The organism is Mesorhizobium sp. WSM3864 (assembly GCF_002294955.1).
GTDB lineage: Bacteria > Pseudomonadota > Alphaproteobacteria > Rhizobiales > Rhizobiaceae > Mesorhizobium.
Window position 1 is genome coordinate 57,402 of record NZ_NSGD01000011.1, and the last position, 57,314, is coordinate 114,715.

The 57,314-nt window shown below is 64.4% G+C and carries 50 protein-coding genes, 1 other RNA gene and 1 pseudogene (2 of these 52 cut by a window edge); 39 read left to right on the top strand and 13 right to left on the bottom strand.

Features of this window, described 5'->3' with window-relative positions; translation table 11 throughout:
• On the bottom strand, window positions 1–53 hold the 5' end (the start) of the coding sequence (locus CK215_RS21355; RefSeq protein WP_095832068.1) for a GH25 family lysozyme. Its footprint begins 739 nt before the window's first position; only the first 53 of its 792 coding nucleotides appear in the window; its start codon is at window positions 51–53; its stop codon lies off the left edge, out of view.
• Between the two features lie 229 nt (window positions 54–282).
• Here CK215_RS21355 and CK215_RS21360 point away from each other — a divergent pair, with 229 nt between their 5' ends.
• Entirely contained in the window at window positions 283–1,668 is a 1,386-nt protein-coding gene (locus CK215_RS21360; RefSeq protein WP_095832128.1) for a serine hydrolase, read from the top strand.
• 6 nt (window positions 1,669–1,674) lie between these two features.
• Here CK215_RS21360 and CK215_RS21365 read toward each other — a convergent pair whose 3' ends face one another.
• The 3 genes from CK215_RS21365 to CK215_RS21375 all read right to left on the bottom strand — a co-directional run bounded on the left by CK215_RS21365 (window position 1,675) and on the right by CK215_RS21375 (window position 7,292).
• Window positions 1,675–2,340 carry a class I SAM-dependent methyltransferase gene (locus tag CK215_RS21365; protein WP_095832069.1) on the bottom strand — a complete coding sequence of 222 codons (666 nt, stop codon included), beginning with the start codon at window positions 2,338–2,340 and terminating at the stop codon, window positions 1,675–1,677.
• Entirely contained in the window at window positions 2,337–3,584 is a 1,248-nt protein-coding gene (locus CK215_RS21370; protein WP_170950347.1) for a DUF3419 family protein, read from the bottom strand. Before CK215_RS21370 ends, CK215_RS21365 begins: the two co-directional genes overlap by 4 nt.
• Window positions 3,585–3,668: 84 nt before the next feature.
• Window positions 3,669–7,292 (bottom strand): hydantoinase B/oxoprolinase family protein, encoded by a 3,624-nt coding sequence (locus tag CK215_RS21375; protein WP_095832071.1) that lies wholly within the window; start codon window positions 7,290–7,292, stop codon window positions 3,669–3,671.
• 173 nt (window positions 7,293–7,465) lie between these two features.
• Here CK215_RS21375 and CK215_RS21380 point away from each other — a divergent pair, with 173 nt between their 5' ends.
• The 5 genes from CK215_RS21380 to rnpB all read left to right on the top strand — a co-directional run bounded on the left by CK215_RS21380 (window position 7,466) and on the right by rnpB (window position 10,637).
• A complete protein-coding gene (locus tag CK215_RS21380) occupies window positions 7,466–7,666 on the top strand; it encodes a hypothetical protein (protein WP_082954075.1) in 201 nt (66 codons plus the stop codon).
• A 132-nt stretch (window positions 7,667–7,798) separates the two neighbouring features.
• Entirely contained in the window at window positions 7,799–8,518 is a 720-nt protein-coding gene (locus CK215_RS21385) for a DnaJ family molecular chaperone (protein WP_067329023.1), read from the top strand.
• Window positions 8,515–9,282 (top strand): N-acetylmuramoyl-L-alanine amidase, encoded by a 768-nt coding sequence (locus tag CK215_RS21390; protein WP_095828954.1) that lies wholly within the window; start codon window positions 8,515–8,517, stop codon window positions 9,280–9,282. Before CK215_RS21385 ends, CK215_RS21390 begins: the two co-directional genes overlap by 4 nt.
• A 185-nt stretch (window positions 9,283–9,467) precedes the next feature.
• Window positions 9,468–10,178, top strand: coding sequence for a transglycosylase SLT domain-containing protein (locus tag CK215_RS21395; protein WP_095828955.1), 711 nt, complete (start codon window positions 9,468–9,470; stop codon window positions 10,176–10,178).
• A 58-nt stretch (window positions 10,179–10,236) separates the two neighbouring features.
• Window positions 10,237–10,637, top strand: an RNA gene (gene rnpB, locus CK215_RS21400) — RNase P RNA component class A.
• 24 nt (window positions 10,638–10,661) lie between these two features.
• On the opposite strand, the gene CK215_RS21405 is transcribed toward rnpB, so the two are convergent.
• Complete coding sequence (locus CK215_RS21405; protein ID WP_095783824.1) at window positions 10,662–11,777, bottom strand: cystathionine gamma-lyase; 1,116 nt, start codon at window positions 11,775–11,777, stop codon at window positions 10,662–10,664.
• A 397-nt stretch (window positions 11,778–12,174) separates the two neighbouring features.
• Here CK215_RS21405 and mraZ point away from each other — a divergent pair, with 397 nt between their 5' ends.
• From mraZ to CK215_RS21520, 23 genes are all read left to right on the top strand, one after another.
• Window positions 12,175–12,633 carry a division/cell wall cluster transcriptional repressor MraZ gene (mraZ, locus tag CK215_RS21410; protein ID WP_095832072.1) on the top strand — a complete coding sequence of 153 codons (459 nt, stop codon included), beginning with the start codon at window positions 12,175–12,177 and terminating at the stop codon, window positions 12,631–12,633.
• Window positions 12,630–13,646 carry a 16S rRNA (cytosine(1402)-N(4))-methyltransferase RsmH gene (gene rsmH, locus CK215_RS21415; RefSeq protein WP_095832073.1) on the top strand — a complete coding sequence of 339 codons (1,017 nt, stop codon included), beginning with the start codon at window positions 12,630–12,632 and terminating at the stop codon, window positions 13,644–13,646. Before mraZ ends, rsmH begins: the two co-directional genes overlap by 4 nt.
• Before the next feature lie 4 nt (window positions 13,647–13,650).
• On the top strand, window positions 13,651–14,046 hold the full coding sequence (locus tag CK215_RS21420; protein ID WP_066990723.1) for a hypothetical protein: 396 nt from the start codon (window positions 13,651–13,653) through the stop codon (window positions 14,044–14,046).
• On the top strand, window positions 14,043–15,767 hold the full coding sequence (locus CK215_RS21425) for a penicillin-binding protein 2 (protein ID WP_095832074.1): 1,725 nt from the start codon (window positions 14,043–14,045) through the stop codon (window positions 15,765–15,767). The genes CK215_RS21420 and CK215_RS21425 overlap by 4 nt, the downstream gene beginning before the upstream one ends.
• Before the next feature lie 54 nt (window positions 15,768–15,821).
• Window positions 15,822–17,276, top strand: a complete 1,455-nt coding sequence (locus CK215_RS21430) for a UDP-N-acetylmuramoyl-L-alanyl-D-glutamate--2,6-diaminopimelate ligase (protein ID WP_095832075.1) — start codon at window positions 15,822–15,824, stop codon at window positions 17,274–17,276.
• Window positions 17,273–18,706: a UDP-N-acetylmuramoylalanyl-D-glutamyl-2,6-diaminopimelate--D-alanyl-D-alanine ligase gene (locus tag CK215_RS21435; protein ID WP_095832076.1), complete on the top strand. Its 1,434-nt coding sequence runs from the start codon at window positions 17,273–17,275 to the stop codon at window positions 18,704–18,706. The genes CK215_RS21430 and CK215_RS21435 overlap by 4 nt, the downstream gene beginning before the upstream one ends.
• A gap of 20 nt (window positions 18,707–18,726) precedes the next feature.
• Window positions 18,727–19,809, top strand: a complete 1,083-nt coding sequence (gene mraY / locus CK215_RS21440) for a phospho-N-acetylmuramoyl-pentapeptide-transferase (RefSeq protein WP_066990736.1) — start codon at window positions 18,727–18,729, stop codon at window positions 19,807–19,809.
• A gap of 9 nt (window positions 19,810–19,818) precedes the next feature.
• Window positions 19,819–21,219, top strand: a complete 1,401-nt coding sequence (gene murD / locus CK215_RS21445) for a UDP-N-acetylmuramoyl-L-alanine--D-glutamate ligase (RefSeq protein ID WP_095783819.1) — start codon at window positions 19,819–19,821, stop codon at window positions 21,217–21,219.
• Window positions 21,219–22,370, top strand: a complete 1,152-nt coding sequence (gene ftsW / locus CK215_RS21450) for a putative lipid II flippase FtsW (RefSeq protein WP_067329044.1) — start codon at window positions 21,219–21,221, stop codon at window positions 22,368–22,370. Before murD ends, ftsW begins: the two co-directional genes overlap by 1 nt.
• A 6-nt stretch (window positions 22,371–22,376) precedes the next feature.
• On the top strand, window positions 22,377–23,501 hold the full coding sequence (murG, locus tag CK215_RS21455; protein WP_095832077.1) for an undecaprenyldiphospho-muramoylpentapeptide beta-N-acetylglucosaminyltransferase: 1,125 nt from the start codon (window positions 22,377–22,379) through the stop codon (window positions 23,499–23,501).
• Complete coding sequence (gene murC / locus CK215_RS21460; RefSeq protein ID WP_095832078.1) at window positions 23,498–24,904, top strand: UDP-N-acetylmuramate--L-alanine ligase; 1,407 nt, start codon at window positions 23,498–23,500, stop codon at window positions 24,902–24,904. Before murG ends, murC begins: the two co-directional genes overlap by 4 nt.
• The gene (murB, locus tag CK215_RS21465) at window positions 24,901–25,866 is read left to right on the top strand and encodes a UDP-N-acetylmuramate dehydrogenase (RefSeq protein ID WP_095832079.1); all 966 of its coding nucleotides are present in this window, start codon (window positions 24,901–24,903) and stop codon (window positions 25,864–25,866) included. Before murC ends, murB begins: the two co-directional genes overlap by 4 nt.
• 310 nt (window positions 25,867–26,176) lie before the next feature.
• Entirely contained in the window at window positions 26,177–27,103 is a 927-nt protein-coding gene (locus CK215_RS21470; RefSeq protein WP_066990754.1) for a D-alanine--D-alanine ligase, read from the top strand.
• Window positions 27,091–28,032 (top strand): cell division protein FtsQ/DivIB, encoded by a 942-nt coding sequence (locus CK215_RS21475; RefSeq protein ID WP_095832080.1) that lies wholly within the window; start codon window positions 27,091–27,093, stop codon window positions 28,030–28,032. The genes CK215_RS21470 and CK215_RS21475 overlap by 13 nt, the downstream gene beginning before the upstream one ends.
• On the top strand, window positions 28,029–29,336 hold the full coding sequence (ftsA, locus tag CK215_RS21480) for a cell division protein FtsA (protein WP_066990759.1): 1,308 nt from the start codon (window positions 28,029–28,031) through the stop codon (window positions 29,334–29,336). Before CK215_RS21475 ends, ftsA begins: the two co-directional genes overlap by 4 nt.
• A gap of 67 nt (window positions 29,337–29,403) precedes the next feature.
• Window positions 29,404–31,059 carry a cell division protein FtsZ gene (gene ftsZ, locus CK215_RS21485; RefSeq protein WP_095832081.1) on the top strand — a complete coding sequence of 552 codons (1,656 nt, stop codon included), beginning with the start codon at window positions 29,404–29,406 and terminating at the stop codon, window positions 31,057–31,059.
• 423 nt (window positions 31,060–31,482) lie between these two features.
• Complete coding sequence (gene lpxC, locus CK215_RS21490; RefSeq protein WP_095832082.1) at window positions 31,483–32,430, top strand: UDP-3-O-acyl-N-acetylglucosamine deacetylase; 948 nt, start codon at window positions 31,483–31,485, stop codon at window positions 32,428–32,430.
• 201 nt (window positions 32,431–32,631) lie between these two features.
• The gene (locus tag CK215_RS21495) at window positions 32,632–33,501 is read left to right on the top strand and encodes an outer membrane protein assembly factor BamD (protein ID WP_095832129.1); all 870 of its coding nucleotides are present in this window, start codon (window positions 32,632–32,634) and stop codon (window positions 33,499–33,501) included.
• Between the two features lie 8 nt (window positions 33,502–33,509).
• A complete protein-coding gene (gene recN, locus CK215_RS21500; RefSeq protein ID WP_095832083.1) occupies window positions 33,510–35,183 on the top strand; it encodes a DNA repair protein RecN in 1,674 nt (557 codons plus the stop codon).
• A gap of 139 nt (window positions 35,184–35,322) precedes the next feature.
• Window positions 35,323–37,530, top strand: a complete 2,208-nt coding sequence (gene ligA, locus CK215_RS21505; RefSeq protein WP_095832084.1) for an NAD-dependent DNA ligase LigA — start codon at window positions 35,323–35,325, stop codon at window positions 37,528–37,530.
• Window positions 37,530–38,216: a TIGR02453 family protein gene (locus CK215_RS21510; RefSeq protein ID WP_095832085.1), complete on the top strand. Its 687-nt coding sequence runs from the start codon at window positions 37,530–37,532 to the stop codon at window positions 38,214–38,216. Before ligA ends, CK215_RS21510 begins: the two co-directional genes overlap by 1 nt.
• 106 nt (window positions 38,217–38,322) lie before the next feature.
• Window positions 38,323–39,051, top strand: a complete 729-nt coding sequence (locus tag CK215_RS21515) for an AzlC family ABC transporter permease (protein WP_066990778.1) — start codon at window positions 38,323–38,325, stop codon at window positions 39,049–39,051.
• The gene (locus tag CK215_RS21520; protein ID WP_066990781.1) at window positions 39,048–39,344 is read left to right on the top strand and encodes an AzlD family protein; all 297 of its coding nucleotides are present in this window, start codon (window positions 39,048–39,050) and stop codon (window positions 39,342–39,344) included. Before CK215_RS21515 ends, CK215_RS21520 begins: the two co-directional genes overlap by 4 nt.
• A 3-nt stretch (window positions 39,345–39,347) precedes the next feature.
• On the opposite strand, the gene CK215_RS21525 is transcribed toward CK215_RS21520, so the two are convergent.
• From CK215_RS21525 to CK215_RS21535, 3 genes are all read right to left on the bottom strand, one after another.
• On the bottom strand, window positions 39,348–41,192 hold the full coding sequence (locus CK215_RS21525; RefSeq protein WP_095832086.1) for an aminopeptidase P family protein: 1,845 nt from the start codon (window positions 41,190–41,192) through the stop codon (window positions 39,348–39,350).
• Between the two features lie 96 nt (window positions 41,193–41,288).
• A complete protein-coding gene (locus CK215_RS21530; protein ID WP_095832087.1) occupies window positions 41,289–42,161 on the bottom strand; it encodes a 50S ribosomal protein L11 methyltransferase in 873 nt (290 codons plus the stop codon).
• Between the two features lie 77 nt (window positions 42,162–42,238).
• Window positions 42,239–42,823, bottom strand: coding sequence for an SCO family protein (locus CK215_RS21535; protein WP_095802430.1), 585 nt, complete (start codon window positions 42,821–42,823; stop codon window positions 42,239–42,241).
• Between the two features lie 272 nt (window positions 42,824–43,095).
• Between CK215_RS21535 and CK215_RS21540 the strand changes: the two genes are divergently transcribed.
• The 3 genes and pseudogenes from CK215_RS21540 to CK215_RS21550 form a co-directional block, all read left to right on the top strand.
• The gene (locus tag CK215_RS21540) at window positions 43,096–43,524 is read left to right on the top strand and encodes a CreA family protein (RefSeq protein ID WP_095779095.1); all 429 of its coding nucleotides are present in this window, start codon (window positions 43,096–43,098) and stop codon (window positions 43,522–43,524) included.
• Between the two features lie 65 nt (window positions 43,525–43,589).
• Entirely contained in the window at window positions 43,590–44,231 is a 642-nt protein-coding gene (locus tag CK215_RS21545; protein WP_067329075.1) for a DapH/DapD/GlmU-related protein, read from the top strand.
• 265 nt (window positions 44,232–44,496) lie between these two features.
• Window positions 44,497–44,889 (top strand): annotated as a pseudogene (locus CK215_RS21550) (low affinity iron permease family protein); the annotation flags it as partial.
• 109 nt (window positions 44,890–44,998) lie between these two features.
• Here CK215_RS21550 and CK215_RS21555 read toward each other — a convergent pair.
• Complete coding sequence (locus CK215_RS21555) at window positions 44,999–45,865, bottom strand: SDR family NAD(P)-dependent oxidoreductase (protein ID WP_095832088.1); 867 nt, start codon at window positions 45,863–45,865, stop codon at window positions 44,999–45,001.
• Between the two features lie 149 nt (window positions 45,866–46,014).
• On the opposite strand from CK215_RS21555, the gene CK215_RS21560 reads away from it, so the two are divergent.
• The gene (locus CK215_RS21560) at window positions 46,015–46,296 is read left to right on the top strand and encodes a hypothetical protein (protein WP_095832089.1); all 282 of its coding nucleotides are present in this window, start codon (window positions 46,015–46,017) and stop codon (window positions 46,294–46,296) included.
• Between the two features lie 7 nt (window positions 46,297–46,303).
• On the opposite strand, the gene CK215_RS21565 is transcribed toward CK215_RS21560, so the two are convergent.
• Window positions 46,304–46,879, bottom strand: a complete 576-nt coding sequence (locus CK215_RS21565) for a TMEM175 family protein (protein WP_095832090.1) — start codon at window positions 46,877–46,879, stop codon at window positions 46,304–46,306.
• A gap of 140 nt (window positions 46,880–47,019) precedes the next feature.
• Here CK215_RS21565 and CK215_RS21570 point away from each other — a divergent pair, with 140 nt between their 5' ends.
• Window positions 47,020–48,228: an MFS transporter gene (locus CK215_RS21570; RefSeq protein WP_095832091.1), complete on the top strand. Its 1,209-nt coding sequence runs from the start codon at window positions 47,020–47,022 to the stop codon at window positions 48,226–48,228.
• Between the two features lie 238 nt (window positions 48,229–48,466).
• Here the strand turns inward: CK215_RS21570 and CK215_RS21575 are convergent, their stop codons facing one another.
• Together CK215_RS21575 and CK215_RS21580 are read right to left on the bottom strand one after the other, a co-directional pair.
• Window positions 48,467–49,948, bottom strand: coding sequence for an esterase-like activity of phytase family protein (locus tag CK215_RS21575; RefSeq protein ID WP_095832092.1), 1,482 nt, complete (start codon window positions 49,946–49,948; stop codon window positions 48,467–48,469).
• A 243-nt stretch (window positions 49,949–50,191) separates the two neighbouring features.
• Complete coding sequence (locus tag CK215_RS21580) at window positions 50,192–51,217, bottom strand: LacI family DNA-binding transcriptional regulator (RefSeq protein WP_066990814.1); 1,026 nt, start codon at window positions 51,215–51,217, stop codon at window positions 50,192–50,194.
• 197 nt (window positions 51,218–51,414) lie between these two features.
• Between CK215_RS21580 and CK215_RS21585 the strand changes: the two genes are divergently transcribed.
• The 5 genes from CK215_RS21585 (at window position 51,415) to CK215_RS21605 (ending at window position 56,392) form a co-directional block, all read left to right on the top strand.
• A complete protein-coding gene (locus CK215_RS21585; RefSeq protein ID WP_095832093.1) occupies window positions 51,415–52,446 on the top strand; it encodes a Gfo/Idh/MocA family oxidoreductase in 1,032 nt (343 codons plus the stop codon).
• Complete coding sequence (locus CK215_RS21590; RefSeq protein ID WP_095832094.1) at window positions 52,443–53,351, top strand: sugar phosphate isomerase/epimerase; 909 nt, start codon at window positions 52,443–52,445, stop codon at window positions 53,349–53,351. Before CK215_RS21585 ends, CK215_RS21590 begins: the two co-directional genes overlap by 4 nt.
• 93 nt (window positions 53,352–53,444) lie before the next feature.
• Window positions 53,445–54,458, top strand: coding sequence for a substrate-binding domain-containing protein (locus tag CK215_RS21595; RefSeq protein ID WP_095832095.1), 1,014 nt, complete (start codon window positions 53,445–53,447; stop codon window positions 54,456–54,458).
• Between the two features lie 84 nt (window positions 54,459–54,542).
• Window positions 54,543–55,340 carry an ATP-binding cassette domain-containing protein gene (locus tag CK215_RS21600; RefSeq protein WP_095832096.1) on the top strand — a complete coding sequence of 266 codons (798 nt, stop codon included), beginning with the start codon at window positions 54,543–54,545 and terminating at the stop codon, window positions 55,338–55,340.
• On the top strand, window positions 55,340–56,392 hold the full coding sequence (locus tag CK215_RS21605) for an ABC transporter permease (RefSeq protein ID WP_095832097.1): 1,053 nt from the start codon (window positions 55,340–55,342) through the stop codon (window positions 56,390–56,392). Before CK215_RS21600 ends, CK215_RS21605 begins: the two co-directional genes overlap by 1 nt.
• 42 nt (window positions 56,393–56,434) lie before the next feature.
• Here the strand turns inward: CK215_RS21605 and CK215_RS21610 are convergent, their stop codons facing one another.
• Window positions 56,435–57,314, bottom strand: the end of a protein-coding gene (locus CK215_RS21610) for a UvrD-helicase domain-containing protein (protein ID WP_095832098.1). 1,817 nt of this gene lie beyond the right edge of the window; 880 of the gene's 2,697 nt are visible here — the last part of the coding sequence; the start codon falls outside the window, past its right edge — the gene reads right to left on this strand; the stop codon is at window positions 56,435–56,437.

Genomic DNA, 57,314 nt, shown 5'->3' on the forward strand with positions numbered 1-57,314 from the left:
GTCGAGCAGGCGCTCAACAGCGTAAGCATCAGGATGGCCGCAAGACGGCGCATAGTATCCCCCGAGCCGGGATCAGCCGGCCGCTGATGGGTTCTTCACTGATGGTGGTCGCTTCCGCGCGCCCCTCCGGACGATCGCCCCACAGGACCGCCCAGTCTCTCCGTTCATCGCCGAACATGGTTGATAATCCATTGACGGCGCTCGACATCGACCATGATTTTGGAGAAGCAATGGCGGCAAATCGATGACATAAAGCGAACCGGAAAATCCAAGGGCGGAAAGATGCGGGCTGTTGTGAAGTTCATCAAATGGCTGCTCGGCCTCATTGTGCTGGCGGTGGTCGCGCTCTTCGCCTGGCTCTATCTTGCGCCGCCCGAACTGATCCGTGTCGGCTCGGGCTATGCGGCCAAGATCGTCTGCTCCAACGTGTTCATCGCCGGCCGCGACCCGAATGAAGTGCTGGCCGTCGACGTGCAGGCGCCGGGCCATCCGCTGCTCAAGCTGATGAAGGTATCCGTCGACAAGGAAAGGGGCCTCGTTTCGGCGGGCCTGCTTTGGACGCTTGGCAAGAGCGTCGCCGTAGAGCGCGACGGGGTCGGCTGCGCGTCGGTTCCGGATGGCGACACCGGCAAGGCGCGGCAGACCTCCGTCCACATCGAGCCTTTGGCGGTGGCCTCGCAGGATGCGCTCTGGCCGGAGGGCGAAAGGGTAGACGCCCTGCAAAACCCCGCGGTGACGAAGATCGTTGACGATGGCGCGATGGTCGGGACCGGCATGCGCGCGGTCGTGGTGGTGAAGAACGGCCGCATCGTCGCTGAACGCTATGGCGAGGGTTTTTCGGCCAAGACGCCTCTGCTCGGCTGGTCGATGACCAAGACGGTGAATGCCGCGATCGTCGGCACGCTGGTCAAGGACGGCAAGATGGCGCTCGACAACAAGGGCCTGTTCTCGCCGTGGAAGGCCGACGGTCGGGCGGCGATCAGTCTTGCCGACATGATGGCGATGTCGAGCGGGCTGGAGTTCAACGAGAACTATGGCGACGTCGCCGACGTGACGCGCATGCTCTATCTCGAGCCGGACATGGCGGGCTTTGCCGAGACCAAGCCGCTCGGCGGCGAGGTGGGCAAGGCATTTTCCTATTCGAGCGGCACGGCCGTCATGCTGTCGCGGCTGTGGCAGGAGGCAATCGGCGACAAGGCGAAGGCGCTGAGCTGGCCACGCACGGCGCTGTTCGAGCCGCTCGGCATGCGCAGCGCGGTGCTCGAAACCGACGAGCGGGGCACTTTCGTCGGCTCGTCCTATCTCTATGCCACGGCGCACGACTGGGCCCGCTTCGGCCAGTTCCTTCTGCAGGGCGGTGTCTGGAACGGCGCACAGATCCTGCCCACCGGCTTCGTCGATTGGATGCGGCAGCCGGCGCCGGCCTCGAAGGTTTACGGGAACGGCCAGGTGTGGATCGAGGGTCCGGGCGATGAGGAGAATCCGGGTGCGGGCGCTGCCGCCGGCCTGCCCAAGGACACCTACTGGATGGAAGGCCATGACGGCCAGACAGTGGCCATCATTCCGTCGGAGCAATTGGTGGTGGTACGGCTCGGGCTGACACCTGCCAAGCTCGGCTATCGGCCGCAGGCGATGGTGGCCGCGCTGGTGAAAGCTTTACACCAGTAAGGCTCTCTACATTCGAGCTCCGATGACGCCGAGCCAGGCATAGCCGCGATAAAGCGTTCTGAAACGGAAGGTTGCGCCGGTCCGTTCCGACTCCGAGTCAAGGACGTCGCGCAGCGAGGCGCGCGGTGTGACATGGAATTTCCGCAGCCAGCCGCGCAGCAAGGCCCGGAACCAGTTTGGCAGGCCCTCCTGCTGGCCGAAATCGACGACATGCAGCGAGCCGCCGGGTGCGAGCGCGGCAAGCGCGGCCGACACAGTCTTCTCCCAGCCGGGGATCATCGACAACGAATAGGATACGAAGACACGGTCGAAACGCCGTGCGCCGAAGAGCGCCGCGGGATCGAAATCCGTGGCGTCGCCGCGCGCCAGTTTGACTTTGTCGGAGAGACCTTCGCGAGCGATGGCCGCGTTTGCCGTCTCCAGCATCTCGGCCGAGATATCCAAACCGAAGAAGCGGGCGTCCGGATAGCTCCGGGCGGCAAGTACGATGTTGCGGCCGGTACCGCAGCCGAGCTCGAGCACGGTACCGCCTTGCGGCACGTCGAGCCCCGCTATCAGCCGGTCGCGGCCGAGCAGGTAGTATTTGCGGGTGATGTCGTAGATATGGCGCTGCCAGCGATAGACGCCATCCATCAGTTCGGCATGGCGGACCGGCAGCTCCGTCGTGCTCATGCGGCGCGCTTCACATAGAGATGGAAGCCGCCATAGATCGCCGAGCGGTCCCTGGCCGAGAATTCGCGCGAGGCCTCGGCTTCGTAGCGCCACTGGCCGAGCAGGGAACCCGAGACGCGGCCCGGCAGCAGGCTGGGCTCGGCCGCGGTGCGGAAGATCACGCGCGCGCCAACCGAGGCCGTGCGGGTGATCTCGGTCCACAGATCGTTGAGCAGGTCGTCGGTCATCCAGTCCTGGGCATCGAGCAGGACGAAGCGATCGACCGAGCCAGCATCCTTGCCGGCGAGGAATTTGATCAAGTTGGCATGATGGATGGAGACGCGTTCGGTGTTGGCGCGGATCGTCTTGTAGTTGCGCTGTTCCAGATAGGCAGGCAGGGCTGCCTCGCCGGGCTGCGGATAGCGGCGGGCAAAGGCCTGCCAGGCGAAATAGTTGTTCTTCAGCGGGAAATCGCAGGCGAGCTTCTCCAGCCGCGTCTTCAAGACGCTCGCCATCGAGCCGTCGCCGGACGTGATCAGCGAGTCGTACTGTGCCGGCGGAATACCCAGACCGAAAAGCGAGGCCTTGCGCGATGTCGCCCAGCGCAGCAGCTTCTTGTCGAAGACCGGCGCCAGCTGCTCGTTGAAGAAACGGCGCTGCTCGCCGATGTTCTCGGCCTTCATGATGCCGGCCGGATCGACACCAAACAGTTTTGCCACACGATGGCCCATGGCGATGAAGAGGCCAAGCAGGCCGGTCTGGTAGAAGTTGCGGTCGAAAACCGCGATGCGGCGGCGGCCGTGCCAGTTCCTGCGCTCCCAGTAGTGACGGCTGACCGGGTCGAGATGCGGCGCGATGAAGCGGTCGTAAGCTTCCGAGTTGTGGCTGGTGTCGGCTGCGCCGAAGAAACGGAACAGATCGCCCTGCGAGGGCAGATGGCGCACCGCCTCCAGCTTCATGCGGTTCAACGCGATGTGCGCGGCGTTGAGGTCGACGGCGTCGATCCGGGCCGGCGAACGGGTGAGGTAAGCCAGAATGTTGCAGCCGCCCGATGCGATTGTGACGACGCGATGGCCGGCGCCAAGCTGCATGGCGTCCATGTCGACCTCCGGGTCTTCCCAGATCTGGGGATAGACAAGGCCGGAAAACAGGAAGGCGAAAAGCCGCTCGGAAATGCCGTCCTTCGACAGGGCGCGGTTCTGGTAGACGGCTTTTCCAACCTCCTTGCCGCGTCGAAAAACGAGTTCTCCCGATACATCCGACATGGCAAGCTGATTCCCCGTTTGCATTGGCGCAAGCGGGTAGCGCAGCGTTGTGACAGGCGGGTGACAGGCTGCCGACGCTGAGTCTTAGGCCTTGCCGAATCCGCCGGGCGTCGGCGTGACGACGATGACGGCCTCGCCGGCGTCGAGCGTGGTCTGGTCGCAGGCCTTGAGCACCTCGATCGAGCCGTCGTTGCGTCTGACCTTGGTCGAGCCGGCCTCCCCGTCGCCGCCGCCGTTCAGACCCTGCGGCGGGCGATCTCGGTGAGAGGAGAGGATGGCGCATTCCATTTTTTCGAGGAAGCGGATCGTGCGTTTGGTGCCGCTGCCGGCGTTCCATTTGCCTTTGCCGCCGGAACCATCCCGGATGTGGAAGTCTTCCAGCACGACCGGGAAGCGCAGTTCCAGCACTTCGGGATCGGTAAGCCGCGAATTGGTCATATGCGTGTGGACGCCGGAGGTACCGGCAAAGCCGCGGCCCGAATTCATTTGGCCGGCCGGCGAGCCGGAGCAGATCGTCTCATAATATTGGTATTGCCGGTTGCCGAAGGTGAGATTGTTCATTGTGCCTTGCGCGTTGGCCATCGCGCCCATGGCGCCGAACAGCGCGTTGGTGACATGCTGCGAGGTCTCGACATTGCCGGCGACGACGGCGGCAGGGTAGGAGGGTTTGAGCATGCAACCGTCGGGGATGACGATATTGATCGGCCTGAGACATCCGGCGTTCATCGGGATCATGTCCTCGACCATGACGCGGAAGACATAGAGCACAGCGGCTCGCGCCACCGGCTCCGGCGCATTGAAATTGTTCTTCATGACCTTCGAGGTGCCGGTGAAATCGACCGTCGCGTCGCGCCTTTGCCGATCGACGGTGATCTTCACTTTGATCACCTGGCCGGTGTCGGTGGCATACTCGTAGTCGGAACTGTCGGGCAGCCTTTCCAGCACGCGGCGCACGCTCTCGGCGGCATTGTCCTGAACATGGCCCATATAGGCCTCGACGACAGCGAGGCCAAAATGCGCGACCATCTTGCGCAACTCCGCCACGCCCTTTTCGTTGGCGGCGATCTGCGCCTTGAGGTCGGCGATGTTCTGGGCGGGATTGCGGGCAGGATAGGGATGGTCGGTGAGGAGCGCCTCGAGCTCCTCCTCGCGGAAGCGGCCGCGATCGACGATGCGGAAATTGTCGAACAGCACGCCTTCCTCGTCGACGGTGGTGGCCAAAGGCGTCATCGAGCCGGGCGCCGTGCCGCCGACATCGGCATGGTGGCCGCGCGAGGCCGCCCAGAAGAGGATTTCCTTGCGTGCGTCGTCGAACACCGGCGTCACCACGGTGATGTCGGGCAGATGCGTGCCGCCATTGTAGGGCGCGTTGAGAGCAAAAACGTCGCCGGGATGGATATCGCCCGAATTCAGGCGGATGACGGTTTCGACCGAGCGGTCCATGGACCCCAGATGCACCGGCATGTGCGGCGCGTTGGCGACCAGCGCGCCATGGCGGTCGAACACGGCGCAGGAAAAATCGAGCCGCTCCTTGATGTTGACGGAATAGGCGGTGTTCTGCAGCGTGACGCCCATCTGCTCGGCGATCGACATGAAAAGGTTGTTGAAGATCTCGAGCATCACCGGATCGGCTTCGGTGCCGAGCGCCGCCTGCCGCGCCTTTTTCTCTATACGCCGCAGCAGCACGTGGTTCCTGGCCGTGATCTCGGCCTGCCAGCCCGGCTCGACGACGATGGTCTGGTTCGGCTCGATGACGAGCGCGGGGCCTGCCACCTTGTGACCGGGCTTCAAATCCTCGCGCCGGAAGATGCCGGCATCGCGCCAGGCGCCGTCGGCGAAGAATTGCCGGGACTGCCAGGGGCTTGCCACCTGGTCTTCGAGCCCTGATTCACTTTCGTCGCGGCCGGCGGTCCCGACATCGCTGCCTTCGACGCCGACTGCCTCGACGATCATCGGCTTGTCTTCGTAGACGAAGCCGAATTGCGCCTTGTGCGCGGCCTCGAAATCGCTCCTGGCGCGAAAAATCGAGCCGTGCTCGAAGTTGACCGGCAAAGTTGTGTCGGTGCCGTCATAACGGATCTGCAGGACCGGCTTTGAGGCGATGGCGTCTTGCGCAATGCCTTGCACTGCAAGCTCGGCGATGACGCCCTGGTGCAAGGTCGCAATCAGGTCCTCGATCGAGGAGCGGGATTCTTCGGCGAGCGGCTTCAGTAACGCCTGCTGGCGCGAGGCGAAAACCGTCGACAGCCCGATGCCGTAAGCCGAAAGCAAGCCGGAGAAGTGGTGGATGAGCACCGCTTCCATGCCGAGCGCATCGGCGACAAGGCAGGCATGCTGGCCGCCGGCGCCACCGAAACAGTTCAGGAGATATTCGGTGACATCGTAACCGCGCTGCACCGAAATCTTCTTGATGGCGTTGGCCATGTTCTCGACGGCGATGGTGACGAAACCCTCGGCCACCGCTTCGGGCGAGCGTCCATCGCCGATCTCGGCGGCTAAAGCCGCGAATTTTTCGCGCACGGCGGCGACGTCGAGCGGCTGGTCTTGACCGGGGCCGAAGATCGCCGGGAAGACGTCGGGCTGCAGCTTGCCGAGCATGACATTGGCGTCGGTGACGGCGAGCGGGCCGCCGCGTCGATAAGCGGCCGGGCCGGGATTGGCGCCGGCGGAGTCCGGGCCGACGCGGAAGCGACCGGCCTCGTAATGCAGGATCGAGCCACCGCCGGCCGCGACCGTATGAATACGCATCATCGGCGCGCGGATGCGAACGCCGGCGACTTCAGTGTCGAAGGCGCGCTCGTATTCGCCGTCATAATGGGCGACGTCGGTCGAGGTGCCGCCCATGTCGAAGCCGACGACCTTGTCGAAGCCGGCGAGCTTCGCCGTCTCGACCATGCCGACGACGCCGCCGGCCGGGCCGGAAAGCAGCGCATCCTTGCCCTGGAACATGTCGGCGGCGGTCAACCCGCCCGATGACATCATGAACATCAGCCGCGGGCCGGCGCCCAATTCTCCCGCTACCCTTTGCACGTAGCGTGACAGGATCGGCGACAGATAGGCGTCGACCACCGTGGTGTCGCCACGACCGACCAGCTTGATCAGCGGCGAGACCTCGTGGCTGACCGATATCTGGCTGAAGCCGATCTTGCGGCAGACTTTCGCGACTGCCTTTTCATGGTCGGGATATTTCCAGGCGTGCATGAAGACAATGGCTACCGCGTCGATGCCGTCGGCCTTGGCCTGCTCGATCGCCGGGCGGCAGGCGGCGATGTCGAGCAGGCGCTCGACGGACCCGTCCGCGCGCACGCGCTCGTCGATCTCTACCACCCGCTCATAGAGCTGTTCGGGTAGGATGATCTCCTTGGCGAAAATATCCGGCCGCGCCTGATAGGCGATGCGCAGCGCGTCGCGAAAACCCCTGGTGATGAGCAGCAGCACGCGGTCGCCCTTGCGCTCCAGCAGCGCGTTGGTAGCGACAGTGGTGCCCATTTTTATATCGCCGATCCGCTCCGCGGGAATGGCGGCGCCGGTTTTCAGTCCAAGCAGTTCGCGGATGCCCTGGATAGCGGCATCGGCATAGGCCTCAGGGTTCTCCGACAAAAGCTTGCGGGGATGCAGTCGGCCTTGCGGATCGCGGCCGATGATGTCGGTGAAGGTCCCGCCCCGGTCGATCCAGAAATCCCATTTGTTGGCTGCGGCGTCCTGCATGCTGCTTATCCGTTATCTGCGACAACCCGTTCTGTTAGTTCGCCGTTTTGGCCCCGGCAACCATGCGCCTGGTGTTACACATGGAAACGCAACGTTACGAAACCCAGGTCTGATTTCTGCATTTCTTCTGCGACGTTCACCGAAACGTGAGCGTTTGCTGAAGGAGAGATACCATGAAGAAGCTTATTCTGGCGTCTGTTTCGGCGCTCGCCCTGCTGGGGGTCGCGGCTTGCAGCGACAGCAGCACCGACAACACCACCACGCAGAGCACCAACCCGCCGGCCAACGAACAGCCAATGAAGCCGGCCACCCCTGACCCTTCGAAGCCTGCTGAACCGGCTCCGGCAACACCTCCTGCTGCGCCCGCGCAGTAGAAGTTCATCCACTGAAATCAGGAAGGCCGGCCCTGTGCCGGCCTTCCTTTTGGCGGGACTGTCCCCAAAGTCGTTCGCCCTGCGGCATCGTCCCGGCTTGATAGCGGTGCCCGGTTCGCACTAAGAAGCCGCATGTCGATTTGGGACCGCCTCGGCGACTTCATCGCTCGTGTTTCGTCGTCGGCGTCCTCGGGCGTCGGCGATGTCGTCGAGGCCGTGCGGACCATGTACTCGGGCGACCCGGATCTACGCCGGCGCGTGGCCTTCTCGGTGGCGATGATCGCGCTTTCGGCCAAGATGGCGAAGGCCGACGGCATCGTCACCCAGGACGAGGTGCGCGCCTTCCAGGAAATCTTTGAGGTGCCGCCGAGCGAAACGCGCAATGTGGCGCGCCTCTATGACCTCGCCAAGCGCGATGTTGCCGGATTTGAAATCTACGCCCAGCGCATGTCGCAGCTTTGCGGTTCCGGTCATGCGAATTGCAAGATGCTGGAAGACATACTCGACGGGCTGTTCCACATCGCCAAGGCGGATGGCCTGGTTCACGAGAGGGAAGGGCAATTCCTGCATCGCATCGCCGAGATTTTTCAGATCGATGAGGCGCATTACCAGGCGATCCTGGCGCGCCACGTCAATCTCGGCGCCGCCGATCCCTATGTGGTTCTGGGCGTCGAACGCGGGAAGCCATTCGAGGAGGTCAGGAAGCGTTATCGCAAGCTGATCTCCGACAACCATCCCGACCGGCTGATCGCGCGCGGCCTGCCGCAGGAATTCATCAAGATCGCCACGACAAGGGTCGCCGCGATCAATGCCGCCTATGAGATGATCGAACGGGGCCTCAGGCACGTATGAGCGGTTTCTTGCCCGACCAGCCGGGTGCCGAGGTCAGGCTATCGCCGAATTTCGGTCCGCGACGCGAGACGGTCAGGCCCGACATGATCGTGCTGCACTATACCGGCATGCCGACGGGGCCCGGGGCCGAGGCCTGGCTGTGCGATCCGGCAAGCGAGGTATCCTCGCACTATCTTGTGCATGAGGACGGCCGCATCGTGCAAATGGTGCGCGAAAGCGACCGCGCCTGGCATGCCGGCAAGAGTTCATGGTTCGGGTGCACCGACATCAACTCCTGCTCGGTCGGCATCGAGATCGTCAACCCCGGGCATTCGCTGGGCTACAAAACCTTCCCGAAGCGGCAGGTCAAGGCCGTGATCGATTTATGCGCGGGGATCGCGGGCCGGCATTCCATTCCACCGCAAAGGGTGCTTGCGCATTCCGATGTGGCGCCGGGACGTAAGGTCGACCCGGGCGAGAAGTTTCCCTGGAAGGCGCTCTTTGCCGCCGGTGTCGGCCATCTGGTTCCCGCGGCTCCGATCAGGACGGGCGCGGCGCTGAGGGCGGGCGACGCAGGTGCTGACGTGGAAGCCCTGCAATCGATGCTGGCGCTTTACGGCTACAGCGCCGAGATATCGGGTGTCTTCGACCGCCAGACGGAAATCGTGGTGGCGGCATTTCAGCGGCATTTTCGACGGCGGCTCGTCGACGGCGTGGCGGACGGTTCGACGATCAGCACGCTCCAAAGGCTGTTGGCTGCGGTAAAGGCAGCCTCTTCCAAATAGCCGGCCAAGCTGTCTAAATTACAATTTGTCATACAAAGTGAATTGCCTCGCCTTTATTGGCGCCAATTCGGTCTCCAAACGCATCTCCCGCAAGTTGTCGGGCATCTATCCCTCCAAGATGCTCCGGTGTTGGATTGGCCCCGCCGCGTGAAATTCTTCGCGCGGTTCTAACAGAACAGGAATACATGCAAAGATTGACCGTTGTAGCGGCAGCCGTTGCTGCCGGAGTGATGACTTTTGCCTTCAGCCCAGCGAACAGCGCCCCCCTGAGCCTCCGGGCGGCGGACAATGGGTTTGCTGCGACCCCTTCAAAGCCCAAGGCTGCGCCAAGCGCCAAGACTTCGACGGCCAAGAGAGCTACCCCGGCGAAGGTGCAGAAAGCCGCCGCAGCGCGGTCCGCGAAATCAAGAGTCAAACGCTACGCAAAGCGCAGCAGGCAAACCATCGACCTGACCGCGACAGCTTCCATCCGTCCTGAAAAGCCCGCCTTGTCTTCTTCGGCAACTGGCGACGGCCAATATTCGGCGATCATCGCCCGCTATGCGGCAAGCTACGGCGTGCCGGTGTCGCTGGCCAAGGCCGTCATCACGATCGAGAGCAACTTCCGGCCCAACATGGTCGGCGGCGCCGGCGAGATCGGCCTGATGCAGATCAAGCCGGCGACGGCCCGGATGATGGGCTATACCGGTTCGGTCAAGGGACTGTTCGATCCCGACACCAACATCAAATACGGCATGAAGTACCTCGCCATGGCGCAGGGGCTAGGCGGCGGCACCACCTGCGGCACAATCCTCAAATACAATGCCGGCCATGGGGCGACGCGGATGAATCCGATTTCGGCCGCCTATTGCAGCAAGGTGAAGGTGCAGATGGCGGCGCTCGGTTCGCCTGTCTAAGCGGGACAGTTGTCTTTTTTGTTGCGTTTTCAGGCGCGAATCCCTTTATACGCCCTTGCCAGCTGGCCGGGCGGCCGCGCCCGCAAGAGCCGAAAGGCTGCGGGTGAGGAAAGTCCGGGCTCCATGGAGACACGGTGCCGGCTAACGGCCGGCGGGGGAGACCCCAGGGAAAGTGCCACAGAAAGCAAACCGCCGCGGCATTTGCCGCGGCAAGGGTGAAAGGGTGGGGTAAGAGCCCACCGCGCGACTGGCAACAGAAGCGGCACGGCAAACCCCACCGGGAGCAAGACCGAATAGGGGCGGTGCGAAGGGAAACCTTCGAGGGCTGTTTCCGGCCCACCGCCCGGGTAGGTTGCGTGAGGCGCATGGCGACATGCGCCCAAGATGAATGGCCGCCACGTTCCCGCGCCGCAAGGCGTGGGGGCCATACAGAACCCGGCTTACAGGCCAGCTGGCATTTTCCTCCACAGCGCTCCGAGCCGCTCAGCCGCCAAGCCGGTCCAAAGACGCCTCGATCGCCTGCCAGAGCTCTTCCACCGGCTCGCAGCCGACGGCCAGCCGCACGAAGCCGGGCGGCACGGCATCGCCGCGCTTCGATCGCCGCTCGGCCGATGTATGGACGCCACCAAACGAGGTCGCCGATTCAATCAGCGCGCAGTTGTTGATGAAATCCTCGGCCTTCTCTTCCGAAGCCAGTTCGAACGAGATGAGAAAGCCGAAGCGCTCCATCTGGGCACGCGCCAGATTGTGCGAGGGGTCGCCCTCAAGGCCTGGAAAGCGCAAGCCGCTCACGGCGCGATGCCCTTTGAGCCGGCGGGCGATCGTTTCCGCCGAGGAGCACATGCGATCGTACCGCACCTCAAGTGTTTCAAGGCCGCGATGCACGAGCCAGGCCTCGAACGGCCCGGGAATGCCGCCGGCGGTTTCTCGCCAGTCCCTGACCTTGGCGATAATATCCGGATCGCGGCTGGCGACATGGCCGAACAGCACATCCGAGTGACCGTTGATCGCCTTGGTGTCGGCCGAGACCACGATGTCGGCGCCAAGGTCGAGCGGGCGCTGGCCGAAGGGCGTCATCGTCGTGTTGTCGACGATGAGGAGCGCACCTTGTTCGTGGGCGGTCTTGGCGACGGCGGCGATGTCGCAGATATCCAGCCTTGGGTTCGAGGGGGTTTCGACGAAGACCAGCCGGTAGCCGGCGAAGCCGCCGTCGAGCATGCTCGATGTCGGCCTCACGTCATAGGCGATGCCGAGCGGTTTCAGGAAACGCTCCGCCAGAGCCCGCGTCGTGTGGTAGCCGTCCGAGGGCAAGAGGATGCGGTCGCCAGATTTGACCAGCGCAAAGAACGTTGCCGAAATCGCCGCCATGCCCGACGGAAAGGCGATGCACTGCGCATCTTCGAGATGACCAAGCGCATGCTCGACCGCGTGCCATGTCGGATTGCTGAAGCGGCCGTATTGATCGAAGCCCGTCGCGTCGCCCGGCGAATGAAAGATCGAGGCCATTGTCAGCGGCAAAGGGATCGGATCGCCCTTGGCGAAATCGCCGCTGCGCAGATGGGCAAGTGTCGCGGCGCGTGACTTCGCGGTTTCGGACATTGGGCGCATTCCTTCACTGAACTGACGTCCGAACGCTAGGCGTGCCGGGCCTTCGCGGCAAGCCGCGTCCTTTTGGGCCAGAGCCTTCTAAACGCTTCGTTAGGCTTAAGGGACGATAAAGACGAGACGTGTCGCGAGCCTGCGCTTTCAGGTTGTGGCATGCGTGTTTGTGATGCCTCTTCCCGTTGACGCCCATATTACCCCATGATATCCCATTCTCATCAAGCTTTCGTTCCGCGTCAGGGTGAAGCGTACGCCAATCGGGCAGTCGCGGCGGCTGCGCGTTTGCCGGTCTTCGCCTTGGTGAATGAAGCGATTTGTCGCGAGGCGATGCGCGGCGGCGGCGCGGAGAAAAACATGGGCAGGGGTGCGGCGGCGAGAGCGGCTGTAAGGCGTAGTGGACCGATTTCTGTCAAACGCAGTGAACAGGATCGATGCGAAGGGGCGGGTATCCGTTCCGGCGCATTTCCGTTCGGTCGTGCAGAAACGTGGCTATGCGGAACTCTATGCGCTACGCTGCCTCGACCTTCCGGCGATGGACGTCGGCGGGCTCGATCTGCTCGACCGCTACGAGCAGCGGATCGCGCTGGAAGATCCCTTCCTGCAGACGGCGGACGATATGTCCTTCTTCTGCCATGGCGACGGGACGTTCCTGAAACTCGACCAGGACGGCCGCATCACGATGACCGATTTCATCCGCGAGCACACGGGCATCTCGAACGAGGTGGCCTTTGTCGGCCGCGGCAATTTCTTCCAGATCTGGCAGCCGGGCCGACTTGCCGCCTATGGGGCGCAGGCTCGAGCCCGGCTTTTGCAGCTTCGGCAGGGGACGAAGCCCGGGGAGCGACCGGAATGATGACTGGCCACGGCGATGATCCTCACGCCGTTGGCGGACTGGTCCGTCACATTCCGGTCCTCCTTGCCGAAGTGCTGGAGGCGCTTGAACCCAAGGCGGGCGAGACGATCGTCGACGGCACGTTCGGCGCCGGCGGCTACACCGCCGCCATCCTCGAGCGCGGCGCCTCGGTCGTGGCCATCGACCGCGATCCGGATGCGATCGCCGCGGGCAAGGCTCTGGAACAGCAGGCCGGCGGCAGGCTGAAGCTCGTTCAGGCGCCGTTCTCGACCCTGGACAGGCATGCCGAAAGCGCCGACGGGGTCGTGCTCGACATCGGCGTCTCGTCGATGCAGCTCGACCAGGCCGGGCGCGGCTTTTCCTTTCGCGCCGACGGACCGCTCGACATGCGCATGGCGCAGGCTGGCCTGAGCGCCGCCGACGTCGTGAACACCTTCAAGGCGGGCGACCTTGCCCGCATCTTCGGCTTTCTCGGCGAGGAGCGGCATGCCGGCCGCATCGCCCGCATGATCGAGGCCCGGCGCGAGAAGCGGCCCTTCGAGCGCACGCTCGATCTTGCCGACGCCATCGCCACCCATGTCGGCCGCGCGCCGAAGGACAAGATCCATCCCGCCACCCGCGTCTTCCAGGCGCTGCGCATCTTCGTCAATGACGAGCTCGGCGAGCTGGCGAGCGCGCTGTTCGCCGCTGAGCGGGTGCTGAAGCCGGGCGGCAGGCTCGCCGTCGTGACCTTTCATTCGCTGGAGGATCGCATCGTCAAGCGCTTCATCGCCGATCGCGCCGATGCGGCCAGCGGATCGCGTCATATGCCGGACGCGCCGGCGCGGTTGGCGACATTCCGCAAATCCGGCGGCGGGGTGACGCCGGGAGAGGCCGAGATCGCCGGCAATCCGCGGGCACGCTCGGCGAGGCTGCGCGCGGCCATCCGCACCGGCGCGCCTGCGCGGGCCGGCGACTTTTCGATTTTCGGCCTTCCAAAGCTTCCCGCCGTCGAGCGGCCGGGGGAGAGGTAAGCACGTGTTTCGCACCAGCGATATAGTCCTGATCGCCGTCATGGTCTCGGCGGCGGCATTGACCTACAAGACCAAGCGCGAGGCCGAGGACCAGCTGGCGGCGGTGCAGAAGCTGCAGGCGCAGATCCGCTACGAGGAAGACACAATCGATCTTCTCAAGGCGGACTGGAGCCTGCTCACCCAGCCGGCGCGGCTGCAGAAGCTTGCCGAAATCTACAAGTCGCAGCTCGGGCTCGAGCCGCTCAACGCCCACCAAATCGGCGGGCTCGACGACGTGCCGATGAAGCCGCTCAATATCGAGGACCTGTCGTCGCAGCCGCTCGGCGGCATGGCCGACAATTCGGGCAAAGGGCCGTCGGACGGCAAGGATCCGGTGGTGACCGGGAGCACCGTGCAATGATCAGTAGGCTTCCAGGGATCGGCAACCTGCTGAAGCGCCGAAGCAAGGCAGCTGAGGACGGCTCGATCGTCGTCGACGCCGCCCGCAAGGCAACCGGCGGCAAGGCCAAGACCCGCATCGTCATGACGATGGCGGTGTTCTTCACCATCTATTCGACGATTGCCGGCCGACTGGTCTATCTCGGCCTGCAGAATCCGGACAATTCAGGTGGTCCGCAGAGCCGCGTCACTGCATCGCGGCCGGACATCGTCGACCGCAACGGCGAGGTGCTGGCGACCGACATCAAGACGGCGTCGCTGTTCGCCGAGCCGCGCCGTATCGTCGACGCCGACGAGGCGATCGAGAAGCTCTCGACCGTGCTTCCCGAGATTGACTACGAGCAGACTTATCACAAGCTGAAGAGCGGCGCCGGCTTCGTCTGGCTGCAGCGGCAGCTGACGCCGAAGCAGCAGGCCGACATCATGGCGCTCGGCATCCCGGGTCTCGGTTTCCGCACCGAAAAGCGCCGCTTCTATCCGAGCGGCGAAACGTCATCCTACATTGTCGGGCTCACCAACATCGACAATCAGGGCATCTCCGGCATGGAGAAGTACATCGATGACCAGGGCCTGACCGATCTGCAGGCGTCAGGACTGGCGGTGGCCAGGGACCTGAAGCCGGTGAAGCTGTCGATAGACCTGCGCGTCCAGCATGTGGTGCGCGACGAGGTGGCGACCGGCATGGAGCGGTTCCACGCGATCGCGGCCGGCGCGGTGGTCCTCAATATCAAGACCGGCGAAGTCCTGGCCATGGCCTCGGTGCCGGATTTTGACCCCAACAATCCCTACAATGCTCAGGAAAAGGACCGGCTGAACCGTATGTCGGCCGGGCTCTACGAGATGGGCTCGACCTTCAAGAGCTTCACCACCGGCATGGCGCTCGATTCCGGCAAGGTGACGCTGGAGAGTCGCTTCGATGCGTCGCGCCCGATCAGGATCGGCCGCCAGACCATCCATGACTTCCACAGCAAAGGCCGTGTGCTTTCGGTGCCCGAAGTGTTCATCTATTCGTCCAACATCGGCTCGGCCAAAGAAGCCGAGGCTGTCGGCATCGAAGGGCATCGCGAGTTCCTGCATCGGCTAGGCGTGCTCGAAAAGATGCAGACGGAATTGCCGGAAGTGGCGCGCCCGACCGAGCCGAAAGTATGGAAGCAGGTCAATTCGATCACCATCGCCTTCGGCCATGGCGTCTCGACCACGCCGCTGCAAACTGCCGTCGGCTGCGCCGCATTGATGAGTGGCTATTTGATCGAGCCGACTTTTCTGCCGCGCACGGCCGAGCAGGCGATGGAGGTGGCCAAAAGGGTGGTCAAGGACACAACGGTGGACGGGATGCGCTATCTCTACGCGCTGAACGCCGAGAAAGGCTCGGGCAAGAGCGCCAGGGTTCCGGGTTATCGCGTCGGCGGCAAGACGGGCACGGCGGAAAAGGTCGTCAACGGTCGTTATTCGAAAGAGAAGAATTTCAACGCCTTCGTCGCCGCCTTTCCGATGGACGATCCGCAATATATCGTGCTGACTATCGCCGATGAGCCGAAGCCGGAAAAGCCTGGCATGGGCGCCACCGCCGCCTCGAATGCCGGCATCATGGCAGGCAACATCATCAGGCGTGCGGCTTCGATGCTTGGCGTGAAGCCAGATTTCAGCCATGAAAATGGTGCAACGCTGGTTTCCTATCAGTGATTCTTGGGGCGCGCCGGCAACTGCGCGCTATTTTGTTGCGGTGAACGGGACTCAATGTATCTGAAAAATCTAGCCGGCATCCTGCCTGTCGAGGGAACAGCTTCCCCCGATCTGGAGGTTACCGGTCTCTCCTCCGATTCCCGCCAGGTAAGACCGGGCGTCGTTTTTTTCGCGCTCGCCGGCAGCAAGGCTGATGGCTCGACCTATGCCGCCGATGCCGCCGGCCGCGGCGCTGCCGCAATCGTGGCGGCCAAAGGCAATACCATCTCCGGTCTGTCGATCCCGGTTCTTGCCGTCGATGATCCGCGTCTGGCATTGGCGCTGAGCGCGGCGCGCTTCTTTGGCAAGCAGCCTCGGACGATGGTCGCCGTAACCGGGACCAGCGGCAAGACATCGGTTGCCGCCTTCACCCGCCAGATCTGGGAGCAGGCAGGTTTTGCCGCCGCTTCGATCGGCACGACCGGCGTGGTAGCGCCGGGCCGCAACGAATACGGCTCGTTGACCACGCCCGATCCCGTCGCGCTGCACCAGTTGCTCAAGGATCTGGCGGAGGCAGGGGTAACGCACGCCTCGATGGAGGCTTCCAGCCATGGTCTCGACCAGCGTCGGCTCGACGGCGTAAAACTGGCCGCCGGCGGCTTTACCAATCTCGGCCGCGACCACATGGATTACCATCCGACGGTTGAGGATTATCATCGTGCCAAGCTGCGTCTGTTCGACGCGCTGCTGCCGAAGGGGGCGCCGGCCGTGATCTTCGCCGACGATCCCTGGTCGCAGCCGACGGTTCATGCCGCGCGGGCAGCGGGCCTGAACGTGCTGACAGTCGGCCGCCACGGCGAATTCCTGACGCTGAAGCGCGTCGAGCATGAGCGGCGGCGCCAGCGTGCCGAGGTGGAGGCCGATGGTGTGCTTCACGAGATCGACCTGCCGTTGGCAGGTGATTTCCAGATCGCCAACGCGCTGGTTTCGGCCGGCCTCGCCATCTCGACTGGAACATCCGTTGATAAGGCCTTGGCCGCATTGGAGAAACTCAAAGGTGCGCCGGGCCGCCTCGACCTTGTGGGCACGACGGCCGCCGGCGCTCCGGTCTATGTCGACTATGCGCACAAGCCCGACGCGTTGGAAAATGTCCTGACCTCGGTTCGTCCGTTCACCACGGGCCGGGTCGTTGTCGTCTTCGGCTGCGGCGGAGACCGCGATCGCGGCAAGCGGCCGATCATGGGCGAGATCGCGACCCGGCTCGCCGATGTCGTCATCGTCACCGACGATAATCCGCGCACGGAAATCCCCGAAACCATCCGCGCGGCAATCCTTGCCGCGGCGCCCGGCGCCATCGAGATCGGCGACCGCCGCAAAGCGATCCACGAGGCCGTCGCCATGCTCCATGCCGGCGATACGCTGATCGTCGCCGGCAAGGGGCATGAGGAAGGCCAGACGATCGGCACCGAAACCTTCCACTTTTCCGATCATGAGGAAGTGCGCGAGGCGCTCCAGGAGCGCGCCGCATGAGCTTGCTGTGGACGTCGCAAGCGCTTGTCGAGGCCATGGGCGGCAGGCCGATCGGCTCGCTGCCGGAAGGCATCACCGGCATTTCGATCGACAGCCGCAGCCTCGAGCCGGGCAACGCCTTCTTCGCCATCAAGGGCGAGACGATGGACGGCCACGATTTCGCAACCGCTGCAGTGAAGGCGGGCGCTGCGGTGCTGGTGGTGGCCGAGGGCAAGCTGCCGTCCCTTGGCCGGCTGACGGCGCCGATGATCGTCGTGCAGGATGTGCTTGCGGCGCTGGAAAAGCTCGGCATTGCGGCGCGCGCTCGCTCACGGGCCAAGATCATCGCGGTGACCGGCTCTGCGGGCAAGACGACCACAAAGGAAGCGCTGCGCCATGTGCTGTCGGCGGTCGGCAAGGTGCACGCCTCGGCGCAGTCGTTTAACAATCACTGGGGCGTGCCACTTACCTTGGCGCGCATGCCCGCAGACTGCGACTACGCGATCTTCGAGATCGGCATGAATCATCCGGGCGAGATAAGGCCGCTGGTCAAGATGGTGAGGCCGCATGTCGCGATCGTCACGCTGATCGCGGCCGCCCATCTCGGCTTCTTCAAGAATCTCGACGAGATCGCCATGGCCAAGGCCGAGATTTTCGAGGGCATAGAGGCCGGCGGCGCCGCGCTGCTCAATCGCGACGATCCGCGTTGGAAGCTGCTCGGGAAAGTGGCCAAGGATGCAGGTGTCGAGCATGTCTTCGGCTTCGGCGAGAACGCCCGCTCGGCCTTTCGTCTTGTTGGCTGCGACCTTTATGCCGATCACTCCGATATCGCGGTCAAGATCGGCAAGAGGGACGTGACGGCCCGTGTGGGGGCGCCCGGCCGCCACATCGTGCAGAATGTGCTGGCGGTGCTTGGCGCCGCGCAACTGGTCGGCGCCGATCTCGACAAGGTCGCGGCGGCCCTCGCCGATCTTTCGGCCGAGCGCGGGCGCGGCCGGCGCCACATTTTGCGCCATCCGAACGGTCCGATCTTGCTGATCGACGAGAGCTACAATGCCAATCCGGCGTCGATGGCGGCAGCCATGGCGCTGCTCAACGCCACGCCGGTATCGGGCGAGGGCAGGCGCATCGCCGTGCTTGGCGACATGCTGGAACTCGGCAGCCATTCGGCGAAGCTCCACGCGGCCCTTGCCGAACTTATTGTCGGCACAGAAACGCGCAACGTCTTTCTAGGCGGCCCGGAGATGCGGGCACTGGCCGAGGTTTTGCCTTCGGATGTCGAAACCGAGTACCGGCCAGGAGCCGAAGAGCTGAAGCCCGTCGTCATGTCGGCGATCAGGCCGGGCGACGTGGTGATGGTCAAGTCGTCGAAAGGCATCGGCTTTTCAAAGCTGGTCGAGGCATTGCTTGGCAAATTTCCGGCGGAAGCCGCAACCATTGAACCGACCTGAGGTCGGGATCCGGGGGACCGATGCTCACTTTACTCGTTGATTTCGCGGACAAGATCTCGGCCTTTAATGTCTTCCGCTACATCACCTTTCGCACCGGCGGTGCGCTGATCACTTCGGCGCTGATCGTCTTCATATTCGGACCGACCATCATCAATTCGCTGCGGCTTCGCCAGGGCAAGGGGCAGCCGATCCGCGCCGACGGACCGCAGACACATTTCAAGAAGGCCGGAACGCCGACGATGGGCGGGCTGATGATCCTGTCCGGCATCATCGGCTCCTCGCTTCTGTGGGCAAACCTCTCCAGCATCTATGTCTGGGTGGTGCTTTTGGTCACCGTCGGCTTCGGCTCGATCGGTTTCTACGACGACTATCTCAAGGTGACGAAACAGTCGCATCTGGGCTTCTCCGGCAAGGCGCGGCTGGCGATCGAATTCGTTGTCGCCGGCATCGCGGCCTGGGTGATCATGCACAATGGCCAGGCGCCGTTCTCGTCGTCGCTGACCTTCCCGTTCGCCAAGGAATTCCTGATCAATCTCGGCTGGTTCTTCGTGCCGTTCTCCTGCTTCGTGATCGTCGGCGCCGGCAATGCGGTGAACCTGACCGACGGTCTGGACGGGCTGGCGATCGTGCCGATCATGATCGCTGCGGCGTCGTTCGGCGTCATCGCCTATCTTTCCGGCAACGCGGTGTTCGCCGAGTATCTGCAGATCCATTTCGTTCCCGGCACCGGCGAACTGGCGGTTGTGCTGGGCGCCGTCATCGGCGCCGGCCTCGGCTTCCTGTGGTTCAACGCGCCGCCGGCCGCGATCTTCATGGGCGACACCGGCTCGCTTGCCATGGGCGGCCTGATCGGCACCATCGCTGTCGCCACCAAGCACGAGATCGTGCTGGTCATCGTCGGCGGCCTGTTCGTGGTGGAGATCCTGTCGGTCATCATCCAGGTCGGCTACTTCAAGATGACCGGCAAGCGCGTCTTCCTGATGGCACCGATCCATCACCATTTCGAAAAGCTGGGCTGGACCGAGAGCCAGGTGGTGATCCGCTTCTGGATCATCGCCGTCATCCTGGCGCTGGTCGGCCTCTCCACCCTCAAGCTCAGATAGGATGCCCGCTTGATCGCCGCCGCTTCCTTTGCAGGCAAACGCGTTTCGCTCTTCGGGCTCGGCGGATCGGGGATTGCGACCGCGCATGCGCTGATCGCCGGCGGCGCCGAGATCCTCGCCTGGGACGACAATCCGGACAGCGTCGCCAAGGCGGCAGCCGCCGGGATCGCGACCGGCGACCTGCGCGGCGCCGACTGGTCGCGCTTTGCGGCCTTCGTCCTGTCGCCCGGGGTGCCGCTCACGCATCCGAAGCCGCACTGGACGGTGGAACTGGCGCGCGGCGCCGGCGTCGAGGTGATCGGCGACATCGAGCTGTTCTGCCGCGAGCGCATCCAGCGCGCGCCGGCCGCACCCTTCGTCGCGATCACCGGCACCAACGGCAAGTCGACGACCACGGCGCTGACGGCGCATATCTTGAAGTCGGCCGGACGCGACACCCAGATGGGCGGCAATATCGGCCGCGCCATCATGACGCTCGATCCGCCCGAGGCCGAACGGCACTATGTGGTGGAGTGCTCTTCCTACCAGATCGATCTCGCGCCCTCGATCAATCCGACCGCCGGCATCCTGCTCAATCTGACGCCCGACCATCTCGACCGCCACGGCACCATGGCCCATTACGCCTCGATCAAGGAAAGGCTGGTCGCCGGCAGCGACACCGCGATCATCGGTGTCGACGATTCCTGGTGCGCCCAGATTGCCGACCGGCTGGAGCGGGCAGGCCGGCAAGTGATCCGCATTTCCAAGCGCCTGCCGCTGACCGACGGCTATTTCGCCGACGGCACGAATTTGATGGAAGCCGTGCACGGTCGCTACAGCCGCATCGCATTCCTGGAAGGCATCGGCTCGCTGCGCGGCCAGCACAATGCGCAGAATGCGCTCGCCGCCGTCGCCGCCTGCCTCAGGGTCGGGCTGGAACTCGGCGAGATCCAGGCGGGGCTGGAAAGCTTCCCGGGGCTGGCGCACCGCATGGAGCAGGTGGGCCGCAAGGATCATGTGCTGTTCGTCAACGATTCCAAGGCGACCAATGCCGATGCGGCCGCTCCCGCGCTGTCGAGCTTCAACCGCATCTATTGGATCGCAGGCGGCCTGCCCAAGGAAGGCGGGATAGAGCCGCTGCGCGGTTTCTTCCCACGCATCGCCAAGGCCTATCTGATCGGCGAGGCCGCTCCCGCTTTCGCCGCCACGCTCGGCGAGGCGGTGCCTTACGAAATTTCCGGAACGCTGGCGGCCGCGGTCGAGCACGCCGCCCATGACGCCGCGGGCGACACCGGCGGCGAGGCCGTCGTCCTGCTTTCGCCGGCCTGCGCCAGTTTCGACCAGTTCAAGAACTTCGAGGTTCGCGGCGAAGCCTTCAGGCAAGCTGCGACTGCTATTGATGGGGTGAAACCCATCGGAGGGCCACGTTGATGCAAAGCCGTCTCGACAAAAGTCCGGTCGCAACCTGGTGGTGGACGATCGATCGCTGGTTCCTGGCGGCATTCCTGTCGCTGATGGGGCTCGGCATCGTCTTGTCCTTCGCCGCAAGCCCGGCGGTCGCCGAGCGCATCGGTCTCGACAGCTTCCACTTCGCCACAAGACAGATCATCTTCACCATCCCGGCGCTCGTCGTGATGCTCGCGGTTTCCTTCCTGGAAGCGCGACAAATAAGGCGCATGTCGCTGGCGATGATCTGCATCATGCTGGTGCTGATGGTGGCGGTTCTCTATATCGGCGTCGAGGTGAAGGGCGCGCGGCGCTGGGTATCGCTCGCCGGGCTCTCGATCCAGCCGTCCGAGTTCCTGAAGCCGGCCTTTGTCATCATTTGCGCCTGGCTCTTTGCCGAGCACAAGCGCCAGCCCGACATTCCCGGCAATCTGTTCGCCATGCTGCTGCTGGCCTTGGTGATCTCGCTGCTGATCGCGCAGCCGGATCTCGGCCAGACCATGCTGGTGCTGGGCACCTGGGGCGTGATGTTCTTCATGGCCGGCCTGCCGTGGTTCTGGATCGTCGCGCTGGGGGCTGCCGGCGTCGGCGGCGTGTTCGCGGCCTATACGGTGTTTCCGCATGTGGCCGCCCGCATCGACAAGTTCCTCACCGGCGAAGGCGACACTTTCCAGGTCGACATGGGCCGCGAGGCGCTGATCAATGGCGGCTGGTTCGGCGTCGGCCCAGGCGAGGGCACGGTGAAGCGGGTCATCCCCGACAGCCACGCCGACTTCGTGTTTTCGGTCGCGGGCGAGGAGTTCGGGCTGATCATGTGCTTCTTCATCATGTCGATTTTCGCCTTCATCGTGCTGCGAGGATTGAGCATCGCGCTCAAGGAGCATGACGACTTTACCCGTTACGCCGTCGGCGGGCTCGTCACCATTTTCGGCCTGCAGTCGGCCATCAACATGTGCGTGAACCTACAGTTGATGCCGGCCAAGGGCATGACGCTGCCCTTCATTTCCTACGGCGGCTCCTCGCAGATCGCGATTGCCGTCTCGATGGGCATGGTGCTGGCGCTGACGCGCAGGCATCCCGAAAAGCGCAAGCAGATTGGCTACGCCTTCTCGCAGCGCGCCATGCCGGCGGAATGAGGCCGGATGTCGAAGGGTGTCATCCTGCTGGCGGCCGGCGGAACGGGCGGACATCTGTTCCCAGCCGAGGCGCTTGCGCATGAGCTGACCGAGCGGGGCTGGGAGGTGCATCTTGCCACCGACCGCCGCGCGGAGCGCTACTCCGGCCACTTTCCCGCCGCCGCGATCCACTCCATCCGCTCGGCGACTTTGGGTTCGAAGAATCCCTTCGCCATCCTCGCGTCCTTCTGGACGATCTGGCAAGGCGTGCGGCAAGCGGGTCGTGTCATCGCCAGGATCAAGCCTGACGCCGTCGTCGGCTTCGGCGGCTATCCGACATTGCCGCCGCTCTATGCGGCGACACGGCGCAAGGTGCCGACGCTGATCCATGAGCAGAACGCCGTCATGGGACGTGCCAACAAGGCGCTGTCGAGCCGGGTCGATGCGATTGCCGGCGGGTTCCTGCCCGAGGGGGAAAGCGCGGCCGGCGCCAAGACGGTGACCACGGGCAATCCTGTGAGGCCGCAGGTCCTTGAAGCGGCGAAATCGCCTTATGTCGCGTCGGATGCCAGCGAGCCGTTCCGCTTCCTGGTCTTCGGCGGCAGCCAGGGTGCGCAGTTCTTTTCCGATGCTGTGCCGGCGGCGATCGCGCTTTTGCCCGAAGCGCAGCGCAAGCGGCTGGCGATCACCCAGCAAGCGCGCGCGGAAGACGTGGCGCGAGTGAAGACCGCCTATGCCGATCTCGGCGTCGACGCGCAGGTCTCGCCCTTCTTCACCGATATGGCGGCGCGCATGGCGGCCGCGCATCTGGTGATGTCGCGGTCCGGTGCCTCGACCGTATCGGAGATCGCGGTCATCGGACGCCCGGCGCTGCTGGTGCCTTACCCGCATGCGCTCGATCACGACCAGGCGGCGAATGCCGCGGCACTTGCCTCCGCCGGTGGGGCCGAGGTCCATCAGCAATCGACGCTCTCGGCCGAGCGGATCGCCGCGTTGGTCGGCGGGCTGATGGAGGATCCCGGCCGGCTGACCGCAATGGCCGCGGCCGCCCGCTCGGCCGGAAAACCCGACGCGGCGCGGTTGCTCGGCGATCTGACAGAGGCTATTGCGTCCGGCAAAACGGTTTCCGACTACAGGAGGACGCGCGCATGAAGATGCCGCAGACGATCGGCCTCGTGCATTTCATCGGCATCGGCGGAATCGGCATGAGCGGCATTGCCGAGGTGCTGCACAATCTCGGCTACAAGGTGCAGGGCTCGGACCAGGCGGACGGCGCCAATGTGCAGCGGCTGCGCGACAAGGGCATCGAATGTTTCGTCGGCCACAAGGCCGAGAACATCGGCGAGGCCGAGGTGGTCGTGGTGTCGACCGCCATCAAGAAATCCAACCCAGAGCTCAAGGCGGCGCGCGAGAAACTGCTGCCGGTCGTGCGCCGCGCCGAGATGCTGGCCGAGCTGATGCGCTTCCGCCAGGCGGTCGCCATCGGCGGCACGCATGGCAAGACGACGACCACCTCCATGGTGGCGACGCTGCTCGAAGCCGGCGGACTCGATCCGACCGTCATCAATGGCGGCATCATCAACGCATATGGTACCAATGCCCGCATGGGTGACGGCGAGTGGATGGTGGTCGAGGCCGACGAGAGCGACGGCACGTTCCTGAAACTGCCGGCCGACATCGCCGTCGTCACCAACATCGATCCCGAGCATCTCGACCACTATGGCAGCTTCGACAAGGTGCGCGAGGCCTTCCGCCAGTTCGTCGAGAACGTACCGTTCTATGGTTTCGGCGTTATGTGCACCGACCATCCAGAGGTGCAGGCGCTGGTCGGCAGCATCGAGGACCGGCGCGTCATCACCTATGGCGAGAATGCCCAGGCCGACGTGCGCTTCGCCAATCATCGCATGGACGGAGCTACATCCGAGTTCGACGTGGTGATCCGCGACCGCAAGGGGCGGGGCACGACGACGATCACGGGTCTGCGGCTGCCGATGCCCGGCCGCCATAATGTCTCCAACGCGACGGCAGCGATCGCGGTCGCGCATGAGCTTGGTCTGTCCCCCGGAGCCATCAAGAAAGGCCTGTCATCCTTCGCCGGCGTCAAGCGACGTTTCACGCACACCGGTTCCTGGAACGGCGTCGAGGTCTTCGACGATTACGGCCACCATCCGGTCGAGATCGCGGCGGTGCTCAAGGCCGCGCGCGGAGCCACAAAGGGCCGCGTCATCGCGATTGCGCAACCGCACCGCTTCACCCGGTTGCACGACCTGTTCAATGAGTTTTCCGTCTGCTTCAACGATGCCGACACGGTCATGGTGGCGCCCGTTTACGCGGCCGGCGAGGAACCGATCGAGGGGGTGACCTCGGACGCGCTGGTGTCGCGCATCCGTGCCGGCGGCCATCGCGACGCGCGCTATATCGAAGGCCCGGCGGCGGTCGCGCCGGCCGTCCGCGAACTTGCCAAGCCGGGCGACTTCGTCATCTTCCTCGGCGCCGGCAACATCACGCAATGGGCCTATGCGCTGCCCAAGGAACTCGGTGGGGCCCCCTCATGATGCGCAGCCAGGACCTGATCGACAAGCTCGGCGACAAGCTTGCCGGCCTGCGCGGCCGCGTCGCGCCCAATGCCGAGATGGACAAGATCACCTGGTTCCGTGCCGGCGGGCTGGCGGAAGCGCTGTTCCAGCCGGCCGACGAGGAGGATCTCGCGGCCTTCCTGCGCGCGGTGCCGGAGGAAATCCCGATCACGGTCGTCGGCGTCGGCTCAAACCTTCTGGTGCGCGACGGCGGCATTCCCGGTTTTGTGGTGAGGCTCTCCGCCAAGGGGTTTGGCGAGGCCGAGGTCACCGGATCGACCACCATCAAGGCTGGCGCAGCAACGCCGGACAAGCGCCTGGCCGCCGTGGCTTATGAAGCCGGCATCGGAGGGTTTCATTTCTTTCACGGCATCCCGGGCGCTGTCGGCGGGGCGCTGAGGATGAATGCTGGCGCCAATGGCGTCGAGACGCGCGAGCGCGTGGTCGAGGTGCGGGCGCTCGATCGCGCAGGCAATGTCCATACGCTGAGCAATGCGGATATGGGCTATGCCTACCGCCATTCGTCGGCGCCTGGCGGATTGATCTTTACCTCGGCCATCTTCGAGGGCCCCCCGGGAGACAAGGTTGCGATTAAGGCGGCGATGGACGCCGTGCAGAACCATCGCGAGACGGTACAGCCGATCCGCGAGAAGACCGGCGGTTCGACCTTCAAGAACCCGGAAGGCTCGTCGGCGTGGAAAGAGATCGACAAGGCCGGCTGCCGCGGGCTGATGATCGGCGGCGCGCAGATGTCTCCCATGCACTGCAACTTCATGATCAACACCGGCACCGCGACCGGCTACGATCTCGAATATCTCGGCGAGACGGTGCGAGCGCGGGTGCTGGAAAATTCGGGCATCCGCCTGCATTGGGAGATCAAGCGGCTGGGCAACTTCCGGCCGGGTCACGCGGTGCAGGAGTTCCTGGGCCAGCTTCTTTAGCTCGCTGCGATGTTCAAGTAGTGCTTGAACTTGCGTCGTCGGCGACGCCGTCAAGCGTTACCGCAAAGACTCAACAACACACTTTTCTCGCCCGTTTTCGCGGAAAGTGAATCTCTCGGAATCATAGGTACTTGCCAGGGAATCAACTCTCTGATTCTCTGCTCTAAAGCGTTTCCTGATTTGAGTCGTTTGACGCGTTACCCGCGTTTTCCGTCTGGGGGGCAACCTGCCGGAAGACCCGGACTCAATGTGCGGAAATGTTGCGTGCGGAAATATTGGTTGCAGGCCCGGCGTGAAAGGGGAAGGCGGGATGAAGAAGAAGCATGTGGCTGTTCTCCTGGGGGGATTTTCCTCGGAGCGGCCCGTGTCTCTGTCGTCGGGGAAGGCATGTGCGGATGCGCTCGAGAATGAAGGCTATCAGGTCACCCGCGTCGATGTTTCGCGCGATGTCGGGTCTGTGCTTGCCGAGCTCAAGCCCGATGTCGCCTTCAACGCGCTGCATGGCCCGTTCGGCGAGGATGGCACCATCCAGGGAATTCTCGAATATCTCGGAATTCCCTACACCCATTCGGGCGTGCTCGCTTCGGCGCTGGCCATGAACAAGGAGCAGGCCAAGAAGGTCGCCAAGGCGTCCGGCATTCCCGTCGCGGAATCGAAGGTGGTCAACCGCTTCTCCGTCCAGAACAAGCATCCGATGAAGCCCCCTTACGTGGTGAAGCCGGTCAATGAAGGCTCGAGCTTCGGCGTCGTCATCGTGCACGAGGGGCAGTCGCATCCGCCGCAAGTCATCGGCTCGTCCGAATGGAAGTATGGCGAGATCGTCATGGTCGAGCGCTACATCCACGGGCGCGAGTTGACCTGCGCGGTGATGGGTGACGTGGCGCTTGGGGTCTGTGAAATCATCCCGACCGGTCATTCCTTCTACGACTACGATTCAAAGTACGTCCCGGGTGGATCAAAACACGAAACCCCTGCAAAAATTTCACCGAATATTTACCAAAAAATACAGACACTGGCCCTCAAGGCTCATCTTGCTATCGGTTGCCGGGGCGTTTCCCGGTCGGACTTCCGTTACGACGACCGTCACTCCGAAAACGGCGAGGTTGTCTGGCTCGAGATCAACACCCAGCCGGGCATGACGCCGACGTCTCTGGTGCCTGAAATCGCCGCGCAAGCGGGGCATTCGTTCGGCGAATTGTTGAGTTGGATGGTGGAGGACGCTTCGTGTCTGCGTTGAGGTGGGGCCAGGGCAAGGGCCGCGGGACTGGGCCCGCGCTGTTCGGCGTGCCGCTATCGTTCGACCATTTCGTGTTGCCGCGCCAGCTTCGGCGGCCGGTGCGTTTGCTTGCCCGTCTCTGCGATGGCGAGTATGAGGCGCCGCGCTTCTCGGCTGCGATCCTCTCGGCTGCCTTGTTGGCTTCCGCCGGAGCCTACGGGGCCTATCTCGGCGGCTACGCCGACAGCATCGTGCAGGGCGTGACGGCCCGAACCGGTTTTGCCGTCGACCAGATCAAGGTCGTCGGCAATCGCCAGACTTCCGAGATCGATATACTGGACCGCCTCGGCCTCGATGGCTGGACGTCGCTGATCGGCTTTGATGCCGAGGCTGCGCGCGAGCGCATCGCGACGTTGCCCTGGGTCGAGGTTGCGGCCGTGCGCAAGATCTATCCTCACACGCTGGAGGTCCGTGTCGAGGAGCGTGAGCCCTTCGCGCTCTGGCAGCAGGGCAATTCGCTTTCGGTCATCGAGCGGTCGGGCGAGGTGATCGCGCCGTTCTCGGGCGGCAAGCAGGCTTTGCTGCCGCTGATCATCGGCACGGGCGCGCCGGCCAAGGCGCCGGATTTCCTGGAGAGGATCAAGCGCTATCCCGAGCTGGCGGCGCGGGTCAAAGGCTATATTCGTGTCGGCGAGCGGCGCTGGGATCTCAAGCTGGAGAACGGCATCACCGTGAAGCTGCCGGAAGACGGCGAGGATCAGGCGATCGCCGAGCTCGTCAAGCTTGATCATGACAACGGGCTGTTGACGCGCGACATCGCTGCCGTCGACATGCGGTTGTCCGATCGCCTGGTCGTCGAGCTCTCGCCGGAAGCTGCGACGCAGCGCGAAGCCGCGCTCAGCGACAAGCCGAAGTCCCTGACGAAACGCAAGCCGGAGACGAAGATATGAGCTGGCTTGGCGGCGGCGGTGATGCCTCTTCGCGCCGGTCGGGCACGCTGACGGTGCTCGATGTCGGCTCGAGCAAGGTATGCTGCGTGGTGGCGAAGCTGAAGCCGCGCGAGGACGGCAAGCTGTTGCGCGGACGCTCGCATCGCATCCAGGTGATCGGCATCGGCCATCAGAAGTCGCAGGGAGTTAAGTCGGGCGTCGTGGTCGATCTCGACCGCGCCGAGCATGCCATCCGTCTCGCTGTCGACGCCGCCGAGCGCATGGCGGGGCTCACCGTCGATTCCCTTATCGTCAACATGACGGCCGGCCGGCTGAAGAGCGAGGCCTTTTCGGCAACCATCAATCTCGGCGGCCATCAGGTCGAGGAAGCCGACATCAAGCGCGTGCTCGCTGCCGGCGCGAAGCAGGCGCTGCGGGCCGAGCGAGAGGTGGTTCATTCGCTTCCCGTCGGCTTCTCGCTCGATGCCGAGCGCGGCGTGCGGGATCCCCGCGGTATGGTCGGGGAGACGCTGGGCGTCGATATGCATGTGCTGACCGGCGATGCTGCGCCGATGCGCAATCTCGAGCTTTGCATCAACCGCTCGCATCTGTCGGTCGAGCGCATGGTGGCGACGCCGTATGCCAGCGGTCTCGCGGCTTTGGTCGACGACGAGCTCGAAATGGGCGCGGCCTGCATCGATATGGGCGGCGGCACGACCACGATCTCGGTGTTCTCGGAAGGCAAGTTCGTGCATGGCGACGCCATCGCTATCGGCGGCAATCATGTGACGCTCGACATGGCCAAGGGTCTGTCAACTTCGCTCGACGCCGCCGAGCGGCTGAAGGTAATGCATGGCTCTGCGCTGCCGGGCAGCGCGGACGACCGCGACCTGGTTTCCATCCAGCCGATCGGCGAGGAGGGCGAGCTGCCGCTACAGATCCCACGCTCGGTGATGACGCGCATCATCCGGGCGCGCATCGACGAGACGCTGGAGCTTTTGCGCGACCGGCTGAACAAATCGGGCTACGGCAACGCCGTCGGCAAGCGGGTCGTCCTCACCGGCGGCGCCAGCCAACTGGCGGGCCTGCCGGAGGCGGCGCGCCGCATTCTTGGACGCAATGTGCGCATCGGCCGGCCGCTCGGCGTGGCAGGCCTGCCGGAAGCGGCCAAGGGGCCGGCGTTTTCGACCCCGGTCGGGCTTCTGATCTATCCTCAAATGGCGAGCTTCGAGAGCCATTCGGCGAAAGGACTTTCCGGTTTCAGGATGACCGGAACGGGCGGAAAACTGCATCGCATGAGTCAGTGGTTGAGAGACAGTTTTTAATTTGACGGGGACAGCCCCAAAGGCGGCCGCAGCGGCGAGGCGGCGGGAAAGGCAAAGGACGGAGACTATGACCATCAATCTCAAGAAGCCGGACATCACCGAGCTTAAGCCACGCATCACCGTGTTCGGTGTCGGCGGCGGCGGCGGCAACGCGGTCAACAACATGATCACAGCCGGCTTGCGCGGCGTCGAGTTCGTGGTGGCCAACACCGACGCGCAGGCGCTGACGATGTCGAAGGCTGAGCGGCTGATCCAGCTTGGCGCGCATGTCACGGAAGGCCTCGGCGCCGGCTCGCAGCCGGAAGTCGGCCGCGCGGCGGCGGAAGAATGCATCGACGAGATCATCGATCATCTGTCCAACACGCATATGTGCTTCGTCACCGCCGGCATGGGCGGCGGCACCGGCACGGGCGCTGCACCTGTCGTTGCCCGCGCGGCGCGCGAGAAGGGCATCCTCACCGTCGGCGTCGTCACCAAGCCGTTCCATTTCGAGGGCCAGCGCCGCATGAAGACGGCCGACATGGGCATCGAGGAACTGCAGAAATGCGTCGATACGCTCATCGTCATCCCCAACCAGAACCTGTTCCGGCTGGCCAACGACAAGACCACCTTCGCCGATGCCTTCGCCATGGCCGACCAGGTGCTCTACTCCGGCGTTGCCTGCATCACCGACCTGATGGTCAAGGAAGGCCTGATCAATCTCGACTTCGCCGACGTCCGCTCGGTGATGCGCGAGATGGGCAAGGCGATGATGGGCACCGGCGAGGCTTCGGGCGAGGGCCGCGCCATGGCCGCCGCCGAGGCCGCGATCGCGAACCCGCTGCTCGACGAGACCTCGATGAAGGGCGCCAAGGGCCTGCTGATCTCGATCACCGGCGGCCGCGACCTCACCCTGTTCGAGGTCGACGAAGCCGCGACCCGGATCCGTGAGGAGGTCGACCAGGACGCCAACATCATCCTCGGCGCCACCTTCGACGAGGAGCTGGAAGGCGTGATCCGCGTCTCGGTGGTCGCTACCGGCATCGACAAGTCGGCGGCCGAAATCGCCGCGGCGCCAATCTCCATCCGCGCGCCGCAGAAGCCGGTCGCCCGTCCCGCGGCACCTGTTCAGGAAAGCCGTCCCGCACCGGTTCAGCAGCAGGCCTACGAGCCGCGCGCCGTCGATCCGGTCGCCGAGGCGATCCAGCTTGCAGAGGCGAACGCCGCCGCGATGGCACAGCCGCGCCCCGCGCCGGTCGACGACTTCCGCCCGCAGAGCAAGATCTTCCAGGCTCCGCCGGCCCAGCCTCAGCCGCACCCGATCGCCCAGCAGCCGGTCATGCAGCCCGCGCCGCAGCGCGAGATGCCGCAGCCGATGGCGGCGGCGCCGCAGCGCATGCCGCGCGTCGAGGACTTTCCACCGGTCGTGAGGGCCGAGGTGGAGGCCAAGAGCCGCCCTGCGGATCATGAGAACAGCGGACCGATGGGGCTGATCAAGCGGCTGACCAACGGCCTGACCCGCCGCGAGGAAGAGCCCGCCCGGCTGCAGCCGGCGCAGCCGCGCGAGCCGAAACTGCGCCAGGCGGCACCGGAAATGCGCCGCCTCGCCAGCCAAGACCCGCAGCTCTATGCGCCGCGCCGCGGCCAGCTCGACGACCAGGGGCGCCTCACGCCTCAAACCCGCACGGTGCAGGAAGACGACCAGCTGGAGATCCCAGCGTTCCTGCGTCGCCAGGCGAACTAATCGTTAAAGCGCGCCGCCTATGCGGCGCGCTTTAAGCAATGTTTGATAATGTCGTTCTCCCAAAACCGCTGCGCACTTTGGGGCAGAACATGCACTAACGATATATAACAGCTGTTAACAGGCGGGCGAGAGATCGTCTGCCTGTTGCCTTTAAAAGTTGTAGAGAAACAACGGATTACGAGTGTTTCTTCGTTCAGGACAGCGGTTACACGGGGTAAGAAACCGTGATTTGGCGTCTCCCGGACGGGCCACTATCTTCGCGTCGGACTAAAGTCGGTTTGCCGGGATTCGGGGAGTTGGCCCTGCCTGCCGATGTTATCAGAGCCGCTGCCTTGCTCATTCGCCGCTTTTGCGCGCAGGCCAGATGATCCGTCGGGCCGATAATGCCTAAGGCTGACAAGCGGACACAGGCGGTTTGGGCTTATGGGGTTTGTCTTGCACGACTATCAGACGACAGTTAAGGCGCGCGTGACGCTGACCGGCACCGGCGTCCACAGCGGCAAGCCCGTCACCGTTCATTTCCTGCCCGCCGACGCCGATACCGGCATCGTGTTCCACCTCGCGAATGGCGGCGAGTTCCGCGAGTTCCGCGCGCTGGTCTCCGAGGTCGGCGCCACCGACCTGTGCACCATGCTCGGCGATCCGGTCGGCCAGCATATCGGAACCGTCGAACATCTCATGGCGACGGTGTTCGGACTTGGCATCGACAATCTCATCATCGAGATCGACGGTCCGGAAGTCCCCATTCTCGACGGCAGCGCGGTGGCCTTTGTCGAAGCCTTCGACCAGGCGGGGATCGACACGCTTTCGGTCAAGCGCCGCTATATCCGCGTGGTCAAGCCGATCCGCGTCGAAGCCGGTGCGTCCTGGGCCGAGTTCCGCCCCTATGACGGCACCCGATTCGAGGTCGAGATCGATTTCGAGAGCCCAGCCATCGGCCGCCAGCTCTTCGCCTCCGACATCAACCCCGACATCTTCCGCCGCGACATCGCGCGGGCCCGCACCTTCGGCTTCATGAAGGATGTCGAGCGGCTGTGGGCCGCCGGCTACGCGCTCGGGTCGTCGCTGGAGAACTCCCTGGTCATCGGCGACGACAACCGCGTCATCAATGTCGGCGGACTGCGCTATCCGAACGAATTCGCCCGCCACAAGACGCTCGACGCCATGGGCGACCTGGCGCTTGCCGGCGCGCGCTTCATCGGCTGCTTCCGCTCCTATCGTGGTGGCCATCGGATGAACGCGGCGGCGCTGCGCCGCCTGCTTTCGGACCGTACGGCCTTCGAGATCGTCGAGACGCGGCGCCGCGAGCGCGGCCGGGTCGCCGAAATGATCGCCGTCAGCGGACCGGTCTACGCGCCCTGGGTGATCTGATTTTTAACGATTTTCTGGCTTTGTAGCGAAGCCGGTGTTGCGCAAATGCATCACAAACCCGTGAAATCGTGCGGCTTTGGGGACGGTCCCAAACCGCCACAAAAATGTGCGATTGGCCGGACATAGCGTTGCCGGGCAAGGGGATAATGGTTTATGGCTGCGGCCGGGACCGAAACGACGCCGAAAGGGCGGAATCCAAACATGTTTTTTTCGCGAGTTGGTCAATCGAAGGCGCCGTATCGGGCTGTTTTCCTGGCGTTTTCGTTGGTCGCCCCGTCGCTCATGCTGTCGGCCTGCATGTCGTCCGAGAAGGACGTCAATCTGGCGACCTATGTCGACCACACCGAACCCGCAGACGTTCTCTACAACCAGGGCCTCGCCAATCTGAATGCCGGCCGCCTCGATGAGGCGAGCAAGAAGTTCGACGCCGTCGACCGCCAGCATCCCTACTCGGAATTCGCCCGCAAATCGATGGTGATGGGCGCCTTCGCCGACTATCGCGCCGGCAACTACGAGGAGGCGATCGGTTCCGCCAAACGTTACCTGACGCTCTATCCCTCAACCGACGATGCCGCCTATGCGCAGTACATCATCGGCTTGAGCTACTACCGGCAGATCAAGGACGTCACCCAGGACCAGAAGGAAGCGCGCCAGACGGTGCAGACCATGCAGGACCTGGTGACCCGCTGGCCGAATTCCGAATATGTCGACGACGCCAAGGACAAGATCCGCTTCGCCACCGACCAGCTCGCCGGCAAGGAGATGCAGATCGGCCGCTACTATCTGGAACGCCGCGAATATATCGCCGCCGTCAAGCGCTTCCGCACCGTGGTCGAGAACTACTCCAACACGCGCCACGTCGAGGAGGCGCTCGCGCGACTGACCGAAGCCTACTACGCGATGGGCCTGACGTCGGAAGCGCAGACAGCCGCAGCGGTGCTCGGTCACAACTACCCGGACAGCCAGTGGTACAAGGATTCCTACAAGCTCCTGCAGAGCAACGGGCTTGAACCGCGCGAGAATGCCGGGTCGTGGATCTCCAAGGCCGGGAAGCTGATCACCGGCGCCTGACACTTCTGATGCTGTCCAGACTGTCGATCCGCGATATCGTCCTGATCGAGAAGCTGGACATCGACTTCTTGCCTGGGCTTTCGGTGCTGACCGGCGAGACCGGCGCCGGCAAATCCATCCTGCTCGATGCGCTGTCGCTGGCGCTTGGCGCGCGCGGCGACGCTTCGCTCGTCCGCCATGGCGCGGCGCAGGGCCAGGTCATCGCCGTGTTCGACGTGCCGCGCAACCACCCGGCGCGCGCGCTGCTTGCCGACAACGACATCGAGGATGATGGCGACATCATCCTGCGCCGCGTGCAGACCGCCGACGGACGTACCCGCGTCTTCGTCAATGATCAGCCGTCCAGCGTGACCCTGATGCGCGACGTCGGGCGCGCGCTGGTCGAGATTCACGGCCAGCATGACGAGCGGGCGCTCGTCGATCCCGGCGCCCACCGCGAATTGCTGGACAGTTTCGGCGGCCATCTCGGCGCCGTGCGCGGCACGGGCGAAGCCTGGCGCTATTGGCGGAACTGCGAGCAGGAGCTTTCGCGGCATCGCGCCAAGGTCGAGGCGGCGGCGCGCGAGGCCGATTATCTCAGGGCCTCGGTCGCCGAGTTGGCGAAGCTCGATCCGCAGCCGGGCGAAGAAACCGAGCTTGCCGAATTGCGCGCGCAGATGATGCGCGCCGAAAAGATCACGTCCGAGATCCACGATGCGCAGGACGTGCTGTCGGGGCCGTCTTCGCCCCTGCCGCAGCTCGCCAGCCTGCTCAGGCGGCTGCAGCGCAAATCGGGTGAGGTGCCCGGCCTGCTCGAGGATGTGGTGAAGTCGCTGGACGAGGCAATGATCTCGCTCGACGCGGCGCAGTCCGGGGTCCAGACAGCACTACGCGCCACCGAATACGATCCGCAGCGCCTGGAAAAGGCGGAGGAGCGGTTGTTCTCGCTGCGCGCGGCCTCGCGCAAGCACAATGTCGCGGTCGACGATCTTGCGCAGCTGCGCGACACGATGGCGGCCGACCTTGCCGATCTCGATGCGGGCGAGGAGCGACTGCACGGGCTGCAGAAACAAGCTGCCGCCGCGCGCGAAGCTTACGACATAGCCGCGGCGCAGCTCTCTTCGCTGCGCCATGCGGCGGCGGCGGGCCTCACCAAGGCGGTGATGGCCGAACTGCCAGCCCTCAAGCTCGAGCGGGCGGAGTTCATCGTCGAGATGCTGAGCGATGCCGAAAGCCGCATGGAAGAAGGCATCGACCAGGTCGAGTTCTGGGTGCGCACCAATCCGGGCACACGGCCCGGGCCGATGATGAAGGTTGCGTCCGGCGGCGAGCTGTCGCGCTTCCTTCTGGCGCTGAAGGTGGCGCTTGCCGACCGAGGCTCGGCGCCGACCCTGGTCTTCGACGAGATCGACACCGGCGTCGGCGGCGCCGTGGCCGACGCCATCGGCCAGCGGCTGGCGAGGCTGTCGAAGCGGGTGCAGGTGCTTTCGGTCACGCATGCGCCGCAAGTGGCGGCGCGCGCCGCGACGCATTTTCTAATCTCGAAGTCCGGCGGCAAGGACCGTGTCGCCACCGGCATTGCCGAAATGGATCGCGCGGCGCGCCAGGAAGAGATCGCGCGCATGCTGGCCGGCGCGACCATCACCGATGAAGCGCGCGCCGCCGCTGAGCGTTTGCTGCGCGAGAACACCGCGGCAGCCTAGGCTTCTTGATTCCCCGGCTGGAATGCCGAGTCAGCAGGTGGCTGCATCCTGCTGTTCGGCAATGATTTTTGCGCAAGCCGACTCCTCCATACCGAATCCTGATTTATAGTGGCCCGCCACAATTCGAGGACCGCGCTTCATGTCTGAAAAACCAGTCGATTCGCTGAGCGAAAGCGAGGCCGCGGAGGAGCTGAAGCGGCTGGCGGCGGAGATCGCCGAGCACGACCGGCGCTACCATAGGGAGGATGCACCGACGATTTCGGACGCCGAATACGACGCATTGGCGCGGCGCAACCTTGCCATCGAGGGGCGCTTTCCCGATCTCGTTCGCGAGGATTCGCCGTCGCGTCGGGTCGGCGCGCCGCCGGCGGAAGGCTTCGCCAAGGTGCGGCATGCCGTGCCGATGCTGAGCCTCGCCAAGGCCTATACCGACCAGGACGTCGCCGTTTTCATCGAGCGTGGCCGGCGCTTCTTCGACCGCGACAAGGACCTCGACATCGCCTTCACGGCGGAGCCGAAGATCGACGGGCTGTCGGCATCGCTGCGCTACGAGAACGGCATCTTCGTGCAGGGCGCGACACGCGGCGACGGCGCGGTCGGCGAGGACATCACTGCTAATCTCAAGACCATTGGCGACATCCCGAAGAAGTTGCAGGGCTCGGGCTGGCCGGAGGTCATCGAAATCCGCGGCGAGGTCTACATGACCTACGCGGAGTTCGAAGCGTTGAAGCAGCGCTCGGCAGCTATTGGCGGCCAGGACTATGTCAATCCGCGCAACACGGCGGCCGGGTCGCTGCGCCAGAAGGATCCAGCCGTGACCGCCAGCCGCAATCTGAAATTCTTCGCCTATGCCTGGGGCTACACGACGGCAGATCCCGCTCCGACCCAGTACGATTCCGTGCAGAAGTTCAAGGAATGGGGTTTCAAGGTCAGTCCGCTGATGGTGCGGGCGAGGTCGATCGACGAACTCATCGCGCACTACCATCGGATCGAGGAGCAGCGTTCTTCGCTGGGCTACGACATCGACGGCGTCGTCTACAAGGTCGACCAGCTCGAGCTGCAGCGCCGCTGGGGTTTTGTCACCGGCGAGCCGCGCTGGGCAGTTGCCCACAAATTCCCGGCCGAACAGGCGATGACGACGGTCGAGAAGATCGACATCCAGGTCGGCCGCACCGGCACGCTGGCGCCGGTGGCGCGGCTGGCGCCGGTGACGGTCGGCGGCGTGGTGGTGGAAAACGTCACGCTGCACAATGAAGATTACATCAAGGGTTTTGACAGCAACGGGCAGCCGATCCGCGACGGCATTGACGTGCGCATCGGCGACACGGTGGTGATCCAGCGGGCAGGGGACGTCATCCCGCAGATCGTCAGGGTCGTCATCGACAAGCGGCCGGCCGATGCGATGCCGTATGAGTTCCCGCACACCTGCCCGATCTGCGGCTCGCCGGCGACGCGCGAGATCAACGAGAAGACCGGCAAGGAGGATTCGCGGCGCCGCTGCACCGGCGAGCTGATCTGCGCAGCGCAGGCCGTGGAGGGGCTGCGCCACTTCGTGTCGCGCGGCGCGCTCGATATCGAGGGCCTCGGCGCCGAGAACATCGACCTGTTCTTCAATGCCGGGTTGGTCAAGACCGCCGCCGACATCTTCACGCTGAAGGACCGCCGGCCGGCCGTCACCAAGGCGCTGGCGGAGCGGCGTGAGGAGCAGGCGAGACTGCGCGAGGCCGCATCGGGCAAGACGCGCAAGAATGTGCGCAGCGTCGAAGATCGCAACTACGAAAGCCTCGACAAGCTGTTTGCAGCCATCGACGCGCGCCGCGAGCCGGAGCTCGACCGCTTCATCTTCGCGCTCGGCATCCGCCATATCGGCGAGACCACGGCGGCGGTGCTTGCCCGCCAGTTCTCGACCATCGAGGAACTGATCCGCGTCGGCAAGGAGACGGCGAAGGCGCAGGATCCGCATGACGTGTTCCCGTCGATCAACGGCATCGGCGATACCGTCATCAACGCCTTGCGCGACTTCTTCGGCAATGAGCGCAATGACGACGTGCTCGATGCGCTGCTGGCGCAAGTCCATCCTAAGCCCTATGTGGTCGAAATCTCGGCCGGCAGCGAAGTTTCCGGGAAGACGGTGGTGTTCACCGGCACGCTGGAAAAGATGACGCGCTCCGAGGCCAAGGCGATGGCGGAGCGCCTGGGGGCGAAGGTCGCCGGCTCGGTTTCGGCCAAGACCGATCTGGTGGTGGCGGGTCCGGGCGCCGGCTCCAAGCTCAAGGTTGCGAGCGATCTCGGCATCGAGGTGATCGACGAGGACACCTGGCTGCAGCGCATCGGCAGGGGCGGCTGATGGCCGGAGCGTTCAAGGGTTTTGGCGAGAAGGCCATTCCGTTCCTCAAGGCGCTCGACTTCCACCAGAGCCGCGAATGGTTCCAGGAAAACCGCGGCCTGTACGAGAGTGAGCTGCACGAACCGTTCTGCGATCTCATCGAGGCACTCAGCGAGCGTTTCGCCGCGGCGAGGCTTGGCCTACGCGGCGACCGTAAGAAGTCGCTGTTCCGCATTAATCGCGACGTTCGCTTCTCCAAGGACAAGCGCCCCTACAATCGGCATTTGTCGGCAATCCTGTCGCCCGACGGCACCAAGATGGAGCAGGGCGTGTTCTATGTGCATATCGGCCTCGAGCGCTGCTTTGCCGGCGTCGCCTGGTGGCAGCCCGGACCGGAGTTGCTGCAGGCGATGCGCAAGGCGATCGTGACGAAGCCGGCCGCCTTCCGCGCCATGATTTCAGCACTGAAAAAGGCTGGACTGGAGCTGGATAGGGAAGATTGCCTGAAGCGGGCGCCGCGCGGTTTCGAGGACGTCAGCGAAGCCGATCTCGCGCAAGCCGTCCGCAACCGCCATTTCGTGGTGCGGCATGATATTGATCCCGAAACCATCTACATGGCGGCGCTGGTTGACGATCTCGTCGGCTTCACCTTGCGCGCCAAGCCGCTGCTCGATTGGGGCAGGGCGATCCAGGGCAAGGCTGCCTGAGCCGCTCAAAGCCCGGCAATCAGTTCCGCTGATCGTCGGCTCAAGCGAATTGGTGTGACAAGCGGGGCGACGCTCCCTAAATCAAGCCGCTCAAGGGAGCAGTTGGATGACGGCGGAAGCAATCTCCGAAAGCCGTGCGAGGAGCGATTTCTGGGACGGCGTGCGGTTGTCGATGCCGGTAGTGGTCGCCTCAGCGCCGTTCGCGATCCTGTTCGGCGCGATTGCCGTGGACAACGGGTTTTCGGTCCTGGAAGCATTCCTCATGAGCGCGCTGATCTTCGGCGGCGCCAGCCAGATGGTCGGCATCGAATTGTTCGGCCAGCATGTCGCGCCTTGGCTGATCGTGCTCTCGATCTTCGCGGTGAATTTCCGTCACGTGCTCTATTCCGCCGGCATCGGCCGGCGCATGGCGCATTGGCCGCTGCTGCAGCAGGCGCTAGGCTATTTCATCCTGACGGATCCGCAATATGCCGTGGCCGAGGCGCGCGCGGCCTCCGGCCGATCGGTCGGGTTCGTCTGGTATCTCGGGCTCGGCCTGCCGGTCTATGTGTTCTGGGTGGCCGAAAGCGCGCTCGGCGCGGTCTTCGGCAAGATGATCCCGGATACCCATGCGCTGGGCATCGATTTCCTGCTGCCGATCTATTTCCTCGGCCTGGTTCTCGGCTTCCGCAAACGGCCGCTGTGGCTGCCGGTGGTCGTCGCCAGCGCGGCCGCCTCGATCGTCGCCTACAAGACGGTCGGCTCGCCCTGGCATGTCTCGATCGGCGCCATTGCCGGCGTCCTTCTGGCGGTCATTCTGCCGCCGCATCATAGCGGCGTGGGGAAGCGCACATGAGCACGACCTTCTGGATCATCCTCGCCGGCGCCGTCGCCACCTATCTCACCCGTGTTGGCGGCCATCTCGTCATCTCGCGCTTCGAGACCGTCCACCCGCGCGTCGAGGCCGGCCTCAACGCCGTGCCGGCCGCTGTGCTGACGACACTTGTGGCGCCTGCCGCGCTCGGCGCCGGACCGGCCGAATGGGCAGCGCTGATCGTCACCGCGCTGGTGTCGCTGCGCGGCGGCCTGATGGCGATGTTTCTGGGCGGCGCGGCGGTGCTGATCGTCGCCAGGCAGTTCGTCGGCTAGAAGTCAGATCTTGGCGTCGTGCGGCAGCGGCGCCGTGGCTTTCTCCAGCCAGGCCAGCGTCTCGCCGTCCACCATCGGACCGATCTCGGCCAGAACCCGCGCGTGATACTGGTCGAGCCAGTGCAGTTCGTCGCGGGTCAGCAAGTCGCTGCGGATGAGGCGCTTGTCGATCGGCGCCAGCGTCAGCGTCTCGAAGCCGTGCATGGCGATGTCGCCGCCCTCGATCTGCTCGGCAGGCGTGACCAGGACCAGGTTCTCGATGCGAATGCCGTAGGACCCTTCCTTGTAATAGCCCGGCTCGTTGGACAGCATCATGCCGGCAAGCAGTTTCTCGGTGCCGGTGCGGGCGATGCGCTGCGGGCCCTCATGCACGGCGAGGTAAGAGCCGACGCCATGGCCGGTGCCGTGGGCGAAGTCGCAGCCGTGCTTCCACAGCGCCACGCGGGCGACGGCATCGATTTCCGAACCGCGCGTGCCGGCCGGAAAGCGCAGCATTGAGATGCCGATCATGCCCTTGAGCACCAGTGTGAAGCGCTCGCGCATCTCCTCGGTCGGCTGGCCGATCGGCACGGTGCGGGTGATGTCGGTGGTGCCGTCCTGGTATTGTCCGCCGGAATCGAGCAGGAACAGCTCGCCGCTTTGCAGCTTGCGGCTGGTGGCGCGGGAGACCCGGTAATGCATGATGGCGCCGTTCGGGCCGGCGCCGGAAATCGTGTCGAAGGAGACGTCGCGCAGCGGCATCTGCGTTTCCTCGCCGGTCTGGCGCCGCACCGCCTCGAGCTTGGTCACGACGTCGATCTCGTCGAGCGTATCCGGCTGCTGCCGGTCGAGCCAGCAGAGCAGCTTGGCGACTGCGGCGCCGTCGCGGCGGTGCGCTGCGCGGCTGCCGGCGGCCTCGGTCTGGTTCTTGGTGGCGCGAGGAATGCGGGCGGGGTCCGGCGCAGAGACAACGATGCCGCCATTGCCCTCGACCAGCATCTTGAGCTTTTCCGCCGCCAGAACGGGATCGAGCGCGATTTTTGCGCCGCTCTTGGCGAGGTTGGCGACCGCCGCTTCGAATTCGCCTGGATCGTGCGGATCGGCGAGCTGGGTGAGATAGGCCGCGACCTGGCGCGAAAATTTGCGCTGGTCCATAAAGAGTTGATGCTTGCCGTCGGCGGCAAGAATGACGAAGCCGAGCGCCAGCGGCGTATGCGCCACGTCACCGCCGCGGATGTTGAAGGCCCAGGCGATGGAAGAAGGGTCGGTGAGCACGGCGTGCGTCGCGCCCTCCTTTTCGATCGCGCCCGCCAGCCGCGCCAGCTTGTCCTTGGCGAGCTCGCCGGCGAAGGCGATCGGATGGAGTTCCACGGGTGCGCGCGGCGGCTCGGGCTGATCTTCCCAGATGATATCGATCGGATTCTTCTCGAGCGGCACCAGTGTCGCGCCGGACTGCTCGGCCGAGGCTTTCAATGCCTTGATCTCGCCGATCGTGTGCAGCCACGGGTCGAAGCCGAGCCTGGCCCCTTTGCCGAGATTGTCCTTGATCCAGGAGGCCGGCGGATTGTCGACGAGGCTCTCGACGGTGAAGATCGAAAGATCGACCTCATTGCGCACCTGCAGCGTGTAGCGGCCGTCAACGAAGATGAAGGCGCGGTCGCGCAGGATGATGGCGACGCCGGCTGAGCCGGAAAAGCCGGTCAGCCATTTCAGCCGGGCCGACCTGTCGGCGACATATTCGCCCTGATGCTCGTCGGCGCGCGGCACCATGAAGCCGTCCAGCTTGTTCTCGGCCAGCCATTGGCGCAGCGTCGCCACGCGCGGCTTGCCGACAGCCGGATCGCCGGCGGAATCAAAGGTCTGGAACATTTTTCCGCATCTCCTCGAATGGCTCGCGCGACCGTAGCGCAAGGTCTTCGAAACCGGAATCGATTTCGACAGGGCCAGTCTTGAACGATCCGGTTTTCAGCGCTTGAGGTGAATGGTCACCCAGCCCTCGCGGTGCAAGGTGCGGACGTGGCGGAAGCTTTGGCCGACATAGGCCGAGATCACCGCATCGCGCTGACGGTCGAGAATGCCGGAGAGCACCAGCGAGCCGCCGAGCCTGATGTGCCTGGCCATCTCGGGCGCCAACCGCATCAGCGGGCGCGCCAGGATATTGGCGACGATGAGGTCGAAGGGCGCGCGCCTAGAGAAGATCGGATGGTGGAAGCCGGGCGCCGTCACCGTCTCGACAAGCGCCTTCACTTGATTGAGTCGCGCATTGGTCGCAGCGACGCGAACGGCGACCGGATCGATGTCGGTCGCCAGCACCGGGATGTGCGCGAGCTTGGCCAGCGCTATCGCCAGCACGGCACTGCCGGTGCCGAGGTCGAGCGCGTTGCCGGGGCGTTCGCGCAGCACCACCTGTTCCAGCAGTTCGAGGCAGCCGGCCGTGGTGCCGTGATGGCCGGTGCCGAAGGCAAGACCCGCCTCGATCTCAATGGCGAGGTCACCGCTGCGGCGCTTGTCGCGATCATGCGCGCCGTGGACAAAGAAACGCCCGGCGCGGACCGGCTTCAGTCCTTCGAGCGAGCGTGCAACCCAGTCGATGTCGGGGAGCGCCTCGCGCTCGACCTGCTTCGGCAGGGCGAGGTCCGCGAGTATGCCGTTGATCCGGACTGCGACGGCATCGACATCGCCATCGGCATAGAGCGACACTTCGTGGATGTCATTGGCCTCGTCGACCTCCAGCAGGGCAAGCGGCAGGCCTTCGTCCTCGAAAGCTGCATCAAGCGCCGCGAAGATGCGGTCAGCCTCGGCCTTGCCCGCGGTGAAATGGAACCTGGTCTGCCCCATCAGGGCGACTCATGTTTGAGCGTGATCATTTCCGAGAACCGGTTCCACTTGTTGCTACGCAAACCTTCGGTTCGGGATCACGCCTGGCCGCCTGCTGCGAGCCGCTTCAGCTTCGCAATAGCCGTGTCGGCGCTTTCGCCATAGGCGATGGTGCCGGCAAACTCGCCCTTGGCGTTGAGGAGCAGCACGGAGGCCGTGTGGTCCATCGTGTAATCGCCGTCGCCGGTGTCGACCTTCTTCCAGTAGATGCCGAAGGCCTTAGCCATTGCATGCACCTTGTCCGGGTCGCCGGTGATGCCGGTGATGCGGTCGGAGAAGTTGCCGACGTAGGAATTGATGATCTGCGGCGTGTCCCGCTCCGGGTCGACCGTGACGAAGTAGGCGTTGAGGTTCTTGCCGCTGTCGCCCATCGTCTTCAGCCAGCCGGCCATTTCGAACAGCGTTGTCGGGCAGACTTCCGGACAATGCGTGAAGCCGAAGAAGACCACGCTTGGGTGGCCCCGGAACGCGGCCTCGGTGATCGGCGCGTTCTTCTGGTCGATCAGTGTGAACGGTGCGCCGTAGGGCTGGCCGCCATAATGGCCGCGATACCAGTCGAAAGTGAGCCAGCCGATGCCCGCCGCCATCAGGACGAGGATGCCGACCAGAATTGAGCGCATCATCAGAAACTATCCGTCGCGATCGTCGCGGCCCGGCGGATCCGGCGCGAGCCTGTTCGGCGACAGTCTTAGCGGTTTGGCGGCGCGCGCGCAAAGAGGTCGCGTTGCCGCAACCACGAGACCTTGCGCCTCCGTCGCGACGATCATCGAATGGCTTGCAAATGCCATTGTCCTGTCCCACCTGACATCGGCTAAACGCAAAACCCGAGGAGGCTTCCTTGCGAAAACTGATCGGCTTGATTGCCGCCTGCGTTGCCCTCGGCGCCGGCGCAGTGATGGCGGACGAGGTCGGCAAGGTCGGCGTCGACTGGGTCGGCAACGACATCATGATCGATGCGATCAAGGATCCAAAGGTCGACGGCGTCACCTGCCACGTCGCCTATTTCGACCGCAGCATCATCGATCGGTTGCACAAGGGCAACTGGTTCGAAGATCCGTCGGACTCGTCGATCTCCTGCCGGCAGACCGGACCGATCACCATCGGCGACATCGACATGAGCGAGCGCGGCGAAGAGGTGTTCAAGCAGGGCCTCAGCCTGATCTGGAAGAAACAGGTGGTGAACCGCATCTACGACAAGAAGAACGAGACGCTGATCTATCTCTCGCATTCGCGCCAGGTCCAGAACGGCTCAGCGAAGATGTCGGTCACGACCGTGCCGCTCTATGGCCAGAACGTCGTGTGGACCAAGGGCAAGCCGCAATAGGCTCCGATCCGCCCGGATGATTGGTCCCGCTTGCGGGGCCAATCGCTCGGGCGTAAAGCCGCGCCATGGACCGTCCTGAACATCTCGTTGCGAAGGATCCCGAGCCGCGCATCCATCCAACCGCGGAGCTGAAGGGGTGCAAGCTTGGCCGCTATGCATCGATCGGCGAGCGGGTGATCCTGCGCGACGTGACGGTCGGCGATTTTTCCTATTTCGAGCGTCATTCGGAAGCGATCTACACGACGATCGGCAAGTTCTGCTCCATCGCCGCCAACAGCCGCATCAACGCGCTCGAGCATCCGATCGAGCGGCTGACCCAGCACAAGGTAAGCTACCGGCCCAACGAATATTTCCGCTGGCTTGGCGTCGACGCGGCATTTCGAGAGCGGCGGCAGGCAAAGCCGGTCAGCATCGGGAACGATGTCTGGATCGGCCATGGCGCCGTCATCATGCCAGGCATCATGATCGGCAATGGCGCCGTCATCGGTGCCAACGCGGTGGTGACGCAGGACGTGCCGCCTTACGCTATCGTCGCCGGCGTTCCGGCCAAACCCTTGCGCCAGCGCTTTAGCGCCGACGTGGCGGCGCGTATTGAAGACCTCGCCTGGTGGGACTGGACGCCGGAAAAACTCGCCAGGGCGATCCCGGACATGCAGTCGTTGCCGATCGAGGCCTTCCTCGATCGTTGGGAAAACGCCGCGACCTGAACCCGTGAAGCGCGCCCCTTCCGCCATGCGGGGGTGGCGCGGCGGAAGGGGCCGGCGGTAAGCCGCCGTGAAGCGGAACGAGCAGGCTTTCGACCTGCACCGGCACTATGGCAACAAACGCATAGGGTGTTTTTTCGTCGTCATGCGCCTCCCGCGTGTATGCGATTGCAGGCGCGTGCAGGCGGAAAATCGGGCCGGCGGGAACCGGAGAGGCCGGCCCTTGTTTCTCTCGAAATACCGCGCTCTTGCGTTTTGTGAGGACTGGATGATCGAAAAGCTTTTCACCAAGGTTGCCAATTGGGTGGCTCACCTGGCCGGTATGCCTTTGACTTTTGCCGTCTGCGTTCTGATCGTAGTGATCTGGGCGGCGACTGGGCCGGTCTTCGGCTTCTCGGATACCTGGCAACTGGTGATCAACACTGGGACAACCATCATCACCTTCCTGATGGTGTTCCTGATCCAGAACACGCAGAACCGCGATGGCGCCGCAATCCAGACCAAGCTCGACGAGTTGATTCGCGTCAGCGAGGCCCACAACCATTTCATCGGCATCGAGCACCTGACGGAATCGGAGGTCGAGGAGATCCGCGCCAAATGCGAAGCGGCGGCAAAACGGCACGACCGCAAGATCGCCGAAACAGCGGCCAAGCAGGCTATGACGATAAAAAACGGTTCCGGGCGCGACCGCAAGATCGCTGAGGTGGCCGCCAAGAAGACCGTGCCAGGGAAGGCAAGCTCCAAGAAGAAGGCACCGCCTGAACGGCCCGTCAGCGGTTCATAAAGGCGGCGAAAGCGTCCTTGTGATCCGGATGCCAGCGCGACAAAGCGGGGCGGTTTTCGATGATGTCGCCGATCGCCCAGGCCATGCGCTTTTCATCCACGGGCCGAGCGACCTCGTTGTCCGGGCAAAGAATGTAGAAGTCGTCCTGCTTGAGCGATGCCAGCATGAAATCGATCACCTGCTCGCCCGTCCAGGCGCCGGCCGGCTTTTCCGTCGCGCCCTCGGTCAGGCCGGTATAGGTGAAGCCGGGGATCAGCAAATGCGCGGAAAGCTTCGCTCCAGGCTCGTTGCGCAACGCATGGGCCAGGCCCTCGGTGAAGGTCTTCACGCCCGCCTTGGAGACATTGTAGGCGAGATTGCCGGGCGGCGTGGTGATGCCTTGCTTGGATCCGGTGTTGATGATCAGGCCGGGCTCGCCCGCAGCCAGCATGCGCGGCGCAAAGGCCTCGACACCATGCACGACGCCCCAGAAATTGATGTCCAGCAGCCGTTTCCAGGCTTCACGATTTTCCCACGGCTTGCCGGGATTGTTGCCGACGCCGGCATTGTTCATCAGTACCGAAACCGCACCGAATGCACCGTAGGCGAGGTCCGCGAGCCGGTCGACTTCGTCGGCCTTGGAGACGTCGGTGGGGATAGGGAGAACGGCATCGTCCCCGGCAATGACGGCGACCGCCTGCCGGGCCTGGTCGAGGCGCACGCCGCCTATGTCGGCAAGCACGGTCTTCATGCCCATGGCCGCGAAGCGCTTCGCGGCGGCCAGGCCTATGCCGCTGGCGCCACCGGTGACGACGGCCACATTGCCGGAGGCGAAAGCGGGCAGGGCGGTCTGGATTTCGGCGTCGCTGGTCATGGTTGATGTCCTTATTCCGGGTCGAGCCGAACTTAACGCCGGTCAGGGCCGAGGCAAGCCTTGATCGCTGCAATCATCGACGGCGGTAGCGGCAATGGGTTGACCGCAACAGCTTGCCCCGCGCATGCTGCCGGAAAAGGAGTTCGGCATTGACCGATTGGATCGGAATCCTGAAGGAGCAGACCGCCGCCGGCGAACAGATGGGCCGGGATGTGCCGAAGATGCTCGCCAACCCCGACATCAGCGAGGCGCAGGTCAAGACACTGTTTTCGGCACTGGAGCAACAGGCGGACTTCGCGGAAAAGCTGCGCCTGGCGCTGGAGAAGTTCGGCCATGACTTTCCCGTCATCAAGGCCGCAGAGCGGCTGGAAGAGCGCTATGCCGACCTTGCCGCCTCGGCGGCAGAAAAACTGAAAGCGATGCGGCAGTAAGAACCCGCTATCTTTCCACGAGACGCTCGAACCGCCTGTCCGGAGTGAACCAGATAATTGCCACCAGGACGTAGATCGCCACGCTGATCCACTGGCTGAACGAGGTCAGCAGAACGGCGGCAATGTAGAACGCCAGCGAAATGTTACCCTTGCGGTCATGGCCCACGGCTCTGGCGAAGGTAGTGTCGGCACCGTGCAGGTGGCGAAGCTTGAAGACCAGGATGGTATAGGCAACGGCGCAAAGCGCGAGGTCGATGCCGTAGACGGCGACCGGCACCGGGGCGAAGTGGTTCTCGCCCATGAAGGCGGTCGTCACCGGCATCAGCGACAGCCAGAACAGGAGGTTGAGGTTGGCCCACAGCACCCGGCCGTCGACACGCTGCACGGTATGGAACATGTTGTGCAGATTGTTCCAGTAAATGCCGACATTGATGAAGGACAAGACGTAGCAGAAGAAGATCGGCCAAAGCGGCGCCAGCGCGGCAAGGTCCTCGCCATGCGGCACTTTAAGCTCCAGCACCATGATCGTGATGATGATAGCGACAACGCCATCGGTGAAGGCTTCGACCCGGCCCTTGCCCATGGTTCTTCCCTCCTCGTTTAACGAACGTTACGGGAGGATTTCGCGCGAGACCATACTGCCATAACTGTCAGGAGAGCGTTCGGCATTCGGAACAGCCGCAATTGCGCGGACGTTGGGCTTGCAACCAAGCGGAGGTCGCGATGGCCGGCTACACTCAAACCATGAAGCGCGACAACGAACTTGGCGGCGGTGTCGCAAGAGCCGCGGTTGCCGCTATGATAGCTGCACTGTTTGCCGGCAGCACGGCTCTGACGCCACTCTATGTCATCTATAAACAAGCCTTCGGGTTCTCGCAGATCACCCTGACATTGGTCTATGCCGTCTATGTGGTCGGCAATTTGGCCGCACTTCTGTTTTTCGGCCGATTGTCCGATGTCATCGGTCGCCGTCCGGCAGCCATGGCGGCGATGGGCGTGGCCGTGGTCAGCGCGCTGTTTTTCCTCTTGGCTGAAAACCTGATGTGGCTCGACATCGCCCGTATCCTCAGCGGGCTCGGCATCGGGATCGGCGCGGGAACCGGCACCGCTTGGCTCGCTGAGCTGATCGAAGGGGAGGACAAGTCACGCGCGGCTGTCATCGCTACCAGCACCAATTTCGTCGGTCTCGGGGTCGGCGCACTGATGTCGGGATTGCTCGCCCAATACGCGCCTTGGCCGCTCAGGCTGACATTTGCCGTTTATCTGGTCCTGCTTGCGCTGATCACGCTGCTGATCTGGCGCACTCAGGAAACAGTCTCCAGGCCCGGACGACTCTCCGACGTCTCAATGCAGCCGCGGCTTTCGGTCCCCGACAAAATCCGCGCGCAATTCGTGGCGCCGGCGGTGACCGGCTTCGGCGCCATGGCGCTGGTCGGTTTCTACGCCGCGCTCGCGCCAAGCATTCTGGCACAGCAGCTCCATGCGACCAACCACGCCGAGGCCGGCGGGCTGTTCTTCGAACTGTCGATCGTGGCAGCGGCGGCGATCCTGGCGACAGCGCGCCTGTCCAGTCGCTTCACGATGCTCGCCGCGCTAGTTCTGATGGTCCCGACCGTGGCGCTGATCGTCGCGGCGCAGGCCTTCGCCTCCATGACGATGATGATCGTTGCCACAGGCTTTTGCGGCGTGGCGGCGGCACTCGGCTATCGCGGTGGCCTGCAGGTGGTGAACCAGATCGCGCCGGGCGACCGACGCGCCGAAGTGGTCTCGGCCTTCTTCATCTGCTGCTTCTGCGGCAATGCGCTGCCGGTCATCGGCATCGGCGTGCTGTCGGGTTGGACGAGCGCGACGGTGGCAAGCCTGGCCTTCGCCGGCATGATCACCATCTTCTCGCTGGTGGCGCTCGGGTTCGGCGCCAGATACGCGCGATAGTTCACCCTTTCGGTGTCTCGACGAGATTGGCGCGCCGGCGCGGCACGCCGAACCCGGTGTCCAGCGGTTCGCCTGCGGCCGGAGGGTCCTCGGAGATGGGGCCGCTTGTCAGGTCGCCGGTCCCCGGCGAGCGGGCTTGTTGTCGTCCATGGCGGGCACCGAAGATGCATCAGGCCCGCGATGGTATCGCAGCCTGATGCTTCTGCATCCGTTGGGGCTGGGCCAGATGCCTTCGCAACTAGTTTGCGGCGAGACTGTTCCCCGACAGGCCGGGCAGGGTAACCTGGTAGACCAGGAAGGTGGTGTCGACATCGGCGCCATCCTCGGCCTTGTACGGGGCACCGACCTGGAAGCCGTCCTGGGTGAGAAAGTCGTTGTCGTTGGCGACGAACAGGAAATAGTCGTCGGGCAGCTTCGGGTCCAGCACGCTCACCAGCGACATCGCCTCCCACTTCTCCGAGAGGTTGTTCCTGTCGTTCGGCGCGCCGTTGTGCAGGCCGAAACGGCCGAGTTCGCCCTTGTCGTTGATGTCGATGAACGAGGTGAGCTTGGCCGGCGTCACCGACGGATCGAGCACGCCTTTCGGCGCAACCGGCTTGTCGGCGGCGTCGAGCGGGCCGTTGGCGATATCGGTAGCGGCGGAAAGGTCTACGATCTCGATCTTGCGGTAGACCGACTCGGCGTCCTTCAGCCCCTGGCCGTTGCCGCTGTCGCGTGCCAGCATCAGAAAGCTCTTGTCGGACAGCGCCACGATCTCGCTCTGCGCGGCCACCTTGGTCTTGCCCTTGGCGTCCTTGAACACCGGCAGCGGCACGACATATTCGTGCGCCAGCTTGAGGTGGGCAAGGTCGGAGCCGTCATAGACCAGCGCGCGGGCATTCCGGCGGGTCGAGCCGGAATCGCCGCCATCCTGGCGCGGCGCCGACTGCAGCACGACGATCAGGAACTTGCCGTCCGGCGTCATCGACATGCCTTCGAGGCCCTGATTGTTCTGGCGGCCGGTCTCGGGATCCTTGGGATCCGGCTCGGCGGCACCCGGGCCAGGATTGTCGGAAGCGAAGTTCGGCTTGCCATGGCGCATCGGCACCAGGGCCGCCGGCGGCTGCGTCGCCGAGATCAGGCGGCCGTCGGCCGAAAAGCGATAGATGTTGGGGCCATATTCGTCGGAAATGAACATGGTGCCGTCGGGCAGGCGCACGATCGCCTCGTCGTCGAGCGAAAGCTTGCCGTTGTCGGCCTGCGGCAGGATCGGCATGTCGCCGGCAGCGGGGCGCACGCCGTTGAGCGGGTCGAGGCCGGTGGCGTCGGCGCCCTTGTCGTCGGTCAGAAGCATGGTGTCGGCGAGCGTTGTCTTGACGCCCGACTGTTCCTGGCCGGCGGCGGGCGCCGCGCCCGGGGCGGTCGGGGTCAGCTCGATTGCAATTGTGTTCAAGCGGGGCCGGTAGTCGGTGGTGCCGGCGACGTTGTAGCCGCGGTCCGGCAGCAGCCAGAGCGAGCCTTTGTAGCCGGCGCCGTCACGCGCCCAGCTCTCGGCGTCGATCGCCATGCCGGAGCCCGAACCAAAGGTCTCGCCGAACTTGTCCTTCTGGCTGGCGGGGATGCGGCCAACGCCGACCAGCCCCTTGTTGACATAGCCAACACCCTCGGCGAGCGCAGGGCTCAGCACGGTGAACAGGGCGATTGCCGCGCCAAGCGCGACGGTTCGGTTGAGGTGCTTCATGATGTCCCCATATAACGAGCAGAGCCGGAATGGCGTCACATCGGGTCTAGGACGCGAACATGATACTTGCGTGACAGGAGTGGGGCTCCTTCCTTCTCCCCCTGTGGGAGAAGGTGGATCGGCGCGCAGCGCCGAGACGGATGAGGGTGTTCCAGCGGAGCGAGACGTTGGCTTTCCCTGGAGCTCCCCTCATCCGTCGCCTTCGGCGACACCTTCTCCCGCAAGGGGAGAAGGAGAGGGTGCTCAATCGCTCTCGCGCGCGACGAGCTCCAGCGGCCAGACTTCGCGGATCGTGCGTGGCCCCTCCGGACCGGCATGGGCCGGGAGTGACGCCAGCAGCATCTCGGCCAGCCGCCGGCCCATCGGCTCCAGCGCCGGACGGAAGGCGGTCAGCGTCGGCGAGAAGTAGCGGCAGAGCGGCGTGTCGACGATGACGATCACCGCGATGTCGTGGCCGGGCCTGATGCCCATCTCGGCCAGTGCCTTGCAGCCGCCGAGCGCCATCGCGTCATTGTTGAAGATGATGGCTGTCGGCCGGTCCTTGGAGAGCATGACACGCGGCGTCACCTGGTAGCCGCCGGTCTCGTTGATGAAGCCGTCGGCGATCAGGCCGGGGTCGACTTCGATGCCGTGCCGCTTCAGAGCCTTGCGGTAGCCGTCGAGGAACAGGTAGCCGAAGTTGAGATCAAGCGAAGGGCGGATGGCAGCTATGCGGCGGTGGCCGCGCGCAACCAGCCGGTCGACGGCTTCATCACCCGCCCTCTCGAAATCGATATCGAGCGAAGGATAGGTGTCGCCGCCGGATTGACTTCGGCCAAGCGTGGCGAAGGGAAAGCCGGCCTTGCTCAGATAGTCGATCCGATCGTCTTCCCGCCGTGTATTGGCCAACACGACCGCGTCGGCCCGGCGCGTCTCAACCACGCGGCGCAGCCGCTCCTGCTGATATTGGCCGGGCTCGCCCATGACGACCATCAGATCCAGGTCATGCTCGGCGAGCCGCGCCTGCAGGCCGGTCAGGAACGGAATGAAGAACGGCTCGCCATATTGCTGGTCGCCGGGATGCGGCTGCAGCATGAAGGCGATCGAGCGGGTGGCGCCCTGGCGCAGGCTGCGGCCCGATTGGTTGGGCGAATAGTTCAGCTTCCTGGCCGCCTCGAGCACGCGCTGGCGCGTCTCCGCATTGACGTCGGCGCGGCCGTTCAGCGCTCGCGACACGGTGCCGATCGAAATGTTCAGGTGACGCGCGAGATCGTGGATGCTGGACGCCAAGGCAGGTTCTCCCCCTGACTTCGCTAGCACCGGCCGGCGTTCAGGCCAAGCAGCGGATGTCGATTTTCGCGAGCAGGTGATTGACATTCTACGCCATCGGGTGTGTTCTCGTAAACGTTTACGGAAAAACGTTTACGGTGATGCCGGAAATGCCGTGACACTCGGCCTGGAGGGGCCGAGCGGAGGAGGAGCGCTGGATGATGAAGATCGTCCTGGTCGGATGCGGAGCCATGAGCAGGCACTGGCTCGATGCCGCGAGGCAGATCGACGGACTTGCCATTGCCGGCCTTGTCGATCTCGATGCCGACCGGGCTCAGGCGAGGGCGCGCGAGTATGACCTCACCAATGCCGTCATCGGCACCAGCCTCGATGCCGTTCTCGACCAGACCCGGCCCGATGCCGTGTTCGATGTCGTGGTTCCTGCCGCCCGGCGCGAGGTCGCGCTTTCGGCCTTTGCCCATAACTGCCATCTGCTCACCGAAAAGCCGCTCGCCGACAGCCCAGAAAATGCGCGCGCCATCATCGCGGCAGCGCGCCAGGCCGGGCGCGTCCATGCCGTCGTCCAGAACCGGCGCTACGTCGCCAATGTCAGGCGGATCAGGCGGTTCCTGGCCTCCGGCGCCATCGGCGCGCCGACCAGCATCCACGCCGACTTCTTCGTCGCGCCGCATTTCGGCGGCTTTCGCGAGGAGATGCGCCACGTGCTCTTGCTCGACATGGCGATCCACACGTTCGACGCCGCCCGCTACATGGTCGCCGGCGAACCGGCCGGCGTCTATTGCCAGGAGTGGGAGCCGGCCAATTCCTGGTACCGTCAGGGCTCGTCGGCCAGCGCGGTGTTCGATTTCGGCGGCGGCAAGGTCTTCACCTATGCCGGCTCCTGGTGCGCGGACGGTTTCCGCACGAGTTGGGAAGGCAGCTGGCGCATCGTCGCCGAGCGCGGCAGCCTGTTGTGGGACGGGCATGACGGGTTGGAGGCCGAGGTGGTTGCGTCCGGCCGCGACGGTATCATCGACAAGACCCAGTCGATCGAGGTGCCGGCGCTCGACGCGGCCGACAGAGTCGACGGCCATCTCGGCATCATCCAGGATTTCATGCGCGCGATCGAGACTGGCACCGAACCGGAGACGCGCGGCACCGACAACATCAAAAGCCTGGCCATGGTCTTTGGCGCCATCGAAAGCGCCGAGACCGGACGCCGCGTCGCAATCGCAAAGGAAACGCCGTGATGCCGAACCCGCTTCTCGACATCAGGATCGGCACCATGGTGCGAGCCAATCTCGACGACCCGGCCGCCTATGTGAAACAGATCCTGCCGCTCGGCTTCGAGAGCATCCAGCCCTTTTTCTGGCAGACGCTGGGCGGCAAGGACCTAAAGCGCCTGGCGGGCGAAATCCGCGAAGCGATCGGCGATGCGGACGTCGCCGTCTCATCAATCGGCGTGTTCGGCAATCCGCTGGAGAACGGCGAGGTCGACCGCGGCGTGCTCGCGGCCTGGGAGACCGTCATCGACAACGCACATCTGTTCGGCACCACGATGGTCTGCGGCTTCACCGGCCGGCTGCGCGGCAAGAAGCTGACCGACAGCCTGCCTCGTTTCCGCGAGGTCTGGGGGCCGCTGGCCAGGCGCGCCGCCGACAAGGGCGTGCGCATCGCCTTCGAGAACTGCGCCATGGACGGCAACTGGGCGAGCGGCGACTGGAACATCGCCCACAATCCCGACGCCTGGGAGCTGATGTTCAACGAATTGCCCGACGACAATCTCGGGCTCGAATGGGAACCCTGCCACCAGCTCGTCTATCTGATCGACCCGATTCCGCAGATCCGCAAATGGGCGCCGCGCATCTTCCACGTCCACGGCAAGGACGCGACCGTGCGCTGGGACGTGATCCGCGAGCACGGCGTGTTCGGGCGGCTGCCATTCGTGCAGATGCGCAGCCCCGGCTTCGGCGACAGCGACTGGACGCGGGTGATCAGCGAATTGCGGCTGGCCGGCTACAAGGGCGCCATCGACATCGAAGGCTGGCACGACCCGGTCTATCGCGGCGACCTCGAGATGACCGGTCAGGTGCGGGCGCTGGACTATCTGAAGCAGTGCAGGGGAGGAGCCAGCTACCTGCCCAATCCGGTGTGAGGACCGGCCGGCGGGAGGAGCCGGCCACCAAGACTACGGCCGAAGCAATCGTCGAAACCCTCCGTTGCGAGGGACCAAAAGGGAGGAACGTGCATGAGCATCACGACCAGAAGGACTGTTCTGCGCTCGACCGTCGTGGCGGCTGCCGCGGCGCTCTGCGCTTCGATCTCCACCTTGCCGGCAAAGGCGCTTGACGCCCAATGGTGCAAGGACGTCCATATCCGCTTCTTCGTCGGCGGCGCCGAGGGCGACGCCTTCGGCACCATCGTCTACAATGGCGCCAAGCAGGCGGCGGCCGATCTTGGGCCGAAGGTCGACTACATCTTCTCCCAGTGGGATGTCGAGAAGATGGTGCAGCAATTGCGCGAGGCGGTCGCGGTCAAGCCGCAAGGGATCGCCATGATGGGCCATCCGGGCGATGCCGCGATCATGCCGCTGGCCGAACAGGCGCACAAGGACGGCATCAAGATGATGTACCAGAACGTGCCGGTGCCGAAGGTGGTGGAAGCGTTCGGCGGCGGCTATGTCGGCGCGCAGCAGGAGCAGCAGGGCCGCGCGCTCGGCGCAGAGGCGTTCAAGCTCGGCAAGCTCAAGGCCGGCGACAAGGCGATCATGATCGGCCCGTTCGAGAACGAGAATCGCGGCGCGCGCGAGCGCGGCACGGTCGCGGCGCTGAAGGAGGCGGGTGTCGAGGTGATCCAGCTGTCCTCGCCGTCGAGCGGCGAGTGGGCGTCCGATCCGAACCTCGCCATTCCGGTGATCACCGCGGCTCTGCTCAACCACCCCGACGTCAAGGCGGTCGGCTATCCCGGCGGACAGATGCTCGGCAACGTCGCCACCTATATGCAGGCGGCGGGACGCAAGCCCGGCGACATCTTCAACTTCGGCTTCGATACCAGCCCGCAGATCGTCGAAGGCTTCAAGGGCGGCTGGGTGCAGCTGACGGCCGACCAGCAGCCTTTCCTGCAGGGCTATCTGCCGATTTTGAGCCTTTGCCAGCAGGTGGTGCTGGGTCTGGCGCCGATGAATGTCGATACCGGCGCCGGCTTCGTCACGCCGCAGAATTACGAGATCGTCGCCGAGCTGGCCAAGCAGGCGCTGCGTTGACCTCCCACGCGGTCGGTCGGGGTTGGGCCCGGCCGACCGGATCGCCGGCAAGCGGCCGATAAGACAATTGGAAGCGAGGATCGCATGGGCGAACGCATCATCGAACTGCGCGACATCAAGAAATCCTATGGCCAGGTCTATGCGCTGGGCGGCGTCAACCTCAGCGTCGACCGCGGCGAGGTGGTCGGCTTGATCGGCGACAACGGCGCCGGCAAATCGACGCTGATCAAGATCCTATCCGGCGTGGTCAAGCCGACAAGCGGCGACATCCTCGTACGCGGTAAGCCGGTGACCGGATGGAGTGCCGCCCGCTCGCGCGATGCCGGCATCGAGACAGTCTTCCAGGACCGCGCTTTGGCCGTGCAGCAGACGATCGTGCGCAACATCTTCATGGGCCGCGAGCTGACCGGCTTCATGGGCTGGCTGAAAGTCAACAAGGAGATCGAGGAGGCAAGCCGGCTGATGCGCGAGATCGGCTTCACCTCGAAAGTGTTCACGCCGCATTCCATCGTCGGCCAGCTTTCGGGCGGCGAGCGTCAGGGTGTGGCGATCGCGCGCGCCATCTACAAGCAGGCGGAGCTGATTATCCTCGACGAGCCGACGACGGCGCTGTCGCTGACGGAGACCGCCAAGGTCTTCCATTTCGTGCGCCAGGTGCGGGCGAGTGGCCGCTCGATCCTGTTCATCGGCCACAACATTCATCATGTCTTCGACATCGCCGACCGCTTCGTGGTGCTCGACCGCGGCAAGATGGCGTTGACGGCTGACCGCAGCGAGGTCAAGTCAGCCGACGACCTCATCAACTTTATGGAAGAGATCGCGCATCCGGGTGGCCTGCCAGGGTGGTTGCACGAGGCGGGCGGAGCGGAGCAGAGAGCGTGATGAGCAAGGCCATGGAACCCGATCTGCAAACACCTCTGGGAAGGGCAAGCGGCCCGACAGAATCAAGCAAGCAGTGGAGTCATCCTTCCGATCACTGGCTGCGCGGCTTCGTCCTCGACAATCGCGCGGCGCTAGGCACGCTCGCCGTGTTCATCGTCATGATGGCGATCTTCATGATCGCCAACCCGACCGTCTTCACCACCTGGTATCTTTACAGCTCGGTGCTGACGACGCTTCCCGTCGCGCTGTTCGTTGTCGTGCCGCTGGTCTTCGTAGTCACCTGCGGCGAGATCGACCTATCGTTCCCGGCGACGATGGGTTTCGCCTCATGGGCCTTCGCGATCGTCGTGCAGGCCGGCTACGATCCGTTCCTCGGCATCGCCGCGGCGCTTCTCACCGGCACGCTGCTCGGCTTCCTGGTCGGATCGCTGGTGGTCTATGGCGGCCTGTCGTCGCTGATTGCCACGCTCGGCATGAACTTCCTGCTGCGCGGGCTGATCCAGATCATCAACGAGGGCAAGTCGACGGCGCTGACCAGTCTGGCCGACAGCTCAGCTTACGCGATCTTCTCCGGCCAGCTCTGGGGCATCCCGGTGCAGATCTTCTGGGCGATCGCCTTCGTCGTGTTTTCGGCGCTGCTCTACAACCGCCACCGCTTCGGCGCCCAGGTCAAGGTGGTCGGCGACAATCCGGACAGCGCCAAGCAAATGGGCATCGACGTTCAGCGCGTCCGGGTCAAGGTGTTCGTCTTCACCGGCATCGGGGCGGCGATCGCCGGAACCTTCTCGGTGATGATCAACTTCACCTGGTGGCCGACGGCGGGCGACGGCTACCTGCTGCCGGTGCTGGCATCGGTGTTCGTCGGCGGCACGCCGACCTGGGGCGGTATCGGTACAGTGGTCGGCGGCGCGATCGGCGCGGTCACCGTGTCGTTCATCCAGACCGGCGTCGTCGCCGCGGGCCTCAGCGGCTTTTACGTGCAGTTCTTCAACGGGCTGATCATCATCCTGTCCCTGCTCGGCCACAAATGGAACCAGGCGCGGTATCGCTGAGAGGCTGCGGTTTTCGGACGGTAATCCGTTGGCGGCCGCCGCTCAAACGCTGATGACAAACCCGTCCAGCACACGTTTCTGGCCGGCCTTGTCAAAGTCGATGGTCAGCTTGTTGCCGTCGATGGCGGCGATATTGCCGTTGCCGAATTTCTGGTGGAAGACGCGGTCGCCGAGCTTGAATGGCGAAGGTGTGTCGGCGACCGATTTGGCGACCAGCTCGCCTTCGATGGTGCGGCCTTTCACCGAGGTGCGGCCGGCGCCATAGCCGCTGTCAGTCTCGCCATAGCCGATGCGTTCGACCTGGTGGCCGGAGCGTGTGCCCCAGTTGCGGTCGGTCGCTTCGGTGCGGTTCGCCTGCGCGCGCTGCCAGCCGGGCGTCGCATAGGTGTTGGAGAAGCTGCCGGATTTTTCCGCACCGATATTGTCGAAGCGCGAAGCGCCGTAGGGATTCTGCCGGCCGCCGCCGCGGCCCGAGGCGAAGGAGCCGCCGCCATAGGGATTGCCGTAGCCGCCATAGGAATTGCCGCCGTCGGCGACATCGACATGGGCTTCCGGCAATTCATTGACGAAACGCGACGGAATGGTCGATTGCCACAGGCCGTGGATCTGGCGGTTTGAGACGAACCAGACGTGCAGGTTCTTTTTCGCGCGAGTCAGGCCGACATAGGCGAGGCGGCGTTCTTCCTCGAGGCCGGAGCGGCCGCCTTCGTCCAGCGCGCGCTGATGCGGGAACAGACCTTCCTCCCAGCCGGGCAAGAATACGGTCTCGAATTCAAGCCCTTTCGCCGAATGCAGCGTCATGATCGAGACCGCATCGAGCGATTCGCCCTGCTCGGCCTCCATGACCAGCGCGACATGCTCGAGGAAGGAACGCAGGGATTCATACTCCTCCATGGAGCGGATCAGTTCCTTGAGGTTCTCC

Bases quoted from the DNA above. Each gene is read 5' to 3' on its own strand.
- CK215_RS21360 (WP_095832128.1), top strand. From the start codon at position 283: ATGCGGGCTGTTGTGAAGTTCATCAAATGGCTGCTCGGCCTCATTGTG.
- CK215_RS21365 (WP_095832069.1), bottom strand. From the start codon at position 2,340: ATGAGCACGACGGAGCTGCCGGTCCGCCATGCCGAACTGATGGATGGC.
- CK215_RS21370 (WP_170950347.1), bottom strand. From the start codon at position 3,584: ATGTCGGATGTATCGGGAGAACTCGTTTTTCGACGCGGCAAGGAGGTT.
- CK215_RS21375 (WP_095832071.1), bottom strand. From the start codon at position 7,292: ATGCAGGACGCCGCAGCCAACAAATGGGATTTCTGGATCGACCGGGGC.
- CK215_RS21380 (WP_082954075.1), top strand. From the start codon at position 7,466: ATGAAGAAGCTTATTCTGGCGTCTGTTTCGGCGCTCGCCCTGCTGGGG.
- CK215_RS21385 (WP_067329023.1), top strand. From the start codon at position 7,799: ATGTCGATTTGGGACCGCCTCGGCGACTTCATCGCTCGTGTTTCGTCG.
- CK215_RS21390 (WP_095828954.1), top strand. From the start codon at position 8,515: ATGAGCGGTTTCTTGCCCGACCAGCCGGGTGCCGAGGTCAGGCTATCG.
- CK215_RS21395 (WP_095828955.1), top strand. From the start codon at position 9,468: ATGCAAAGATTGACCGTTGTAGCGGCAGCCGTTGCTGCCGGAGTGATG.
- CK215_RS21405 (WP_095783824.1), bottom strand. From the start codon at position 11,777: ATGTCCGAAACCGCGAAGTCACGCGCCGCGACACTTGCCCATCTGCGC.
- rsmH (WP_095832073.1), top strand. From the start codon at position 12,630: ATGATGACTGGCCACGGCGATGATCCTCACGCCGTTGGCGGACTGGTC.
- CK215_RS21425 (WP_095832074.1), top strand. From the start codon at position 14,043: ATGATCAGTAGGCTTCCAGGGATCGGCAACCTGCTGAAGCGCCGAAGC.
- CK215_RS21430 (WP_095832075.1), top strand. From the start codon at position 15,822: ATGTATCTGAAAAATCTAGCCGGCATCCTGCCTGTCGAGGGAACAGCT.
- CK215_RS21435 (WP_095832076.1), top strand. From the start codon at position 17,273: ATGAGCTTGCTGTGGACGTCGCAAGCGCTTGTCGAGGCCATGGGCGGC.
- mraY (WP_066990736.1), top strand. From the start codon at position 18,727: ATGCTCACTTTACTCGTTGATTTCGCGGACAAGATCTCGGCCTTTAAT.
- ftsW (WP_067329044.1), top strand. From the start codon at position 21,219: ATGCAAAGCCGTCTCGACAAAAGTCCGGTCGCAACCTGGTGGTGGACG.
- murG (WP_095832077.1), top strand. From the start codon at position 22,377: ATGTCGAAGGGTGTCATCCTGCTGGCGGCCGGCGGAACGGGCGGACAT.
- murC (WP_095832078.1), top strand. From the start codon at position 23,498: ATGAAGATGCCGCAGACGATCGGCCTCGTGCATTTCATCGGCATCGGC.
- murB (WP_095832079.1), top strand. From the start codon at position 24,901: ATGATGCGCAGCCAGGACCTGATCGACAAGCTCGGCGACAAGCTTGCC.
- CK215_RS21470 (WP_066990754.1), top strand. From the start codon at position 26,177: ATGAAGAAGAAGCATGTGGCTGTTCTCCTGGGGGGATTTTCCTCGGAG.
- ftsA (WP_066990759.1), top strand. From the start codon at position 28,029: ATGAGCTGGCTTGGCGGCGGCGGTGATGCCTCTTCGCGCCGGTCGGGC.
- ftsZ (WP_095832081.1), top strand. From the start codon at position 29,404: ATGACCATCAATCTCAAGAAGCCGGACATCACCGAGCTTAAGCCACGC.
- lpxC (WP_095832082.1), top strand. From the start codon at position 31,483: ATGGGGTTTGTCTTGCACGACTATCAGACGACAGTTAAGGCGCGCGTG.
- CK215_RS21495 (WP_095832129.1), top strand. From the start codon at position 32,632: ATGTTTTTTTCGCGAGTTGGTCAATCGAAGGCGCCGTATCGGGCTGTT.
- recN (WP_095832083.1), top strand. From the start codon at position 33,510: ATGCTGTCCAGACTGTCGATCCGCGATATCGTCCTGATCGAGAAGCTG.
- ligA (WP_095832084.1), top strand. From the start codon at position 35,323: ATGTCTGAAAAACCAGTCGATTCGCTGAGCGAAAGCGAGGCCGCGGAG.
- CK215_RS21510 (WP_095832085.1), top strand. From the start codon at position 37,530: ATGGCCGGAGCGTTCAAGGGTTTTGGCGAGAAGGCCATTCCGTTCCTC.
- CK215_RS21515 (WP_066990778.1), top strand. From the start codon at position 38,323: ATGACGGCGGAAGCAATCTCCGAAAGCCGTGCGAGGAGCGATTTCTGG.
- CK215_RS21520 (WP_066990781.1), top strand. From the start codon at position 39,048: ATGAGCACGACCTTCTGGATCATCCTCGCCGGCGCCGTCGCCACCTAT.
- CK215_RS21525 (WP_095832086.1), bottom strand. From the start codon at position 41,192: ATGTTCCAGACCTTTGATTCCGCCGGCGATCCGGCTGTCGGCAAGCCG.
- CK215_RS21530 (WP_095832087.1), bottom strand. From the start codon at position 42,161: ATGGGGCAGACCAGGTTCCATTTCACCGCGGGCAAGGCCGAGGCTGAC.
- CK215_RS21535 (WP_095802430.1), bottom strand. From the start codon at position 42,823: ATGATGCGCTCAATTCTGGTCGGCATCCTCGTCCTGATGGCGGCGGGC.
- CK215_RS21540 (WP_095779095.1), top strand. From the start codon at position 43,096: ATGGCGGACGAGGTCGGCAAGGTCGGCGTCGACTGGGTCGGCAACGAC.
- CK215_RS21545 (WP_067329075.1), top strand. From the start codon at position 43,590: ATGGACCGTCCTGAACATCTCGTTGCGAAGGATCCCGAGCCGCGCATC.
- CK215_RS21555 (WP_095832088.1), bottom strand. From the start codon at position 45,865: ATGACCAGCGACGCCGAAATCCAGACCGCCCTGCCCGCTTTCGCCTCC.
- CK215_RS21565 (WP_095832090.1), bottom strand. From the start codon at position 46,879: ATGGGCAAGGGCCGGGTCGAAGCCTTCACCGATGGCGTTGTCGCTATC.
- CK215_RS21570 (WP_095832091.1), top strand. From the start codon at position 47,020: ATGGCCGGCTACACTCAAACCATGAAGCGCGACAACGAACTTGGCGGC.
- CK215_RS21575 (WP_095832092.1), bottom strand. From the start codon at position 49,948: ATGAAGCACCTCAACCGAACCGTCGCGCTTGGCGCGGCAATCGCCCTG.
- CK215_RS21585 (WP_095832093.1), top strand. From the start codon at position 51,415: ATGATGAAGATCGTCCTGGTCGGATGCGGAGCCATGAGCAGGCACTGG.
- CK215_RS21595 (WP_095832095.1), top strand. From the start codon at position 53,445: ATGAGCATCACGACCAGAAGGACTGTTCTGCGCTCGACCGTCGTGGCG.
- CK215_RS21600 (WP_095832096.1), top strand. From the start codon at position 54,543: ATGGGCGAACGCATCATCGAACTGCGCGACATCAAGAAATCCTATGGC.
- CK215_RS21605 (WP_095832097.1), top strand. From the start codon at position 55,340: ATGAGCAAGGCCATGGAACCCGATCTGCAAACACCTCTGGGAAGGGCA.